A 55,171-nucleotide genomic window follows, 5' to 3' on the forward strand; every position below is an offset into this window, starting at 1 on the left:
CAGGGCGAGGTTGTGGAACTCGCCACTCATCGCGTCGGTCAGTACGGCCGAGCGCGGGGCGTGGGCGTCGAGCAGGCCGCGCAGCACCGGCTGCTCGGCGGCCAGGGTGCGCCATGCGTCGGTTACCTCGGTCTCGATGGAGGGGCCGGCCGGGCCGAACCCGGCGGTGACGACGACGCGACCGGGTGCCGCGTGCACGCCGCGGGCCCTGGCGAGGTACGCGGCCAGGGCCGCCCGCAGCTCCGGCACGCCCCGCGGATCGCCGTAGCCGAACCGGTCGGCCGGCGCGGTCGCCACCGCCGACCGCAGCGCCCTGGCCCACTCGGCGCGCGGGAACGCGGACAGGTCGGGGGAGCCGGAACGGAGGTCGAGCGGCGGCGCGACGGGTGGAGGCGTCGTCCCCGGCGGTGCGTCCGCGGTCGGCGGCCGGTCCGCCACGACGGTCCCAGAGCCGGTCCGGGCGGTCAGCCAGCCCTCGGCGACCAGCTGCGAGTAGGCGTCGGCGACCGTGTTGCGCGCGACGCCGAGGTCCGCCGCGAGCGTACGGGTCGGCGGCAGCCTCGTGCCGCTCGCCAGCCTGCCGGCCGCGACGGCCGTGCGCAGCTGCTCGACGATCCCCGCCCGCACCCGGCCGTGCAGCCGCTCGAGGTGCAGGTCGAGCCCGGAATCGGCCCACTTGATCGCCATGCAAGTGGACCATACCCGTGCGCCATGATCGGCCTAGCGTCGTTCCCATGACCGAGACCGACCCTGAGGTGCTCGCCCGCACCGAGCTCCGATGACCCCGGAGCCGCTGCTCGCCACCCCGCTGCTGCGCCGGTTCGGGATCGCGCAGGTGCTGAGCGCGGTGGGCGACGGCGCCTACCTCTCGACGTCGGCGGTGTTCTTCACCGTCGGCGTCGGCCTGCCCGCGCTGCAGGTCGGGCTCGGCCTCACGGTCGCCTGGTCCGTCGGCTTCCTGCTCGCGGTGCCGCTCGGCGCGCTGACCGACCGCATCGGCATCCGCGCCGCGTGCGGCGCGTTCGCCGCGCTGGTCGCCGCCGCCCTCGCCACCGTGCCGTTCGTCCGCGGGTTCGTGCCGTTCGTCGCGGTGGTCGTCGTCTACGCCGTCGGCCAGACCGCGCTGACCGCGGCGCGGCAGGCGGGCGTCGCTGCCCTGGTGGCTCCGGAGCAGCGGACCGCGGTGCGCGCCTCCCTCCAGGTCGTGCAGAACGTCGGCATCGGTCTGGGGGCGGTGGTCGGCTCCGTCGTCCTGGCGCTGGGGACGCGCCCCGCGTTCACCGTCGCCCTGCTGCTCGATGCGGCGGCGTTCGTGGTCGCCGCCGCGCTCCTGCTGGCCATGCCGGCCGCCGCCCGCCCGCCGGCGCCGAGGCCGGTGGCGCGTTCGGCGCTCGTCCACGACCTCCGGTTCCTCGCCTCGGCCGCGGTGAACGCGGTGCTGCTGCTGTACATGCCGCTGCTCAGCGTCGTGCTGCCGCTGTGGGTGGTGCACGCGACCGCGGCGCCGCCGCTGACCGCCGCGCTCGCCTTCCTGCTGAACACCGCGGGCGTCGTGGTGCTGCAGGGCCGCGTCGCGCGGCGGGTGCGGACGGTCGAGGACGGGGGCCGCGCGGTGCGCGCGGGCGGGCTGCTGCTGCTGCCGGCGGTCGTGCTGATCGGCGGCGCCGCGCTCGTGCCGCAGCCGTGGCTCGCGACGCTGCTCGTGCTCGCGGGGGTCGCCGTCGAGACGGTCGCGGAGGTGCGGTTCGGCGCCGGCAGCTGGGCGCTCTCGTTCGGGCTCGCGCCGGCCGGGACGGAGGGGCGCTACCAGGCGGCGTGGAACGCGGGCGTGCCGGTCGCGCGAGCGGTCGGCCCGCTGCTGCTCACCGGCGCGGTGCTCGGGGCCGGGCCGGTCGGCTGGCTGGGCCTCGGGCTCGCGTTCGCGGCGGCAGGCCTCGCGATGCCCGCCGTCGCCTCCCGCCCTACCCGCCCCTGACGCTTCGTCGTTCAGGCTCGTTTCGCGACGCGCCGCGCTGCAGACGCTGTCGGGCGGCGCGCCGGCGGATCCGGCCTGACCGATGAGGCTCAGAGCAGGCGGCGCGGGGCCCCGTGTCGCCAGGAGGCGTCGACCAGCTCGCCGACCTCCACCCAGTCCGCGTCGTCCAGGTCCAGGCCGAGCCAGCCCTTCGGCCCGAGGTAGGCGGGCACGAAGAAGCGCGGGTCCTGCACGCGGGCCGGCCGCTCGTCGTCGTCGACGTGCACGACCAGCGCGTGCGGGTGCATGACCTTGTCAGGCCCCTTCGTGCCGCTGCCGTACACGGCGAACGCGGTGCCGCCCGCGTGGGAGAACCAGGGCCGGCCGTGGCTCACGCGCTCCTCCGCCTCGGGCATCGCGAGCGCGACCCCGCGCAGCCGGGCGAGCAGCGGGTCGTCGGCCTCGAACATGATCGGATGCGCCATCCCGGGATGCTCGCGGATCCGGACGGATCGCGCGACACCCCGCGCATCCGACTCCGGAGGCGGCGTGTCGCGCGCGCGGTCCGGATCCGCGACAGGAATCCGGATCCGCGAGGAAGGGGGAGAGGGAGGCCGAGCGTTCGCCCCCGGTTCGGCGGCCTCGGGGGCGCCCTCACTAGGGTTGGAGGCGGCCGCGAAGCCGCGCGGCCGCCGTCCGAGCCGAGGAGCACCATGGCCGCCATCGACACCATCGACGCCCGAGAGATCCTGGACTCGCGGGGCAACCCGACCGTCGAGGTCGAGGTCCTGCTCGAGGACGGCGTGGTCGCCCGCGCGGCGGTGCCGTCCGGTGCCTCCACCGGCGCGTTCGAGGCGTACGAGCTGCGCGACGGCGACAAGAACCGCTACGGCGGCAAGGGCGTGCAGAAGGCCGTGGAGGTGGTCATCGACGAGCTCGGCCCGGCCGTCGAGGGCATCGACGCCGCCGACCAGCGCATCGTCGACGCCACGCTGATCGCCACCGACGGCTCGGACAACAAGGCCAACCTCGGCGCGAACGCGATCCTCGGCGTCAGCCTCGCCGTCGCCAAGGCCGCCGCCGCCTCCGCGGAGCTGCCGCTGTTCCGCTACCTCGGCGGCCCGAACGCCCACGTGCTGCCGGTGCCGATGATGAACGTCATCAACGGCGGCTCGCACGCTGACTCGAACGTCGACATCCAGGAGTTCATGATCCTGCCGGTCGGCGCGGAGACCTTCCGCGACGCCCTCAGGTGGGGGGCCGAGACCTACCACGTGCTCAAGAGCCTGCTGTCGAGCAAGGGCCTCTCCACCGGGCTCGGCGACGAGGGCGGCTTCGCGCCGAACCTCGGCAGCAACCGGGAGGCGCTCGACCTGCTCGTCGAGGCGATCGGCAAGGCCGGCTTCACTCCCGGCAAGGACATCGCGCTCGCGCTCGACGTCGCCTCCACCGAGTTCTTCGAGGGCGGCTCCTACACGTTCGAGGGGCAGCAGAAGTCCGCCGCGGACATGTCCGCGTACTACGCCGACCTCGTCGCGAGCTACCCGCTCGTCTCCATCGAGGACCCGCTGGCGGAGGACGACTGGGAGGGCTGGGCGACGCTCACCGCCGAGATCGGCGACAAGGTGCAGATCGTCGGCGACGACCTGTTCGTCACCAACCCGGAGCGCCTCGCCAAGGGCCTCGCGCTGAAGACGGCGAACTCGATCCTGGTCAAGGTGAACCAGATCGGCACGCTCACCGAGACCCTCGACGCGGTCGCGCTCGCGCAGCGCAGCGGCTACACGGCGATCCTCTCCCACCGCTCCGGCGAGACCGAGGACACCACCATCGCCGACCTCGCGGTCGCCGTGGACAGCGGCCTGATCAAGACCGGCGCGCCCGCCAGGAGCGAGCGGGTCGCCAAATACAATCAGCTGCTCCGGATCGAGGAGGAGCTCGGCGAGGCCGCGGTGTACCCGGGTCTCGCGGCGTTCCCCCGCTTCACGGGCTGAGCCTCCCGTCCCGGAGGGGCGGAAGGACCAGGTGCGATGAGCGGACCCGCGGACGGCGCGCGAGCGGCGACGCCGCGCGTGCGCGTGCCCGCGGCGGCGATCGCGGCGCTGGTGCTGCTCGTGCTCGGCGTGCTGTCCCTGGCGCCCGCGGTGAGCACCTACCTGACGCAGCAGCGGGCGATCGCGGACGCGGAGGCGCGCATCGCCGACCAGCGGTCCGACCTGGCGCAGCTGGCCGAGCAGCGCGCCCGCTGGTCCGACCCCGCCTACGTGCGGGCGCAGGCCGGCAGCCGGCTCTACTACGTGACCCCCGGCACCACCGCGTACCGGGTCATCCACGCGAGCGCGACGGGGGACTCCGCCGCGGCGACGCCGCCCGCCTCCGCCCGGGCGGACGCGACGCCGTGGACCGACGCCCTGCTGCAGTCGCTCGTCGCGGCGGGCACCACGACCGAGCGGGACCGGTGACCCCCGCGACGCAGGCCGACCTCGAGATCATGTCGCAGCAGCTGGGCCGCCCCGTCCGGGACGTCGTCGGCGTCGCGGCGCGCACGCTCGACGGCACGCCGGCGGTCGTCGCGACCGCGCCGCGGCTCGCGGACGGCACGCCGTTCCCGACCTTCTACTACCTGACCCACCCGACGCTGGTGGCCGCGATCTCGCGGCTGGAGGCGGAGGGGGTCATGCGCGGGTGGACGGCCCTCGTCGAGCCGGGCGGCCCGTACGCGGAGGCGTTCGCCGCCGCGCACGCCGCCTACCTCGCCGATCGCGCGGCGGCCGGCGACGTGCCGGAGCTCGCCGGCGTCAGCGCCGGCGGCATGCCCGTGCGCGTCAAGTGCCTGCACGCGCTCGCCGGCCACGCCCTGGCGGCGGGCCCCGGCGTGAACCCGATCGGCGACCTCGCGCTGGCCGAGGCCGCCGCCGCGGAGGCGCCCGTGCGGGCGCTCGTCGGTCGGTGGCCGGCACCGGCTCCCCGGTAGCATGTGGCGCTGCAGACCGACCGACTCGAAGGGAACCCCCGACTCGTGCCTCGCATCCTGATCGTCGGCGGCGGCTACGCCGGCTTCTACACCGCGTGGAAGCTGGAGAAGTGGCTCCGGGCCGACGAGGCGGAGATCGTCGTCGTCGATCCGCTGTCCTACCTCACCTACCAGCCGTTCCTGCCCGAGGTCGTCGGCGGCTCCGTGGAGTCCCGGCACGCGGTCGTCGACCACCGCAGGCACCTGAAGCGCTCGCGGGTGATCACCGCCAAGGTCACGCGGATCGACCACGCTGCGAAGACCGTGCTGATCGAGCCCGAGGTCGGCGAGCCCTGGACGATGTCCTACGACCAGGTCGTCGTCACGGCCGGCTCCGTGTCCCGCACCTTCCCGATCCCGGGCGTCGCCGACGAGGCGATCGGCCTGAAGACGATCGAGGAGGCGGTCGCGATCCGCGACCGCATCGTCACGAACTTCGAGAAGGCGGCGAACCTGCCAGCCGGCCCCGCCCGCGACCGCCTGCTCACCTTCGTGGTGGTCGGCGGCGGCTTCGCCGGCATCGAGGTCTTCGGCGAGATGCGCTCCCTCGCCTCCGCCCTGCTGGGCCGCTACCCGCAGCTCACCTTCGACGACACGCACTTCCACCTGATCGAGGCGATGAGCCGGATCATGCCCGAGGTCTCGCTCGAGACCTCGCACTGGGTGCTGAAGAACTACGCGCAGCGCGGGGCGGTCGTGCACCTCGACACCCAGCTGAAGGACGCGACGGGCGGCGTGATCCAGCTGTCGACCGGCGAGTCGTTCGAGTCGGACGTCGTCGTGTGGACGGCCGGCGTGATGGCGTCGCCGATGCTGCGGAACACCGACCTGCCGGTGGAGGAGCGCGGCCGGCTCCGCGTGCAGGCCGATCTGCGCGTCGTGACGGCCGAGGGCGACGTCGTGCCGGACGCCTGGGGCGCGGGCGACGTGTCCGCGGTGCCCGACCTGACGGGCAAGGGCGTCGGCGGCTTCTGCGTGCCGAACGCCCAGCACGCCGTGCGGCAGGGCAAGCAGCTGGCGAAGAACATCGCCGCGACCCTCCGCGGCGAGGGCACGAAGGACTACTACCACGAGGGGCTCGGCGCGGTGGCGGGCCTCGGTCTCTACGTCGGCGCGTTCCAGTACAAGAAGCTCGGCATCACCGGGTTCCCCGCGTGGGTGATGCACCGCGGCTACCACGGTCTCGCGATCCCGACGTGGGAGCGCAAGATCCGCGTGATCGTCACCTGGGGCATGAACCTCGTGCTCGGCCGCGACCTGGTGCAGCTGATCGCCCGCGAGCAGCCGCGCGTCGCCTTCGAGACCTTCGCCTCCCGCCCGAAGCCGCCTGCCGCCGTCGTGCCGGAGCCGGTCGCAGAGGCGCCGAAGCGCGCCACCCGCACCCGCGCGAAGAAGATCGAGCCGCAGCTGCCTGGCGCCAAGGGCGTCTCGGGCCCGGTGTACGCGAACCCGGCGCCTGAGCCCGAGCCCGCCAAGCAGTAGGCGCGGCCGACGGCGGCGGATCGCGTGATGGTCCGCCGTCGGCCGCGTCGACGGAGCGCTACGTCGGCACGGTCACGCCCCAGCCGACCCGCATGGGATGGACCCACCGGTAGCCGCAGTCCGCGCACTCGGACTGCCAGCGCGCCGCAGGATCCTTGCTCGACGTCATCGTCGTGGAGAGCCCAGACTCGAAGCCCCCGCATTTCGGGCACCGCATGAGCGGACCGTACGCCAGGAACGGCCTGCAGCGACAGGGGGTGGATCCGCCGGCGGTCCGCGCACGCGGTTCGGAGGCGTCCGGCGGCTCAGTGCAGCGGGCTGATGATGTCCCTGACGCGGTGCAGCAGCGCGAGCAGGCGCTCCTCCTCCACGTCGTCGACCCCGGCCACCAGGTCGTCCAGCTCCGCCCGGATGCCGCCGAACCGGTCGTCGATCAGGGCGCGCGACGAGTCCGTGGTCCGGATCGTGCGGCCTCGGCCGTCGCCCGGGTCGGCGAAGCGCTCCACGTAGCCCGCGCCGCTCAGCCGGTTCACGATCGTGGTCGCCGCGGCGGTCGAGATCGCCAGGTAGTCGGTCAGCTCGCCGACGCGGGCCGGCGCGCCGCGGCGCTCCCGCCGGTCGACGTAGAGCAGCGCCGTGAAGTCGGTGTTGTTCAGGTGCATCTCGGTGCGCACGCGCAGGCGCAGCCGCCGCTCGGCGCGGTCGAGCTCGTCTATCGCGACGAGCAGCGGTCGCGCAGGCCCCGGCTCGAGGTCGATCGGTACGTCCACGCTGGCTCCTCGCGCCGCGCCCGCGGTGTCGGCGGTGCACCGGCAGCCGCTGTCCGATGGTGGCGACGCGTGCGGGAACCGTACGCCCGGCCGTCTGGATCGGAACCGGAGATGGGCTGGGGGAGCGCCGCGAAGACGCGTTCCGCCGGTTGTCAACCCTCCGATCGAGAAACTTCATTTCTGCAACTATCCGTGCCTCGACTGGTACCGTGGCAGCACCGACCAGTGATCACACCGTCGGGATGTGAAGGTGAACCAGCGAGCAGCTGGCGCGAGCATCCCGGTCAGGGTCGGGGACAGAGCAGCTGGGGCGCCGGAAGGTAGACCGCAGCGGGACCGGGGCCACCGTGGCCGAGGCATCAACCCAGTCGCCGATCGACGTGCAGTGGCGGCACCTGTCGAAGTACCTGTGGGTCGCGCGGCGCGACGACCACCCGATCGGGATGATCGAGCAGGGCAGCCACTACGTCGCCACCGACGACGACGGGAACCTCCTCGGACGCTTCTCCGACCTCGCGAGCGCGCAGGCCGCGTTCGATGCGCATCGGCCGGAGGCCGCCGTGGCGGCGGAGGCGGCGCAGCGCCGGCGCGTGTGGCACTACGTCACCGGGGGCGCCGCGCTGCTGGTGGCCGCCGCCGGCACGTCCGCCGCGGTGCTGCTGCACTGAGTCGCCGCCCGCCTCAGCGCACCGCCACCGCCTCCGCGAGCCAGCGCCGCCAGCGATCCCACGGGTCCGCGCCCGCCGCGAGCGTCTCCATGTGCGCGGCGAGCCGCGGGCTCAGCTCGAACCACTCGCTCGAGCCCGCGCGCTCGTCGTCGAACTGGACGTGCCTGCGGTGCTCCACCCGGCGGTCCCCGCGCTCGAAGGCCAGCACCTCCTCGTGCCGGATCGCGGTGAACCGCTGCGGCGGGTTCGCCGTCGTGCCGATCTTCACCCGGTCGGCGAAGCGCAGGTAGTAGACGACGTCGACCCGCGGCACCGGCAGCTCGCCGTCGGGGTGCTCGCCGTGCGGCCACTCGCAGACGGCGCACGTCCAGCCCGAGACGTGCTGCACGCCGAGCCGGGACCCGCACAGCCGGCACGGCGCCGGCATCGGCCCGCTGACGCCGTACCCGACGCCGTGCACCTCCGCGGCGAGCGCCAGGTGGTCGGCGCAGAGCCGCAGCAGCCCGGCGTGCGGGGCCGGCACGTCGCAGCCCGGCACGAGGCACGGATCGGGGAGGGAGGGCGTCATGGGGAGTGCGCGATCGTAGGCGCGCCCCTCCGACATCGCTCCGGCTCGAAGGCTCGGCCCACCCGCGGCGTCTAGCCTCGCTCCCGCTCGACACGACCGCACGAGAGGCCCGGATGACGTTCTCGCTCCCGACCCCGCAGGACATCCCGATCGACTCGGTGCCCGCGCTCCGCTGGGGCGTGATCGGCACCGGCATCGCCGACCGGTTCGTGACGGCGCTGCACGCGCACACCGCGCAGCGCGCCGTCGCGGTGACCGCGAGGGACGTCGCGAAGACGCGGGCGTTCGCGCACCGGCACGGCATCGGGACCGTGCTGCCGTCGGTGGAGGCGCTGGTCGCCTCGCCGGACGTCGACGTCGTCTACGTGTCGACCCCGCACCCCCTGCACCACGACCAGGCGCTCGCCGCGATCGCGGCAGGCAAGCACGTGCTGATCGAGAAGCCGATCGCGATGAGCGCCGACGAGGCGCAGGCGATCGTCGACGCCGGCCGCGCCGCGGGCGTGCTCGTGATGGAGGCGATGTGGACGCGGTACCTGCCGCAGTCCTCGATCCTGCGGCAGGTGATCGCCGACGGCGTGATCGGCGACGTGCGGCTGGTGATCGCGGACTTCGGCTTCGTCGCGCCCGACGACCGGTCGAACCGGCTCTGGGACCCGGCGCTCGGCGGCGGTGCGCTGCTCGACGCGGGCGTCTACCCGATCTCGTTCGCCTCCTCCGTGATCGGCCCGCTGCGGCTGGTGTCCGCCTCCGGCAGCCAGGACGGCGACGTCGACAGCAGTGCGGCGCTCGCGGTGACGGGCCGGGGCGGCGCGGACGGCCTGCTCGCCACCTCCCTGGTCGCCGCCCTGCCGGTGGAGGCGCGCGTCGCCGGGTCGGCCGGGCACGTGCGGATGCTGAGCCCCTTCTTCGGCCCGACCGGCATCGAGGTGACGCTCGGCGGCATCGGCTCGGAGGAGGTCGCGACGTGGCGGGACGGCCGCTTCGACGCCCTGCACGACGGGCTCGGCTACCAGGCGACCGCGTTCGCGTCCTACGTCGCGGAGGGCCGGCTCGAGTCCCCCCTCCACCCGCACGACGAGGTCGTGCAGGTGATGCGCGTGATCGACGACGCGCGCGGCCGCATCGCCGCCTCCTGACGCGGCTCCGCACGATTCGCGGATCCGGATTCCTTGCGCGGATCCGGACGGCTTGCGCGACACGCCGGCGCTGAGCGCGCTCGGACGGCGTGTCGCGTCATCCATCCGGATCCGCGAGAGGGAGGCGAGCGGCGCGACCTGCCACGATCGCTGCATGGGCGACGAGCGCGAGCGCGCCGCCGTGGTGCGGCAGGGCCTCTCGGTCGCGGTGGCGACCGGGCTGTACGGCATCAGCTTCGGCGCGCTCGGGGTGGCGAGCGGCCTCACCGTGCTGCAGACCTGCGCCCTGTCGCTGCTGCTGTTCAGCGGCGGGTCCCAGTTCGCGCTGATCGGCATCCTCGGCGGCGGAGGGACGGTCGGCGCCGCCGTCGCCGCCGCGTCGCTGCTCGCGGTTCGGAACGCGCTGTACGGCCTGCAGCTCGGGCCGACGATGCTGCCGAAGGGCTGGCGGCGGTTCGCGATCGCGCAGCTGACCATCGACGAGTCGACGGCCGTCGCGGTGGCGCAGGCGACGCCGCCGCTGCGCCGCCTCGGCTTCTGGGTGACCGGGATCGGCATCTACGCCGGCTGGAACGTGATGACGCTCGTCGGCGCGCTCGCGGGCGACGCGCTCGGCGACCCGAAGCGGTTCGGGCTCGACGCGGCCGCCTCCGCCGCGTTCGTCGCGCTGCTCTGGCCCCGGCTCACGGCGCGGGAGCCGGTCGCGATCGCGATCGCCGGCGCGGTCGTGACCCTCGCGCTGATCCCGGTGCTGCCGCAGGGGCTGCCGGTGCTGGCCGCCGCAGTCGTCGGCTCGGTGATCGCCTGGTTCTGGCCCGGGCGTCGTCCCACGCAGCCGGAGGCGGCGGGTTGAGCACGTGGGTCGCGGTGCTGGTCGCCTCCGCGGTCGCCTACGCGCTGAAGCTCGCGGGCTACGTGGTGCCGCCGAGGGTGCTGGGGAACCCGCGGGCGACCACGGTGACGACGATGCTGCCGGCCGCTCTGCTCGCCTCGCTCGTCGTGCTGCAGACGTTCTCGACCGGCACCCACCTGGTGCTCGACGCCCGCGCGGCCGGCCTGGTCGTCGCGATCCTCGCGCTGCTGCTCCGCGCCCCCTTCATCGTGGTCGTCGTGCTGGCGGCCGTGACCGCGGCGCTGCTGCGCCTGGCCGGGTGGCACTGACCGGCGCGAGCGCTACTCGGAGGGCGGCTGCCAGAGTTCGACGCGGTTGCCCTCGCCGTCGACGCACCAGCCGAAGACGCCGTACTCGCTGCGCTCGACCCGCTGGTCGACCTCGACCCCGTCGGCCCGCAGCTGCGCGAGCAGGCCGTCGAGGTCCGCGACGCGGAAGCTCAGCATCACCGGCTGCGTCGCCGCGCCGAGCGCCGCGGTGTCCTGCGGGAACGCCGTCCACAGCTGGTAGCCGGGCGTCCCGAGCGGCAGCATCGCACCGAAGCCGCCGTTGCCGAAGTCCTGCACGTCCAGCCCGAGGTGGTCGCGGTACCACCCGCCGAGCGCCTCCGGATCCCGCACCCGGAGGAAGACGCCGCCCAGTCCCAGCACCGCGTGCCTACCCGCATCGGTCACGGTCGCCACGCTACGACCCGCGGGGTCCCGTTCGCGAAGCGCAGGTGACCTCGGCCGTCGATCGAACTACCGTCCAGGCATGACGGCAGCTGCGGTGGCCCTGCTGCTCGGCGTCGCCGGCCTGGTCGGGGTCGCGATCGCCCTGCCGGTGCTGCTGCTGCGGGCCAGGCGGATCGCGAACGACCGGCTGCGGCTGCCCGCGTCGGCGCTCGTCCCGCCGCTGGTGCTCGGGGTCGTGCTCGTCGCCTCGGTGGCCGCGATCGTCGGCGTCGTCGTGCTCCAGTAGGCGGCCGCTCGGGAGGAACGAGGACTTGTCACCGGATGCCCTTCCCCGATCGCAAGGAGGGCGTGTCGTGGCAAGTCCTCGTTCGGGAGCGCACGCCACGCCGCGTCTGCACCACTACTGGGGCGGTGGCGGAGGCTCGCGCAGCGGCGATCGCCACCTACGGTGCTTCGCGTGGGGGAGCCGACCGTGCGCGCGCGCAGCCGCAGGAGGCCCGGGATCGCGTCCGCGGTCGCCCTCGCGCTCGTCGTCGCCGGGTTCGCGGGGACGAGCGTGCGGCCCGAGCCGGCGCTCGCCGCCGGCGCGCTCGACGCGTTCGACCCGGCGGACATCATCGACGACGCGGTGATGTTCGATCCGTCGACCATGACCGCGCCCGCGATCCAGGCGTTCCTCGACGCGAAGCAGCCGACGTGCGCGACCGGTGCGACCTGCCTGAGGTCCGTCACGGTCGACGTGCCCGCGCTCGCCGCGAACCCGATGTGCGCCGCGGTGCCGGCGGCGCTCGCGCAGTCGGTCGCCCAGGTCATCGCGACGGCGGCCGCCGCCTGCCGCGTGAACCCGCGGGTGATCCTCGTGATGCTGCAGAAGGAGCAGACGCTCGTCACCGGCCGCAAGCCGGGCGGCAGCGAGACGGTCGCCTCCGTCTACCGCAAGGCGACCGGGCTCGGCTGCCCGGACACCGCGGCCTGCGACCCGGCCAAGTACGGCCTGTTCAACCAGCTGTACGGCGTCGCGTACTGGCTCGTGCGCTACACGAACCCGGTCGGCACAGGTCCCGGTACCCCCTACCCGTCGGTCTACAGCTGGTTCCCGGTCGGCCGGGCGAACGCGGTGCTCTACAACCCGAGCGCCGCGTGCGGAGCGGGGACGATCACGATCCAGAACAAGGCCACCGCGAGCCTGTACTACTACACGCCCTACCAGCCGAACGCGGCGGCGCTCGCGGCGGGCTGGGGCATCGGCGACGCCTGCTCCGCCTACGGCAACCGCAACTTCTTCCTCTGGTTCACGAGCTGGTTCGGGTCGCCGCGCGTCGCCGCCGCGGATCCGCTCGCAGCGGCCGCGGCGTCGATCACGTCGGCGTGGACCTCGGCCGGAGGCTCGGCCGGCGTCTTCGGCGACCCGACCGGCTCCGTCACCGCGGTCGCCTCCGGCGCGACGCAGACCTTCGCCGGCGGCGCGCTGTACACCTCCGCCCGCGGCACCGTCGGCCTGCAGGGCGCGGCGCTGCAGAAGTACACGGCCACCGGCGGCCCGACCGGCGTGCTGGGCTGGCCGACCGGAGGCGCGACGGCGCCGGTCGTCGGCGGCCCGCTGAACCAGCCGTTCGAGCACGGCGTCATCGTCTCGACCTCGGGCGGCGCCTGGGTCGTAGGTGGCGCGATGCTCGCCGCGTGGTCGAAGGCCGGAGGCGGGGCGAGCGCGCTGTCCTGGCCGATCGCCGACGCGGTCGTGAGCACCGGCGGCACCCAGCAGGCCTTCTCCGGCGGACGGCTCGTGATCACCCCGACGGCGTCGACCACGGTACGTGCGCCCGTCCTCGCCCGGTGGCTGCAGCAGGGCGCGGAGGCGGGCGCGCTCGGCTGGCCGACGGGTGCGGTCACCACGGTGAAGGCGAAGGGGGTCACGCTCACGTCGCAGGCGTTCCAGCAGGGCGTCGTCGTGACGACGGCGACGGGCGTGTTCGCCGTGACCGGCGCGACGTGGCGGAACTGGACGGCGCACCAGGGCGCGGCGGGCCCGCTCGGCCTGCCGCGCGCGTCGCAGACCACCTCGACGGTGAACGGCGGCGGGACCGCGCAGCGGTTCACCGGCGGCACGATCTACTCCTCGGTCGCCGGCGGCACGCACGCGCTCACCGGCACGGTGCTCAGCAGGTTCAACCGGCAGGGCGGCACCGCGGGGCCGCTCGGCTGGCCGGGCGCGACGACGCGGGTGACCGCGGGCCGCGGCGGCTCCGTCGTCGCGTTCACGAACGGCGCGATCTACGCCTCCAAGGCGGGCACGGCAGCGGTCGTCGCGCCGATCCTGAAGCGGTACCTCGCGAAGGGCGGCCCCGGCGGTGCGCTGGGCTGGCCGACCGCCTCCGCGACCACCGCGAAGGGCATCACGACGCAGCCCTTCGAGCGCGGCCGGATCACCGCGAAGACGAGGTAGCCCGCGCGGACCGTCCGAACCGCACACTTGCCACTTTCGGCACCCTCTGCGGCGTGTCGCGTGCGGAAAGTGGCAAGTCCGCGGGTGGGGCGGCACTTGGAGCCGGGCCCGCCGCGCCGTAGCGTGCGGGGATGCTTCCGCTGATCCGGTCCTGCGTGGAGGGGACCGTGGTCTGCAACGACACCGGTCAGGGCGTGTGGGCGGCGACCGATCTCGTCATCGGGATGGTCCTCGGCGTCGTGGTCGCGGCGGCGGTCGTCATCGGGCTGCTGGTGCTGGCGCTGCGGAGCACCGCCCGCACCGCGGAGCGACACCGCCGGCAGGCGGCGGAGCGGCGCTGACGACAGCGCCCGGCTCGTCCTGCGAGGCGGGGGCCGACCTGAACGGCTGCGCAGCACGGGTCGCGCAGGATTGCAGGGTCCGCCGAGCACGAGGGAGCAGCCATGTCGAGACGCCTGGACCGCTGGCGAGGCCGGCTCGAGGCCGACCAGCCCGAGGTCGTGGTGTGCCGCGGCGGCGACTGCGGCAGCCGCCGCACGCACCCGCGCGTCGACCACGCCGGGCAGCTGGCGCGGCTCCGGGAGGCGCTCGACGGGCAGCACGCCACGGTCGTGGCCAGCCGGTGCCTCGACGCGTGCGACCGCTCGAACGTCGTGGTCGTCTCGCCCGGTCGGCAGGGGCGCGAGGCCGGTATCGAGCCGGTGTGGTTCGGGGAGGTGCTCGACGAGGCGGCGACGGAGGCGGTCGTCGACTGGGTCGCCTCCGGGGACGCTCGCACCGAGCCGCCCCCGCTCCTCGGCGGCCACCGCTTCGACGCCGACCGCCGCAGCCGCCGCGACCTGTCCACCCGGCGGGCGATCCCGGGGAGGCGCGCGCGGGAGCGGCCGACGATCGGATGATGGAGTCCCGGCAGTCCGACGGCAGGAGCGACGTGGCCAGCGCGAGCGACCTTCTCGACCTCGACAGCGAGTTCAGCGGCGCGGAGCTCGCGGTGCGCGGCTCGGTGCGCGAGCTCGTCGACCGGCGCGTGCGGCCCCACATCGCCGGCTGGTTCGAGCAGGCCCGCTTCCCGGTCGAGCTGATCCCGGAGCTGGCCGCGCTCGGCCTGCTCGGCATGCACCTCTCCGGGTACGGCTGCGCGGGCCGCTCCGCCGTCGAGTACGGGCTCGCGATGCAGGAGCTGGAGGCCGGCGACTCCGGCATCCGCACCTTCGTGTCCGTGCAGGGCTCCCTCGCGATGACGGCGATCTCGCGGTTCGGCTCCGAGCAGCAGAAGGCGGACTGGCTGCCGCGGATGGCCGGCGGGGAGGCGATCGGCTGCTTCGGCCTCACCGAGCCGACCGCCGGGTCCGACCCGTCCAGCATGCTGACGACCGCCCGGCTGCAGGCGGGGGAGTGGGTGCTCGACGGATCGAAGCGCTGGATCGGCCTCGCCTCGATCGCGGATGTCGCGGTGATCTGGGCTCGGACGGAGGAGGGGATCCGCGGGTTCCTCGTGCCGACCGCGACGCCCGGGTTCCGCGCGGTGCCGATCCCGCAGAAGCTGTCGATGCGCGCCTCCATCCAGTGCGACGTCACCCTCTCCGGCGTCCGGCTGCCCGAGAGCGCGGCGCTGCCCCAGGCGATCGGGCTGCGAGCCGCGTTCGCCTGCCTGAACGAGGCCCGGTACGGGATCGCGTGGGGGGCCGTGGGCGCCGCCCGCGACAGCTTCGACCAGGCGCTCGCGGTCGCGCTGCGCCGCACGCAGTTCGGCCGCCCGATCGCGGGCTTCCAGCTGACGCAGCAGAAGCTGGTCGACATGGCCCTGGGCATCCAGAAGGCGCACCTGGTCGCGCTCCGGATCGGGCGGCTCAAGGACGCGGGTCGGCTCGAGCCGCACATGATCTCGTTCGCGAAGCTCGACAACACCCGCGTGGCGATCGAGGTCGCGCGGACCGCGCGCACGGTGCTCGGCGGCGACGGGGTCACGCTCGAGCACTCGCCGCTGCGGCACGCGAGCAACCTGGAGTCGGTGCGCACCTACGAAGGCACGGACGAGGTGCACACCCTGGTCCTCGGCGAGCGGATCACGGGCCTGCAGGCGTTCCGCTGATCCTCCGAGCGCCCGATCGTGCGGGTTGTTTGCGGGAGGGACGGCTGGTCCCCGCCGCGCAGCCCGGCCTACAGTGCGTCCGCCCTGATCAGCAGTCGGAATCGAAGGACCCACGATGCTCGGTCGCCACTCGGACACCGCCCGTCTCCGCCGGATCGGCGCCGCCCTGCTCGCCGTCGCGACCACCGCCCTGCTGGCTGCCGTGCTCCCGCTCGTCACGGCATCGTCGGCGGAGGCGGCCGGCAAGGGCACCACGTCGGTGACCCTGAAGTCGATCACGGACGCCTCGACGACCGGGTCGTTCACGCTGGCGGGCGACGACCTCACGCTGCGAGGCACCACCTCCGGCAACCTGGTCGGCATGACGCTGCACCTGCAGGTCCACCGCGGGTCCCGGTGGATCCCCGTCGCCGCGGCCGCCACGGTGTCGCCGTCGAGCACGTTCGTGCTCGTCGCCCGGGCGGCCGGCGTCGGCAGGCAGGTCTACCGCGTCGGCTTCGCCGGCTCCGCGACGCTGAAGCCGTCGGCCGGCACGCGCGCCGTCACCGTGTGGCGGTGGTTCCCGCTCGTCGACCAGCCGATCGCGTCGAAGGTCGCACCCGCCGGATCGACCGCCCCGCACCCGTCGGACGCGCTGACCGTGGCGGGCACCGGCTACCCGCGGGTGCTCGCCGGATCGAGCACGCGCACCGCGACGACCAGCAGCGACTTCGCGCTCGGCGAGCGCTGCGCCGCCTTCAGCGCGACCGTCGGGCTCGCCGACCGCAGCGCCTCCGACACGACCGCCACCTTCACCGTCGTGCTCGACGGGGCGACAGCGGCGCGGCGGGCGGATCTCGCGGTCGGCGCGACCGCGGCCTTCGGCATCGCGCTCACCGGCAACTCCCGGATCCGGCTGGAGCAGACCGCCGTCGTGCCCGACCCGGACGGCTCGCGGCAGGCCGTGCCGGCGTGGCCGCTGGCCAAGGTGCTCTGCTCCGCGAAGCCCTGACGCGTCCCGGAACGATCCGATACCGCCCGGATCGGGCCGGTCGTCCCAGCGGGTCGCGGCCGATCGCGAGCTCCGGCGACCGAGGAGTGAACCGCGCTCCTCAGACCCAGTGCGGCTGGGCGAACAGGCCCTGCGGGTCGGCGCGCTGCGCGATCGCCCGCAGCCGCGGGGTGTTCGCGCCGAAGTACGCCGACGGATCGGGGATCGCGGCGTCGCAGTAGTTCGCGTACGCGGCCGTGCCCCACGCCGGCGCCATCGCCGCGCGGAACCCCCGCACGTACGCGTCGAACGGGGCCGGGTCCGCGCCATCCGCGAAGGTCGCCGTGTACTGCGCCGTCCACAGCGCCGACCGCCAGGGGAACGCGGTGGCCGAGGCGCCCACCGCCGCGACGGCGCCGCCCAGCGCGTCGAGCGCGACCCCGCCCTCGGTCAGGCCGGCGACGGACTGCGCCCGCTCCACCTGGCCGACCAGCGTCGCGATCTCGGCGGCGGAGAGGCGCCGCGACCCGATCGACGAGGTCGCCGCCTCCGACACCCGCTGGCCGCCGCCCGCGTACCGGCGCATCGCGTCGCCGTAGGTCGTCGCCGTCGCGGTGTGCGCCAGCGGCGTCGCCCCGGTGGCGCGCACGAACCCGTCGACGGAGGCGTCGGCGCCGGCCTTCGGCCCGGTCCACGCCCCGATGACCGCGACGCGGGGCCCGGAGGGGTGCAGGGAGCCGCCGAGCAGCTTCAGCGAGGACCACAGCCGCCGGTCCGCGACGGGCGCCCACCGCTGCCACGCGTCGACGACCCGCGCGGCGGCGGACCACGGCAGCACCACCTCGAACATCAGGACGTCGGGTGCCGGCTGGGTGCGGAAGGTCAGCGAGGTGACGACGCCGAGCGTGCCGCCGCCGCCGCCGCGGCAGGCCCAGAGCAGATCGGGCTCGACGCGGTCCGACACCTCGTGCACGCGCCCGTCCGCGGTGACCAGGGTCGCGCCGGTCAGCTGGTCGCAGGTCAGCCCGAACGACCGGACCAGCACGCCGAGGCCGCCGCCGAGGGTCAGCCCGCCGATGCCGACGGTCGCGCACGAGCCGGCGCCGATCGCCCGCCCGGCGGCGGCCAGGCGCCCGTACACGTCGAGCAGCCGCGCGCCGGGGCCGATCGTGACGGTCGCGCCGTCGGCCGACAGGGTCACCGAGTCGAGGCCCGCGGTGCTGAGCACCAGCGACCGCGGCACGGCCGTGCCCGGAGCGCCGCCGGCCGACCAGCCGGTGTACGAGTGCCCGCCGGCCCGCAGCGCGACGGGCGTGCGGGAGGCGCGGGCGAACGCGAGCCCCGCGATCACGTCGTCCGTCCCCGCGACGCGGAGGATCCCGAGCGGGTCGGCGCCGTCGAACCGCGGGTTGCGCAGCACCCGCGCGGCGTCCCAGCCGGGCGACCCGGGCCGCAGCAGCCGGCCGGTCGTCGCCGCCGCGAGCGACTCCCACGACTCGGGTCCCGCGGACGCCGACGCGGAGGGGGAGGTGGGGGACGGCGCCGGCCGCCGGGCGTCCGTGCAGGCCGCGAGCAGCCCGGCGACCCCGAGACCCGCGCCACCCACGAGGAGGGCGCGACGGGTCGCATCGTGCTCCGCGCGCATCGCGCCCCCTTCCACGCAGCCACCCGACGCTACGCCGAGGCGGCCGCGGCGCGGGCGGCCCCTGGCGCGACCCGCGGCGTGTCCCTACGGTGGCCCTGCCCGGTCCGCTCGACCGGACGGGAGGGGGCGGCGGACGATGGCCGGTCGCATCACGATCACGCCGGTGCAGGTCGCCGAGCTGCTCGTCGAGGACGGCCGCATGCCGGTCCTGGTCCACCTCATCGACCACCCGGACGGCCGGGTGCTGGTCGACACCGGCATGACCGAGACGCATCCCGCGGTCGCGGACATGGACCCGCTCCTCACGCCGCTCGACGCGCAGGACCTCGACCTGGCGACCATCGACCTCGTCGTGAACACCCACCTCCACTTCGACCACTGCGGGGGCAACCACCTGTTCGCCGGCCGGCCGGTCCACGTGCAGCGGCAGGAGCTGGACGACGCGCTGCACCTCGCCGACTACACGATCCGGGAGTGGGTGGAGGCGCCCGGCGTGCGGTACGTGCCCGTGGACGGCGAGCTCGAGCTGCTGCCCGGCGTCCGGCTGCTGCCCGCGCCGGGCCACACCCGCGGCTCGCAGGTCGTCGTCGTGCAGCAGGAGGGGCGGACGAGCGTGATCGCCGGGGACACCGCGGTCACGTTCGGCGACCTGGACGAGCCGCGGACCGAGGGGCAGCGGCTGATCCGCGCGCTCGACCCCGACGAGGTGTGGCTGGCCCACGCCCGCGACCCGTGGCGGCCGGTGAGCAGGCGGGAGGAGTAGAAGGGGTCCTGTGACCACGACGCACGGGTGGCAGCGGCTCGGGGAGTCGGTGTCGACCCACCTGCAGGCCGCGGGCGTGCGGCTCGCCTCCGGAGCGGGCGGCGCGGCGCGCGGCGGCCCGGCGGCGCAGCAGTGGCGGGACGTCGTGCCGCCGCAGGTGCGCGCGCTCGCCGTCGACTACGCCGCCCGGCGCGAGCAGCCCGTGCAGCCGCTCGCCCCGATCGACGCGGTGGTCACCGACGGCCTGCTCATCGCGCACGTCGCGATCAGGATGACGCTGAAGAACCGCATCCTCGTCGCAGCCCTGCGGGACCACCTCGACTTCGACCGGACCGGGTTCGAGCGCCTCGCGCGGGAGGAGCTGCTCGCGCTCGCCGCCGAGAACGAGCGCACCGCGCTCCGCCTCGAGCCGATCGTCGCCGCCCTGCCGGCGGACGACCGCCTCCCCGTCCGCGAGCAGCTGGCGCGGGAGGAGCAGGGGCGCCGGCCCGACGTGCACCGCGGGCTCGCGGCCGCGCTGCGCGCCGCGGCCGACGACGCCGGGCTGCTCGTCGCCCTCGTGCGGCAGGCGCAGGAGGACGCGGCGGAGGAGTACGGCCGCGCGGTGGCCGCGACGGTCGCGGCGGATCCGGGTCGGGACCCGGACTACGCGGCGCGGCGGGAGCAGCGCCTCCGCGCCTTCGTGCGGAAGGACCTCCGCGCCCTGCTGCGCGACCCGGACACCGGGCCGCGCCCGCAGCGCGACCGCTGGGCGTCCACCCGGACCCGCTGACGCCGGGTCGCCCGGTCCCCGCGGAACCGCGTCGCCCCGTCCCCGCGTCGCCGACGGAGCAACAGGACGTCACACGGTGCGGACCCGACCGTTGGATCGTTCAGGCTGGAGGGATGCGCAAGACCCCACTCGTCGCCCTGCTCGCCGCGACCGCCCTGACCCTGACCGCGTGCAGCGGCGGCGGATCGGCCACGAAGCAGAGCGGCGGCACCCTGACCATCCTGACGCCGGCCAGCACCGTGGGCCTCGACCCCGCCTCCAGCCAGAACCTCGCGACGACCACCCTCAGCCTGCTCGACCGCCGCCTCACCACCTGGGACGTGCAGAAGGGGCAGGACGCGAAGGTCGTGCCCGACCTCGCGACCACGACGGGGGAGGCGAGCGACGGCGGCAGGACCTGGACCTACACGCTGAAGGACGGCCTGAAGTTCTCCGACGGCAGCGCGATCACGAGCGCGGCGATCAAGTACGGGATCGAGCGCTCCTTCAGCGACCAGCTGCAGGGCGGCCTCAGCTACCACAAGACGCTGCTCGAAGGCGGCGACGCCTACCAGGGGCCGTTCGACGGCAAGCAGCTCGGGTCGATCGAGACCCCGGACGCGAAGACGATCGTCTTCCACCTGAACAAGGCCTTCGGCGACTGGCCGTGGATCGCGTCCATGCCGGCCTTCTCGCCGGTGAAGGAGTCGAACGGCAACCCCGTCGCGTACGCGAAGGCGCCGATCACCTCCGGCCCGTACAAGGTCGACTCGATCAAGGACGGCACCGCGATCACGCTGTCGCGCAACCCGCACTGGTCGAGGAGGACCGACTCGGTGCGCACCGCGGCGGCGGACGAGGTCGTGATCCAGGAGAGCCAGAACCAGACGACGACCGTGCAGAACCTGGTGAACGGCACCGGCGCATACGCGACCGCGTTCGGCGCGCAGTACCTCGGTGCCTCGGACCTCGCGGCGGTGAACGGGAACCCGGCCGCCAAGGCCCGGGTCGCGACGTCGAACGCGGGCCCGATCCAGTACCTCGCGATCAACACGCAGCGCGGCGACCTCAAGCGGCTGAAGGTGCGGCAGGCGCTCGAGTACGCGGTCGACAAGAGGTCGTACCTCGTCGCCTCGGGCGGCGCGCAGGCCGGCACCTCCGCCTCCACCCTGATCACGCCGGGCATCGCCGGACGCCAGGACTACGACCTGTACGCGGCGCCGGAGACCGGCGACGTCGCGAAGGCGAAGGGCCTGCTGTCCGACGCCGGGGTGTCCGCGCTGAAGCTGACGCTGCTCACCCAGAACGACGCCGCCTCCCTCGCCCAGGCGCAGGCCGTCCAGCAGGGGCTGCAGCGCGCCGGCATCGCCGTCACCCTGAAGACCGAGGACGCCGACGCCTTCTACACGGACGTCGCCGCGAGCGACCCGACGTTCGACCTCGCGCTGATGAGCTGGCAGCCGGACTTCCCGTCCGCGAACTCGAACATCTCGCCGCTGTTCGACTCGAGCCAGATCGGGAACGGCAACTACAACGTGTCGCAGTACCGGAACGCCGACGTCGACGCCGCGATCGCCGCCGCGCAGGCGGAGGTGGACCAGACGAAGGCGCAGGCCGCCTGGGCCGCCGTCGACAGGCGGATCATGGCCGACGCCCCGGTCGTGCCCCTGATCTACGCGAAGCAGTCGTTCCTGCGCGGCTCGGGGATCGGGAACTTCTTCATCCCGTCGTTCCCGGCGTACCCGGACTACATGACGCTCACCATCACGAGGTGACGGCCGCCGCGGAGGACACCACGGTCCTCGCGGTCCGCGACCTCGTCGTGGGGTTCGGGGAAGAGGCCGGCCGGGTCGTCGACTCGGTCGGCTTCGACCTGCGCGCGGGCCGGGTGCTCGCGCTCGTGGGGGAGTCCGGCTCGGGCAAGAGCCTCACCGCGATGAGCGTGCTCGGGCTGCAGCCCGCCACCGCCACCCTGTCGGGCAGCATCCGGCTGCAGGGCGAGGAGCTGCTCGGGGCCCCGCCGGCGACCCTCCGGTCCGTGCGCGGCGCGCGCATCGGCACGGTGTTCCAGGAGCCGATGAGCGCGTTCGACCCGGTCTACCGGATCGGCGACCAGATCGCGGAGGCGATCCGCGCGCACGCGCGGGGGCGCGGGCCCGCGGTGCGGCAGCGGGTGCGCTCGCTGCTGACCTCCGTCGGTCTGCCCGACCCGGAGCGGATCGCCGGGTCCTTCCCGCACCAGCTCTCGGGCGGCCAGCTGCAGCGCGCGATGATCGCGACCGCGCTCGCGAACGACCCCGTCGCGCTGATCGCCGACGAGCCGACGACCGCCCTGGACGTGACCGTGCAGGCGGGCATCCTCGACCTCCTCCGGTCGCTCGCGGCGGACAGGGGCACGGCGATCCTGCTCATCACCCACGACATGGGCGTCGTCGCCGACCTGGCCGACGACGTGCTCGTGCTGCGCGCCGGCGAGGCCGTGGAGGCGGGCACCGCGCGATCCGTGCTGCGGGACCCGCAGCACCCGTACACCCGCGAGCTGCTCGCCTCCGTGCCGTCGCTCGGCGCGACGGGCGTCGTGACGACCGAGCCGGTCGCGACGGCCGAGCCCGTCGCGGTGCTCGACCGGGCGGTCGTGTCCTACCGGCGGCGGGGGAGGGCCCTCGCCGCGCTGGACGGCGTCGACCTTCGGATCGGCGCAGGCGAGGTCGTCGGCCTGGTCGGGGAGTCCGGCTCCGGCAAGTCGACCGCCGGCCGGGCGCTGGTCGGGCTCGTCCCCCTGTCCGCGGGCAGCGCGACCGTCGCGGGCGTCGACCTGCGCCGCGCCGGGCGGCGCGCCCGGCGGGCCGTACGCGCCCGGATCGGGTCCGTCTTCCAGGACCCGGCGTCGTCCCTGAACCCGCGGGCGACCGTCGGCTGGAGCATCGCGGAGCCGCTGCAGCTGCACACCGACCGGTCCGCGCAGTCGCGCGCGGAGCGGGTGGCCGAGCTGCTGGAGGCCGTCCGCCTCCCTGCCGGCTTCGCGGACCGCTACCCGCACGAGCTGTCCGGCGGGCAGCGCCAGCGGGTCGCCATCGCCCGGGCGCTGGCGCTCAACCCCGACCTGCTCATCGCCGACGAGCCGACGAGCGCGCTCGACGTGTCGGTGCAGGCGGCCGTGCTCGATCTGCTGGCGGACCTGCAGTCCCGGCTCGGCTTCGCGTGCCTGCTGATCAGCCACGACCTCGCCGTCGTACGGCGGCTGGCCGGCACGGTCGTGGTGCTGCGCGACGGCCGGGTCGTCGAGCAGGGACCGACCGACCGCGTCCTGACCGACCCGGCCGACCCGTACACGCGGCGGCTGCTCGCCGCCGTGCCGGTGCCGGACCCGGACGCGCAGGCGGTGCGCCGCGAGCAGCGGCTGCTGCTGGAGGCGCGGCGATGAACGCCTGGCAGCACCTCCGCCGCGACCCGTGGGCGCTGGCCGGGGCGATCGTGATCGTGCTCTTCGTCGTCGGCGCCGTGCTCGCGCCGGCGATCACCGCGATCAACGGCCAGGACCCCTACCGATACCACGTGTCGGCGCTCGACGACTCGGGGGCGCCGCGCGGCCCGGGCGGCGGCATCTCGTGGCAGCACTGGTTCGGCGTCGAGCCGCTGTCGGGCCGCGACCTGTTCGCCATCGTGCTGTTCGGCGCCCGCACCTCGATCCTCGTCGGGGTCGGCGCCTCCGTCGCCTCCGTGCTCGTCGGCGTCGCCGTCGGCCTGGTCGCCGGCTACTTCGGCGGCTGGGTCGACCGCGTCGTCAGCCGGGTGATCGACGTGATGCTCGGCTTCCCGAGCCTCGTCTTCATGATCTCGCTGACCGCGATCGTCGCCGCGAGCTTCCCGAAGCCGCTGCTGATCGTGCTGATCATCGGGTTCTTCGGCTGGCCCGCCGTCGCCCGCGTGATCCGCGGGCAGGTGCTGTCGCTGCGCTCGCGCACCTTCGTCACGGCGGCGGAGGCGATGGGCGCGCCGGCCGGGCACGTGCTGCTGCGCCTGCTGCTGCCGAACGTCGGCGCGACGATCATCGTCTACGCGACGATCCTGATCCCCGCCTCGATCGGCACGGAGGCGGCGCTGTCGTTCCTGGGGGTCGGGGTGCCGCCGCCCACGCCCTCGTGGGGCCGCTCGATCGGCGACGCGGTCGCCTGGTTCGGGGTCGATCCCGCCTACCTCGTGTTCCCGGGCGGCGCGCTGTTCCTGCTGACCCTCGCGTTCAACACGTTCGGCGACGGCCTCCGCGACGCGCTGGACCCGAGGGTCTCGCGCGGCCGCAGGAGCGCGGCGACTCCGGGAACGGACGAGCGGGCGGTGGCCGGCCGATGAACGTCCTGCGGTTCCTCGCCGCCCGGCTGGGCGGCATCGTCCTCGTGCTGCTCGTCGTCGCCGTGGTGACGTTCCTGATCTTCACGGTGCTGCCGGCGGACCCGGCCCGCCTGTCGTGCGGCAAGCCCTGCACGCCCGAGAACTACGCGGCGGCGCAGCGCTACCTCGGGCTGGACCAGCCCTGGTGGGGGCAGCTGTGGAACTACCTCGCCGGCATCGTCACGGGCCGCCGCTTCGGGTCGGGTACCGGCGTCGTCGACTGCCCGGCGCCGTGCTTCGGCTACTCCTTCCAGCTGAGCACGCCCGTCACCGAGTTGATCGTCACGCGCCTCCCCGTGACCGCGTCGATCGCGGTCGGCGCCGCGCTGCTCTGGTTCGTCGCCGGCGTCGCGGCAGGCACGGTCGCCGCGGTCCGCCGCGGGCGCGCGCTGGACCGCACGATCATGACCGTCGCGATCGCCGGCGTCTCCGCCCCCGCCTACCTCGTCGGCCTGCTCGCGATCCTGCTGTTCGGCTTCACGCTCGGCTGGCTGCCGACCGGCGGGTACGAGCCGCTGACCGAGGACCCGGCCGGCTGGGCCCTGCACCTGCTGCTGCCGTGGTGCGCGCTCGCGTTCATCAGCGCCGCGGTGTACGCGCGGCTGACCCGGGCGGAGGTGATCGACCAGCTGGGTCAGGACCACATCCGCACGGCTCGCGCGATCGGCCTCAGCGAGCCGGCGGTGGTGATCCGGCACGGGCTGCGGAACGCGCTGATCCCGGTCGTCACCGTGTTCGGGCTCGACCTCGGCACGCTGCTGGGCGGCGCGGTCATCACCGAGAAGGTGTTCTCGATGCAGGGGCTCGGCTCGCTGCTGATCACCGCCGTCGGCACCACCGACCTGCAGACGGTCGTCGGCGTGACCCTGTTCGCCGCGTTCCTGATCACCGTCGCGAACTTCGTGGTCGACGTCGTCTACGGGCTGATCGACCCGCGCGTCGCGGTCGGGTAGCGCTCAGTCGACGTCCCAGGGGTTCGCCGGCAGCCGCCGGTACCGGTCGACCGAGGCGGGAGCGGCGTAGGTCGCGCGCCGCGCGACCGTCCGCGGCGCACGGGTCGGCGGCCCCGCCGGCGCGGCCGGGTCAGCGGTCGGGGAGGCGCCGGCGACGACGAGCGTGCCGATCGCCGTCGTGATGGGCATGGTCAGCACCACGGCGATGCCGCCGACCAGGGTGCGCACGACCTCCTCCGCGACGTCCTCGGCGGTGAGGAAGTCGTAGGGGGTGCCGCCGTACAGCCGGATCGCGACCAGCAGCACGAGCGCGGTGCCGAGGTAGGCGAAGACGAGCGTGTACACGGTCGACGCGACGTGGTCGCGCCCGATCCGCATCGCGCTGCTTAGCAGCCGCCAGCGGGACATGGCGGCGGAGGCGCTGCGCAGCTCCCACAGCGCCGAGACCTGGGTGACCGTGACGTCGTTCAGGGTGCCGAGGCTGGCGAGCAGCACCGACGCGACGACCAGCTGCTGCACGTGCACCCAGTGCACGTTGAAGGTGAGCAGGGTGGCGGAGTCGTCGCCGAGCCCGCCGAGGCGCGCGCCCGTGATGCCGGCCCAGGCCAGCAGCGTCGCGAGCGCGACGCCGATCAGGGCGCCGACGAGCGCGACGGAGGTGCGCATCGAGAGGCCGTGGGTCAGGTAGAGCATCACGATCAGGATGAGCACGCAGGACACCAGCGTGACCGGGATCGGGGGCCGGCCGCTCAGCAGCGCGGGGAGCAGGAACCCGACCACCACGACGCCCGCGAAGCCGAGGCTGACGAGCGCCATCACCCCGCGGCGCAGCGCGACCGCCACCACCGCGACCATGAAGAGGATCGCGAGCCACAGCAGCGACGAGCCGCGATCCGCGCGGTAGAACGCGAAGGCGGACTGTCCGGCTGGGACGCCGGCGGCGACGCCGCTCGAGTCGAGGAGCAGCACCCGGTCGCCGGCCTGCAGCCCGGTGCCGAGCACGTCGGGCGTGAGGCTGACGGCGGCGGTCCGCCCGGCGTTCCGGCCGTCGAGGATCCGCGCCTTCGAGTCGCCGCACGGGGCGCTGGTCGCGGTCTTCACGGCGATGCAGGCGGGGATCACGTCGACCAGGTCCGCGTGCACGACCACGATCCCGTTCGCGGTGAACGGGACCAGGCCCTGCACCGCATCGATGCGCCGCTCGTCGGGCCACCAGTGCACCACGCCGGCCAGCGCCACCAGCCCGCTCAGCACGATCAGGCCGAGCACCGTGACCCGGGTCCAGCGGCTCACGCGGATCGCGTCGTCCGCCACGTCGTGTCCGTGTCCGTGCCCGCTCACGGGTTCACCGTAGGCGGCTCGGCACGGTCGACGTCCTGTCCCTGAGGCGACGACGCGCGGCGTCGGAGGAGGGACGGCGCGTCGTGCTCAGGGGCTCAGGACCCTGCCGGCGGGTCGTCCGACTCCTCCGGCTCGACCTCCGTCTGCGCCATCCGGTCGCGCAGCTCGTCCGCCTTCGCGGCCTCGCCCTCGCCGGCGCGGTCGTGCTCGACCTGCTCGCGCAGCCCGGCCAGCTTCTGCTCGTCCGTCGCGTCGTCGCTGCCGTCCATGATCGGCCCGGACCGCGTCTCGTTCCCCATGGTGCTGCACCGTACGGGCGCCTGCTGGGGGCCGCGCCCGCACGCGTCGGGCCTGCCGCCGTGTCGCAGCGGCGTGCTGCGACACGGCCCGTAGCGTCGGCCGCCCCTGATCCCGAAGGAGGCGCGGTGCCGCGTCCCCTGCTGCTCCTCGCCGCAGCCGCCCTCGCCGGCGGCGCGGTCCTCGTCCCGCTGACCGCGGCGCTCGCCGACCCCGCCCCGACGGCGGCGCCGACCGCCTCGCCCACGGCCTCGCCGACCGCCTCCGCTGCGCCGACGCCCGGCCCCGGCGAACCCACGCCGGTGCCGGGCCGCACCTACATGACCGTCGCCCCGGCGAACCCGGTCGCCGCGCCCGGGAACCGCGCACACGTGTCCGCCGTGTGGACGAACGGCACGCTGCGCGTCGTCTACGACTCCGCCGCGTTCGACTTCCCGCGCGGCGTGAGCGACGAGAGCCTCTCGGTCCTGGTCGACGGCGTCGTCGTCGACGCGCCGGACCCCGGGGCCTACCAGGACCGGCTCCTGTCCGTGCCGCGCGCCGCCTCCGCGGGACCGGCCCACGTCGTGGTCGAGATCACGGGCTACATCGAGCGCGGCAGCTGGTACGACCTGGAGAAGGCCTGGCTGTTCGAGGCCACCGTCCCGCAGCGGACCGTCGCCGCGGAGCCCGGTCAGGTGTCGGCCCGCACGCTGCTCGGGCGGCTGCGGACCGCGGAGGAGCGCCACACGGCCTCGTACTCGCGCACGCGGTTCCGGTCCTGGATCGACGCGGACCGCGACGGCGCGAGCACCCGCGCCGAGGTGCTGCGGGCCGAGTCGGCGACGAGGGTCACCAGGGACCGGCACGGCCGGATCGTCGCCGGACGGTGGACGTCCGCCTTCGACGGCCGGACGCTGACCTCGGCGGCGGAGGTCGACGTCGACCAGCTGGTCCCGCTGCGGGAGGCGTGGAGCAGCGGCGCCTCCGCCTGGTCGGCGACGAGGCGCGCGGCGTACGCGAACGACCTCGGCTACGGCTCCGCGCTCGTCGCCGAGTCGCCGCAGGCGCACCGGGCGAGGGCCGCGCAGGACCCCGCCGTGCCCGCAGCACCCGCTGCCGCCTGCACGGCCGTGCGCCGCTGGATCGCGGTGAAGCACCGATGGAGCCTGACCGTCGACTCCGCCGAGCGGCGCGCGCTGACGGCGGGGCTCGCCCGCTGCGCGAGCCCCTTCGTCGCGAAGCCGGGCAAGCCGGACGTGGCACGGCTCGCCGGGAGGTAGCGCGGCGCCGGACAGGGGCGCGAGCACCTGAGCAGGCTGCGAGCACCTGAGCAGGCTGCGAGCACCTGAGCAGGCTGCGCGCGCTTCGGCAGGCTCGGAGGCGCCCCAGCAGCCTGCTGGAGCGCGGGCGGCCTGCCGAAGTGCTTCTCATCCTCCGGGCGCCGAAGCACGTCCTACAGTGCTCGGTCGTGGGACGGGTGGCGGAGGCGGTGGCGCCGGCGCGCCTCGGGCCCTCCTTCCGCTGGCTGCTCGCCGCGACGTGGACGTCGAACCTCGGCGACGGGCTCGCACTCGCGGCCGGTCCGCTGCTGGTGGCGCGGCTCGCCGGGTCGCCGCTGCTCGTCGCGCTCGCCGCGACGCTGCAGTGGCTGCCACCGCTCGTGCTGGGCCTGGTCGCCGGGGTCGTGACGGACCGGATCGACCGGCGGCGGGTCGTCGTCGTGGCCGGCGTCGTGCGCGTCGTCGTGCTGGGGGTCCTCGTGGCGTCCGTGGTGACGGACGCGGTCGGGGTCGGGCTGGTGCTCGCGGCCCTGCTCGCGCTCGGCGTCGCCGAGGTCTTCGGCGACAACGCGGAGGCGACCCTGCTGCCCGCGCTCGTGGACCGCGACGACCTGGCGCTCGCCAACGCGCGGCTGCTGGGCGGGTTCATCACGCTGCAGAACCTCGTCGGGCCGCCCATCGGCGCGCTGCTCTTCGCCGCGGGGATCGCGTGGCCGCTCGCGGCGCAGGCCGTGCTGCTGCTCGCGGGCGCGGTGCTCGTGACCCGCGTCGTCCTGCCGCGCGCGCCCGCGCGGCAGGCGGAGGCGCCGCACCGCGAGATCGGGGAGGCGCTGCGGTGGACGTGGGCGCACGCGAACGTGCGCACCCTGGTGCTCACGATCCTGCTGTTCAACGTGACCTACGGCGCCGCCTGGTCGGTGCTGGTCCTCTACGCGACCGAGCGCCTCGGGCTCGGCCCCGTCGGGTACGGCGCGATCACCGCCGTGATCGCGGGCGGCGGGATCGTGGCGACGATCGGGTGCGGCGCGCTCACCCGGCGGGTCGCCCTCGCCGCGCTCATGCGGGTCGGCCTGGTCGTGGAGACCGCCACCCACCTCGCGCTCGCGCTGACCACCACGGCGTGGGTCGCGTACCTCGTCTTCGCGGTGTTCGGCGCGCACGCCTTCGTGTGGGGGACCACGTCGATCACCGTGCGGCAGCGGGCCGTGCCGCAGGCGCTGCAGGGCCGGGTCACCAGCGTCAACACCGTCGCGACCTTCGGCGGGCTGGTGCTCGGCTCGGTGATCGGCGGCGCGCTCGCCGAGCGGTTCGGCGTCGTCGCGCCCTTCTGGTTCGCGTTCGCGGGCTCGGCGGTGCTCGTCGCGGTGCTCTGGAGCCAGCTGGGCCACATCGCGCACGCCGACCCGGGCTCCGGGAGGCGGGCGAGCCCCCGCTGAGTGGACCCGACCTCGGATCCCGTCGGTCGCGGCAGCGTCCGTCGGCTCCGGCAGCCCAGCTGGGCGATCCGCGCTGCCGGAACCGACGAAGACTGCCGGAGCCGACGGCGGCCCGCCCGCGATCCCGCCCGAGCACCTGAGCAGGCTGCGCGCGCTTCGGCAGGCTCGGAGGCGCCCCAGCAGCCTGCTGGAGCGCGAGCAGCCTGCTGAAGCGCCAGCAGCCTGCCGAAGTGCTCCCGCCCGCCGGCCCGGCCGGCCGGTCGCGCGCTCATCCGAGGACGGTCGAGAGCGCCTCCGCCGGGTCGACCAGGTACGTCGACAGCATCACCCCGGTGCCGGGGCCCAGGTCGAGCGCGTTGTGCGGCGTGCCCGGCGGGATCAGGAACCCGTCGCCGGCGGCCAGCTCGCACGCCGGCCGGTCCCGCACCTCCATCCGCACGCGGCCCTCGACGATGTAGCCGACCTCCTCGCCCGGGTGCGTGTGCCAGCCGGAGGCGACCCCCTCCGGGATCTCGGTGCGCACCTGCACGATGTCGCGCCCGGGGATGGAGGAGTGCTCGTGCAGCGTCTCCGTGCGGCGCAGCCGGCCGGAGAGCTCGTCGTGCTCGGCGGTGTCGGTCATGGGGTTCTCCTGCTTCTCCTCAGCGCGGCGCGACGAGGTCGGTGATCCGCCGGGCGACGCCCTCCGGGTCGTCGTCGACGAGGAAGTGGCTGGTGTCGAGCGCCTCGCCGCGCAGGTCGGTGGTCCACGGCCGCCAGACGTCCAGCACGTCCCCGTACAGCCGGGGGAGCGCTCCGGAGGCGCTCCACAGCGCGAGGACCGGGCAGGCGATCGTGCGGCCGGCGTCGGCGTCGTCGTCGGCGCGGTCGACGCCCGCGCCGGCACGGTAGTCCTCGCAGATCGCCTCGACCACGGTCGGGTCGTCGAGCACGGCGCGGTACGCCGCGAGCAGGGCGGGCGGGTAGCGGCCCTCCCGCCTCCCCAGCCCGAGCGCGCGGACGTGCAGATCGAAGAAGGCGTCCGGATCCGCGCCGATCAGGCGCTCCGGGAGGGGCGCCGGCTGGGCGAGGAACGACCAGTGCCAGTAGAGCAGCGCGAGGTCCGCGTCGGCGCGCGCCCAGACGTCGCCGGTCGGCACGACGTCGAGCACCGCGAGCGCCGCGACGCGGTCCGGCGCGTCGAGCGCCATCCGGTACCCGACCCGGCCGCCCCGGTCGTGGCCGGCGACCGCGAAGCGCTCGTGCCCGAGCGCGGTCATCACCTGCCCGAGGTCCGCCGCGAGCGCCCGCTTGCTGTGCGGGCGGTGGTCCGGGGCGGGGACGGGGCGGAACGACCGCCCGTAGCCGGGCAGGTCCACCACCACGACGCGGCAGGATCGGGCGAGCAGCGGCGCGGCCGCGTGCCACGCGAGGTGCGTCTGCGGGTACCCGTGCAGCAGCAGGACGGGCGGCCCGTCGCCGCCGATCCGCGCGTAGACGTCGCCGCGCGCCGTGGAGACCAGCCGCTCCTCGAAGTGGTCGAACACGGTCCGGCTACCGGTGCGCCGCGAGGAAGTCGAGCAGCGCCCGGTTGACCTCCGGCGCGTGGGTGACGCACACGGCGTGCGGCCCGCCGTCGATCTCGACGTAGTCGGCGTCGGGCAGCAGCTCGTGCAGCTTCCGGGCCTGGCCGTCGATCGGCAGGATGCGGTCCGCCGTGCCGTGCACGATCAGGGTCGGCACGTCGATGCGGGCGACGTCCGCGCGGTAGTCCTCCAGCCAGCCGCGGGGGCACGCCCAGGTCGCGAGCGGGGAGCCGTCCGCCGCCGCCTGCCAGGTGGCGCGCACGGTCTCCTCGCTGATCCGGGAGCCGAGCAGCTCGTCCAGGTTGAACAGGTTGCCGAGCAGGCCGGTGAGCCACGCGTAGCGGTCCTTCCGGATCGCCGCCTGTACCTCGTCGACGCCGGCGGGGTCCACGCCCTGCGGGTTCTCCTCCGACTTCGCGTAGGAGGGGGCGAGGCTCTCGATCAGCACGAGGGCGCGCACGCGCTCCGTGCCGTGCCGCCCGATGTACCGGACGGCCTCGCCGGTGCCGAACGAGAATCCGACGAGCGTCGCGTCCCGCAGGTCCAGCGCGGTCAGCACCCGGTCCAGGTCCTCGGCGAGCGTGTCGAAGTCGTACCCGTCGGCGGGTCGGCTCGACCCGCCGAACCCCCGCATGTCGAAGGTCACGACGCGGTAGCCGGCGTCGAGCAGCACGGGCAGCTGCGGCTCCCACGAGCGGCTGTCGAGCGGCCACCCGTGCAGCAGCACGACGACCGGTCCGGACCCGTGGTCCTCGTAGTACAGGTCGATGTCGGCGTCGTGCTCGCGCCCGACGGAGATGGTCCCCATGGCTGCTCCCGCGGTCGATGCGGAGCGGGCGCCGGATCGTGCTGCAGGACTCCGGTGTCGCCGCGTTCCGACGAGCGTCGACCCGTCGACCGCGGGCATCGACGGGCGATGCCCGAAGACTGCGATCGCCACGGCCGATGGATCGCGGTTATCGTGCCGGTCATGGAGCTGCGTCAGCTTCAGGCCTTCGTCGTCGTCGCCACCGAGCTGCACTTCGGGCATGCCGCCGACCGGCTCTTCGTCGGCCAGCCGACCCTCAGCGAGCTGATCCAGCGGCTGGAGCGGGAGCTCGGCACCCCGCTGCTGATCCGGACGACCCGGCACGTGGCGCTGACGGAGGCGGGAGCGGAGCTGCTGGTCCGGTCCCGCGCCCTGCTCGACGATGCCGCGGAGGCCGCCTCCGCGGTCCGGCGGATCGGGTCCGGCGAGCAGGGCACGGTCCGCATCGGGATCACGCCGGCCGCGGGACCGGCGCTGCTGCAGCGGCTGCGGGCCACGCTCGCCCCGGTCGCGCCCGGCATCGAGATCGTGCCCTCCCTGCTGTGGCTGCCGATGCTCGAGCAGGCGCTCCGTGACGGCGAGGTGGACGTCGCCGTCACGATCGCCCGGCTGCCGGAGGCGGACGGGATGCGGACCCGCGTGCTGTGCGCGCAGCCGCTGCTCGTCGGCCTGCGGCCCGGCCATCGCCTCGCGGCGGCCGACGAGGTACGGCTGGCCGACCTGGCGGGGGAGGTGCTCGGCGCGACGTCCGGCACGCTGTTCCCCGGCTGGGCGCTCGCGCAGCAGCAGGCGCTCGCCGCGGCGGGCGTCGCCCCGCCGACCACGCCGCTGCTCGACCCGGACCTGGGCGCGGCGCGGTGGACGGAGCAGGCCGGCGTCGACTGGATCCTGCTGATCGGCTCGCTGTCCGCCGGGCACGCGGGCACCGCGATCCGCCCGGTCGCCCCCGCGCTCGACGTGCCGTTCACCCTCCGCTGGGCGCCCTCGCACGTGCGCACCCCGGCGGTGGAGCGGGTGATCGCCCACCTGGTCGCGATGCCGCCGCCGGACGGGTGGACCGCGCCGACGGACTGAGCCGCGGGCTGGCGTCGATCAGCACAGGTGGATCGAGGCGGCTCGGTTCGCGCGGCCATCGCTGGAGGTGCCCGGACGCCGGAAGGGGCTGCACTCCGCACGATGCGGGGTGCAGCCCCTCCAGGGGACATGAACGGGTCGATCAGCCCCAGCCACCCGTGGAGAACGGGCTCGAGCTCAGCTGCGCGCTGCAGATGTTGTAGCCGCCGGAGGCGTGGCCCTTCTTCGTGACGCCGTTGATGGTGACGGAGCAGCGGATGTCCCCGCTGCCCTGCAGCTGCGCCGTGACGGCGTAGTACAGGGCGTCGTCGGACACCTTCATCACGTACCGCCGGCCGATCTTGCCCTCGATGTTGTCGGAGTCCGTGCTGTACGTGACGTCGGGATCGCCCGTGCCCCAGACCTTGAAGACCGCGTGCAGGGTCTCCGCCTTCGACGCCTCCTTGGGCTTCGGCTTGACGGTCAACGTGATCGTCGAGCCGGTCGCCGCCTTCTTCGCGGACTGCTTGGTGACCTTCCAGTTCGACGCGATGATCACGAGCTGCGACCAGTCGACCTCGAAGCCGGCCGCCTCAAGGCGGTCCCGCGCATCGTTCCCCGCGAGACCGACGACCTTCGGCACCGCGACCTTCGCGTCGGCCGCGTCCGCGGTGCTCGTCGTCGCCTCGGCCGTCGCTGCCGGTGCTTCGGGCGCCGTCGTCGTCTCGGTCGTCGTCGCGACCTTCGCCGCATCGGCGGACTGCTCCGGGGTACCGGCCGCCTGGACCGCGGCACCGCCGATCGCGACGGCCGTCACTCCGCCGCTGATCGGTGCTCCGAGGACCGCGACGACGAGACCGATGACCGCGAGGGCGCGCCGCGAGGTGCGGCGGACGAGCGCGACGATCGCCAGCACGATGGCGGCGATTCCGGGGAGCCAGCCGACGAACGCGCCGAACGGGATGAAGGCGATGAGGACGGCGATCAGCCCGAGGATCAGCGCCCAGAGCGCGATCCTGTCCCTGCTGCCGGGTGAGGAGGTGGGCTGCTGCCCGCCGGGGGTGGTCATGGGAACGGCTCCTTCGCCGGCGAGATGGAATCGGTGGGGTCGTCGGCGCGGAAAAGGTACGTGACCAGAACATGGCCGGGTCGGAACGGCTCTGGCACCAGTTCGGGGGCCACGCCCCCTCGAATCGAGGTCCAGGTTTCAGGCGAGGGGCGACGGCCTGCTTCCGGCGCCAGCAATGATCCGCCCGGCGCGAGCGCTTGCGAGCGAAAGGTCCGTGACTGATTTTGCGACGCCCTGCTCGCGCCATCGTCAGGATGCGCCTCAGGCGCGCGGCCAGCCCGAGCGCCAGCTGCGTAGCTGGCTGAGCGCACGTTGCGCCAGTTCGTCCTGGGTTCGCGCGAAGGGGCGCCAGATCGACGCTGCCGTGGCGATCGTCTCGTTGTCGCTCGTGAACGATTCGAAGCCGAGCATCCCGCGGTAGTCGATCGCGACCAGCGAATCGCGGATCGCCGCCCAGTCGAGGTGGTCCTCGCCCGGTGCGCCGCGATCGTTGCCGCACACCTGGAGGTGCAGCAGCCGATCGCCCGCCGATCGGAACGCTGCGTCGAGGCTCTTCTCCTCGATGTTCATGTGGTACGTGTCGAGATTCAGCCCGACTCCCTCCGCCGGAAACGGATCGATGAGCTCGAGCAGCTGCTCGGTCGTGTTGAACAGGCTGGTCTCGTAGCGGTTCAGCGGCTCGAGCGCGAGGGGTACGCCGGCGGTGGCGGCCGCGTCGACGAGTGGCGCGAGCGCTTCGCGGAGGTCCTTCAGCACGTGCCGTCGCTCGTCGGGAACGAGTCGCCAGGTCCGGCCGACGGAGGTGTAGAGCGGGCCGATCACGAGCGCGGAGCCCTGCCGCGCCGCGATGGCGATCGCTGCGCGCACGTACTCCTGGGTCCGCTCGATCGTCTCGGTGTCCACGGCGACCAGCTCCCGCCCGGGACCGAACACGCCGCCGACGACGCTCCGCAGCCGGAGGCGCTCCAGCTGCTCGCTGATCGCGTCGACGTCCCAGTCGCCGACCTGCTCGAGCGCCAGCTCGACCCCCTCGTACCCCCACACCGCGATCGTGTCGAGCGTGGTGGCGGCACGATCCTGCGTCAGCGGGGAGTGCCAGACGAACGTGTTGACCCCGATCGGCAGCGAGTCCGCGAGGGGGTCGTGAGCAGTCACCGACGGTCCTTCCATGCCTGCAGCCACGCGCCGTTCTCGAGCGTCGCGGCGTCCGGATCGATCCGAGCCTGCTCGGACTCCTCCTCCAGGGTGACCCATCCGGCGAAGGCACGAGCCTCGAGAAGGCGCAGCACCCGTGGGATGTCGATCGCGCCCCGCCCGGTGGGGGCCCAGGCTCCCGATGCGTCGAGATCCTTGATGTGCACGTGATCGATCAGGTCCCAGTGCTCCTCGAGCACCTCGATGGGATCCATGCCGCCCTTGGCGATGTGGCCGACGTCCGGCGTGTAGCGGAGACCGTCCGGCCACAGGTCGTGCATGACGCGGTAGTCGGCCTCGGTCCGGAACACGGAGCCGGCGGGAGAGTTCGGATGGAAGGTCGCCTCCACACCGGCTCGAGCGGCTCGCCGGGTGATGGCTCCCATGCAGGTCAGCGCCGTCCGCTGGCGCTGCAGGAGGTCCCTTCTGTCTGCACCGGGCAGTGGCACCAGCACGAGCTTCGCCTCGTCGCCGAGAGTCCGAAGAGTCCGGATCAGGAGATCGGCCCGATCGCGCTCGTCCTCGCGTTCGCCCTCCTCGAGCCACGGCTCCGCGAGGACGAGGGCCGCAGGCCGCAGGCCGGCGCGATCGAGTGCCGTCTCGATGTCATCGACCGTCCAGCTGTCGCCGAGCATCACCAGCTCGGCCTCGAACCCGTCGAAGCCCGCTCGCCCCGCGACCTCGGTCATGTGGTCGATCCGCCCGCGGTAGCGGTCGATCGACATCTGCCAGCTGTAGGTCTGACAGGCGAACCGGAGCCGGTGCCGTTCGGTGGTCATCGGAGCCACTCCGCCACGAGCCCGTTGAATCTGGCTGCCTCCTCGTAGTGGTGGACGTGGCCGGATTCGAACTCCACGAAGTCGGCTCGCGACAGGCGCTCGGCCACCTCCGCGGTCGTGGTCAGGGGGACGAACCGGTCGGCGCGGCCGGCCGTGACGAGCACAGGCAGGTCGATGTCCCCGAGTCGGTCGAGCGCGTCATGGTGCTTGCACGCGGCGACCTGCGAGTCGAAGGCGACCGGTCCGACGTCCAGCGGACCACGACGGTCCGCGAGGAGCTCGCCCCGTCGCGATGCGAGCGCCTCGGGCGTCCAGATCAGCGTCTGCAACGCGGTGACGTACTCGGCCGTGTCGAAGCACTTCCGGGACGCGGCGAGGGTGTCCAGCACGTCGGAGAGGTACGGCGTCGAGCGCGCCCAGGTCGCGACCAGGACGAGACGACGTAGTCGGGCCGGATGACGCAGCGCGAGCTCCTGTGCGATCGCGCCTCCCATCGAGATGCCCACGACGTCGACCGGCTCGACCGCGAGCTCGTCGAGGAGGCGGGCGATGTCATCGGCCATCAGTGCGGTCGTGTAGGGGCCGTCGGGTGCCGGGGAGCGGCCCGCTCCGCGGTTGTCGACGGCGAGGCAGGCGAAGTCCCGGGACCACGCGGAGACATGACGGTCCCATGCCGACAGGCCGGCGCCGAGTCCCATGATCAGCACGAGCGGCCGCCCGGTCCCGGTCCACGCCGAGTGCAACGAGACCGTCCCGGTCATGCCTTCACTCCGCCCGCGGCGAACCGGCTGCTGATCTGCCGGCTGAGCAGCCCGTAGACGATCAACGGCGGCCAGACCGCGATGACGATGGCGCCGATCAGGTAGCCCCAGAAGGTGGTGAACAGGCCCTGGAACTGCGCGAGCCCGAGGGGGACGGTCGCGTTCTCGGGCGACCGGATGTAGATCAGCGGGAACAGGAAGTCGTTGTAGATCCAGAGCGCGTAGATCGTGCCGACGGTCGCGAACGCGGAGCGGCACATCGGCAGGATGAGCTGGAAGAGGATCCGCAACCGGTTCGCGCCGTCGATCATCATGGCTTCCTCAAGCTCGCGCGGCACGGCCATCATGCTCGCCCGCAGGAACAGCACCGCGAAGGGCGCCCAGCTGAGGTACTGGAGGATCAGCGCCATCTGCGTGTCGCCGAGGCCGAGCGCGTTGATCTGCAGGAACGACGGGATCGCGACGATCTGTGCGGGAACGAACTGACCGGCGAGGAAGATCACGAACCAGATGTCGCGTCCGGGGAAGCGGAGTCGGGAGAACGCGTACGCGGCGAGGCCCTCGAGCAGGAGGATCCCGAGCACCGACACGGTCGTGATCAGGATGCTGTTGACGTAGAGCTGGGCGAAGCCGCCGGTCGTCCACGCGTCCACGATGTTCTGCAACGAGAACGAGCGGGGAAGCGCGAACGGGTCGCCGACGATCGCGCTCGAGTCCTTGAAGACGCTCATCGTGAGCCACGCCAGCGGCGCGATGATGATGAGGGCGAGCACCCACAGCCAGATGTGGCTGCCGACTCGGGCCCATGGGGCGTACCGGGCGAACTTCATGCGGTGCCCTCCTCAATCATTGGCTCGGCCGCCGCGCGTGAGCTTCAGCTGGACGAGTGCGAACACCAGGAGGATCAGGAACAGGACCACGCCGATCGCGTTGCCGTATCCGACGCGGTTCCCGCTGAACGCGATGCTGTACAGATAGGTGACGATGGTGTCGGAGGCGTGGTACGGGCCGCCGGACGTCATGACGTAGACCTGGTCGAACAGTCGGAAGCCGGAGACGATCCCCAGAAGGAAGACCACGGACGCGACCGGCCGGATCACCGGGAAGACGACGCGCCAGAGGATCGTCGCTTGCGAGGCGCCGTCGATCTCGGCGGCTTCCAGCATCTCCGAGTTCACCTGGCCGAGCCCGCTGATGAACATAAGCACGGACAGCCCGAAGTTCTGCAGCACCGCCGTCAAGACGACCGTCGGAAGAGCCCAGGTGTCGCTGCCGAGCCAGGGCTGGGCCAGCGCGCCGAGCCCCACGGCGCGGAGCAGAGCGTTCAGCAGGCCCTGGGAGGGGCTGAAGATGAAGATGGCGAGCATGCCCATCGCGACGGTCGAGACGACCATCGGGGCGAAGAACACCAGCTGGAAGAAGCGGCCGCCACGGATGCCTGCGGTGATGATCGCGGCGAGGATGAACGACCCCAGGCACTGGAGCAGCAGGATCAGCACCACCGTGAGCAGGTTGTGTCCGACGGCCCGCCAGAACGAGCCGTCGCCTGCGAGCTCCACGTAGTTGCTGAAGCCGGTGAACCGGGCGTCGGCGAGGTTGATGCCGTTCCAGTCGAAGAAGCTGAGGACGAAGGCGAACACGATCGGCAGCAGCTGGAAGCCCAGGTAGAACACGCCCGCCGGGAGGATCAGGGCGTAGCCCGAGAGCGCGTCCACCAGGCGCCGCCGGCGAGCCGACCGGCGCGTGGCCGAGTCGGACCCGCCGACGGCGGATTGCTGGACCGGGAAGGCGGTCATGAGAGGTCCTTCATGGTGCCGGAGCGTGGGCCGGGGCCTCAGCTCAGCTTCTCCTGGGCGGCGACGGTCGCGTCCTCCAGCTGCTTCGCCAGCTGGTCGGGGGCGACATCGCCGGACATGAGCCCGACGCTGCCCTGCCAGATGTACTTCGTGTAGATGTTCACGTCGATCGCCTGGTCGTTGAACAGCGCTGCACCGTCCGGGCCGGCATCCGCGCTGAACCCGTTGACGTCCGCGAAGAGGGTCTTGAGCACCGGGTCGTCGACCTTCACGGCCGAGGTGTCGTAGTTGTACGGGATGGTCTTGAACTGGGCGCCCGCCCAGCTCGCGAGGGTGGCCGGCCGGGTGAAGTACTCGAAGAAGTCCGCGATGTCGTCCTTGGCCGCCTTCGGGCTGGCGATGATGGTCTCGTTCGCCAGCGTCACCTCCTTGCTGTTCCCCTTGCCGCCGGAGACCGGCGGGAACAGCACCACGCCGATGTCGAACGACGGCTTGCTCTGGCGGATCGTCGACAGGAACCACGACCCCATCTCGTAGAAGGCCGCTTTGCCGCCGAGGAACGCGCTGTCGGCGGTCGCAGCGGCCTCGCCGAGGAACCCCTGCTGGAACAGCGGCTTGAAGGCGAGGTAGTCGTCGAAGGAGCCGACGACGTCGTCGTCCGTCCACTTGATTGCGTCCGCCGCTCCCTTGACCACGGTGCGGTTGTACAGCTCGGTCGCGCCCGTCGAGCCGAGGCGCCGCTGCACGAGGTCGTTCAGGTAGTGCCCGCCCGGCCACTGGTCCTTCGCGCCGATGACGAGCGGCGTTCCGCCGGCCTTCTTGATCTCCTGCATGGCCGCGATCCAGGACGTCGTGTCGGTGATGTCGGAGAGGGAGATCTTGTACTTCTTGAGGTAGTCCTGGTTGACCCAGACGCAGTTGCCGACGCTCGCGCCGGCAGAGAGCCCCCAGACCTTGCCGTTCAGCACGGATCCTGCGGTGGCTCCGGCCTGCACCCGGCTCGCGAGCTTGCCCTTCGTCAGCGAGGTCAGGTCCGCGAGCACCCCCGCCGCCGCGAGGTTGTAGACCTCGGGTCCGGAGATGTCGGTCGCGAGCGACGGCGGGTTGCTGGACGAGTAGGCGTTGCGGACAGCGGGCTGGTAGGTGTCGCCGCTGTTCGGCTGGGTCTGGTTCTTGACCTTGATGCCGGTCGACTTCGTGAACGCGGCGAAGAGCGCGTCGGCGTTCTTCTTGGAGATCGGATCCGACCAGCGGTTCATGAACGTGAGCGTGCCGGACCCCGCCACGCCGCCTGAGGCAGATCCGGGGGAGCAAGCGGCGAGCAGTGCGGCGGTGCTGGCGCCGAGGGCGACGGTCCCCCCGAGGCGCAGCGCGCTGCGCCTCGTGAGACCGGAGTGGAGGGACGTGCTGTGCTGCATGGTGATGCTCCTTGGTGGTGTGGCTCGTCGTTGAGGTGGATCGAGGAGAGGGTCAGGCCTGCACGGCCCACCGCGCGGCGTTCCGAAGCAGCGCGCGGAAGGGCTCGGATGCGAAGTCGTCGGGGTGTCCGAGGGTGGTGACGAACGTCCGCCGGCCGTCGTTGAACCCCGACCACGCGACCGGTGCGGGCTCCGCCGCGGTCTCCGGATCGACCGGTACGCCCTGCAGCAGCGGCGTCGCCCAGGCGGCGAGGTCGACCGTGTAGAGCCAGGACCGGGATCGGAACCATCGAGGGACCCCGTCGAGCAGGTCGTCCCGACCGGGGACGGTCGTGACGTCGGTGCTGGACGAGTGACCGTGGTGTCGGACCCAGGGGGAGCCGAGGACGTCCCGTCCGAACGCGTCTCCCCAGCCGGCGAAGGAGGAGGTCGCCGGCAGACGGAACGCGTGCGTGGCCGTGCGGACCCCGATGACGGCTCCTCCTCGACGCAGGTACTGCGCGATGGACTCGATCTCCTCGTCGGCCAGGTTCCGGAACCGCGTGTAGATGATCAGCAGATCGGCATCGTCGAGGACGCCGAGGTCGCCGAAGGTCGAGCGGGGGAACTCGGGGGTGTCCTCGAGCACGTCCGGCGTGCGCACGTGGAGCCGCGCGCCGATGCCCGCCGCGATGTCCGCCGCCAGCGGCGGCATCGTGAGCTGGGAGTCGTACTCGGGCTCGCCGGCGAGCAGGACCATCTCGGTCATGCCGTCACCTCGTCCGCACCGAAGGGGTGGACGAGCACCTTCCCGCAGGCGCCGGTGTCCTGCAGGTCCATCGCCACTGCGATGTCCTCCAGCGCGAAGCGGTGCGTGATGATCAGGTCGATGGCGTCGTGCGCCCGTCGGATGGTGCGCCACATCTCCTCGAGGTGGACCTGGTGGTTCCAGTGCCAGCACCCGTGGATCTCGACGCCGAGCGGCACGAGATTCGGCAGCTGGACTGCCTCCGTCCACGCGACGATGCCGACCCGACCGAGAGGCCTGATACCAGCGACGAGCGCGCCGGCAGCGCCAGGGGCGCCGCTGGTCTCGATGCCGGCATCAGGACCGCGACCGTCGACGTTGCGGAGCTCCTCCGCGACCGATCCGAGCATCGGGTCGATGACGGTGTCCGCCCCGAGCTCGCGGGCGAGCGCAGCCCGGAACGGATGCGCTTCGACGACGACGGTCCGCGCACCGCGGAGGACGGACTGCGCGACGGCACCGAGGCCGACGGGGCCGCTTCCGGAGACCGCGACGATGTCGAGCGCGCTCGTTCGCAGGCGGTGGTGCGCGGTGAAGGTCGGGCCGAATCCGCAGCAGGCCATGGCCGCGTGCTCGAGAGGGATGTCGTCGGGCACCGGCAGCAGCAGCCAGTCGGGCTTGAGCACGTACTGCGCGATCGTGCCCGTGCCGTGCGCCGACCCGGATTCGGTCAGCACGTCCCGCTGGTTCGGGCAGTGGATGTGGTCGCCCTGCCGGCACACCCAGCACGCCCCGCACGCGAACTGCGGCATGACGACGACCCGCTGACCGACGGCGACCAGCTGCGACGTCCCGGCGTCGACGACGACGCCGGCTGCCTCGTGACCGAGGTCGGTACCGAGCCGACCCGCTCGCCTGTCCTTCGACTCGGTGCAGAGCGGTGCCACGAGGACCCGGACGACCACCAGGTCACCTGCGGCGCGTGGCGCGTCGTGGTCGACGACCGTGATCGACCCCGGGGCCGTGATGGATGCGGCTCTCATCGCACACCCCGGACGGCGAGGCCGTCGCGGAGACCGCGGACGAACGGCACGGCGTCGCGCCCGTCGCGATCGACTTCCGGCCAGAAGCAGAAGTCGACGGTCCACCAGGGCAGCGCTGAGGCAGCACAGCCGAGCGCGTCGAGGACGGCCGGGAAGTCGACCGCGCCGGCTCCGAACGGGAGGTGCTCGCTCGTCTCGTCGTCATGCAGGACACCGACGCTGTCGATCAGGTGGAGGTGACCGACGTGGTCGCGCAGCATCTGCGCGTACTCGACGACCCCGCCGGGGAGGATCTCCGGCTCGGGTCCTTGACGGCCTCCGGCGACGGCCCCGGTGTAGGCGTGCGAGGTGTCGAAGAGCACGCGGAAGTTGGGGTGGTCGATCTCGTCGAGCAGCCGGAGGACGTCGCTCGGTCGGTTGATCCAGAAGCCGGGCTCGAACTCCCAGATCAGCTGGACCCCACGATCCGCGCTGCGGTCCGCTGCTCGACGCCAGGTCGAGACGAGGTGAGCGAATCGCGTCTCGTCGACCGGGCCGGGCGCACTGACCGTGTCCACCCGGAGGAGCGGGATCCCGATCCGCTCGCAGAAGTCGAGACAGCTGTCGATCCGCTTCAGGTAGTGGCGTTCCGATGACAGCGCCGGAGGCGTGGTCGTGAGATCGGGCGCGAACCCGGAGACGCTCAGACCGTTCTCTGCGAGCAGCGTCCGCATGGCCGCGACGTCTTCGGGGAGGACGACGTCCCGGTCGTGCGGGTGGGGCCGGAAGCCGTTGATCTCGACGCCGTCGTAGCCGGCTGCCGCAGCCCATCGGCAGATCCGCGGGAAGTCCCACGGGTCACCGGCGAACGGACCGAACGCGAACGCCCATGTCCCGAAGGAGAGCGACGGCGCCGAGACGGCGCTCCGGGCGGTGGGTGGTGAGGCGAGCTGGTCGGTCACAACCATCTCCTTCCGCGTCGGTGCGACTGTGCTCGATGGTAGGAGCGTCGGAGCGGTCGACACATTGCACGAAGCGGGCAAGGAGTGGGATGTTTCATGCAGGGCGGTACAAAACTGCCGTTGCGGAAGGGATCGAGGCAGGAGATTCATGACGGCGACTGGGACGGTGCGCGCAGAGGACCTCGGACCGGCGCTGCTCGGTCTGTTCGAGACGGCCGACGACATCTACGTCTTCGTGAAGGACGCCGACCGACGCTTCACGGCGTGCACGACACCGTTCGCCCGATTGCTGGGCTTCCAGCAGCCGCAGCAGCTGATCGGCCTGCGGGACGAGGACGTCTCGCCCGACTACCTCGCCGAGCACTACCGGAAGAACGATGAGGAGCTCATCGCCAACGGCGGCCGGTTGGTCGATGCCGTCGAGCTCGTCCGGAACGTGGACGGGTCCTACGGCTGGTACCTGACCACCAAGTCCGCGATCGTCGACGACTCCGGAGTCCCCACCGGCCTGGTCGGCCAGACGCGACCGTTCGCTGAACGGCGCTCGCCGGAGCAGGGTATCCGCGGACTGACCGGCGCGATCGAGGTCATCTCGAAGCGCTACGCGGAACCGATCAGCGTCGTCGACATGGCGAACGCCGTGTCGATGTCCACGAGCAACTTCAACCGTGCGTTCCGCTCGCATTTCGGCACGACCCCGTACCAGTACCTGCGGGGAGTGCGGCTGATGGCCGCCGCGGATCTGCTCTCCACCACCGCGCTCTCGCTCGCCGAGATCGCCTCGAGAACGGGCTTCTACGACTCCAGCCACCTCGCCCGCACGTTCCGCGAGGACCGGGGGATCACGCCCGCTGGGTATCGGCGCGCATCGCGATGATCAGCGGACCCCGCGCCCTCGCCGTCAGAGCCGGGGGTCGATCGGATCGGACTCGAGGGCGAGCGTCGCGAAGACCGCCTCGTGGACGCGCCACAGCGGCTCGCCCGCGGCGAACCGGCGCAGGCCCTCGAGGCCGAGCGCGTACTCGCGCGCGGCGAGCGAGCGCTTATGACCGGTGTCGCGCTCGCGGAGGCGCGTCAGGTTCGCCTCGTCGGTGGAGTCGGGGCCGTAGATGATGCGGAGGTACTCGCGGCCGCGGACCTTGATGCCCGGCTGCGCGGCGCCCTTCGCCGTGCGGGTCAGGTTCGCGAACGGCTTCACGACCATGCCCTCGCCTCCCGCCGCCGTGAGGTCCAGCCACCAGTCGACGGCCGCCGCGACGCTCGACTCGTCGGTCAGGTCCGCGCGGAGGCGCCGCGTCGGCTGCACCAGGTCCGGCGCCGCGGCGGCGAGCCGGTCGGCGATGCCGAGGTGCCAGCCGTGGTCGCGCTCCTCGAACGTCGTCGAGCCGGCGGCCAGCACCTGGAACGGGGCGAGCCGGACCGCGCCGGCGTCGCCGACGTGGCGCCGGTAGGCGTCCCGGAACAGGCCGAGCCCGTCGCGGCGGCGGTCGATCCGGCCGGCGAGGTCGCCGACGTCGAGACCCCGGGCGGAGGCGCTCCGCAGCACCTCCGCGGTCGCGGTCGTCGCGGTGAGGCCGGAGGCGGCGACGGAGGCGTACAGGTCGCGGATCAGCGCCCCGGCCTTCAGCGACCACGGCAGCAGCTCCGCGTCGAGCAGCACCCAGTCCGCGTCGAGCTCCGCCCAGATGCCGGCGGTCTCGAGCGCGCCGTCGAGCTCCGCGAGCACCCGCGCCTCGACCTCCGCGTCGTCGAAGAACGGGCGGCCGGTGCGGGTGTGCACGAGCCCGCGACTCCCGGGAGGCAGCGCGAACCGGGCGGGGTCGCGGGCGACCAGCACGACCGCCCGGGAGCCCATGTGCTTCTCCTCGCACAGCACGTCGGTCACGCCGGCGTCGCGGTACGCGCGGAACGCCTCCGCGGGGTGCTCGAGGAACCCCGGGACCGCGGAGGCGTTCGGCGGGGACATCGTCGGCGGGATGTAGAGCAGCCGCCGGGGGTCGACCGCCCAGCGGCTCATCACCTCGAGGCCGCCGGCGGTCTGCTCCTCCCGCACCGTGATGCGCCCGTGCGTGCCGGTCTCGACGAGCAGCTTGCCCTGCACGTCCTCGAGGCGCAGCCGGCCCGGCTCCCGTTCGGTGCCGGGCGTGACGAGCGGGCGGACCGGCTCGTACCAGACCTGCTGCGCGGGCACGGAGACGACCTCGCGCTCCGGGTACCGCATCGCGGAGAGGGCGCCGCCGAACACGGCTCCGGTGTCGAGGCAGGCGGTGCCGTTGACCCACTCCACCGCCGGCACGGGGGTGTGCCCGTAGAGCACGGCGGCCTCCCCGCGGTAGTCCTGCGCCCACGGGGAGCGGACCGGCAACCCGAACTCGTCGGTCTCGCCGGTCGTCTCGCCGTAGAGCGCGAACGAGCGGACCCGGCCGGAGGCGCGGCCCTGGTACTGCTCCTTCAGCCCGGCGTGCGCGACGACAAGGCGCCCCTCGTCGAGCACGAGGTGCGCGACGAGCCCCGAGCAGAAGTCGAGCACCCGCTGCCGGAACTCCGGTCCCTCCGCCTCGAGCTGGGCGAGCGTCTCCGCGAGGCCGTGCCCGGTCTGCACCTTCGCCCCGCGCAGCGCCTTCACCAGCTTGTCCTCGTGGTTGCCCTGCACCATCAGCGCGTGGCCGGACCCGACCATGCCCATCACCAGCCGCAGCGCGCCGACGACGTCAGGACCCCGGTCGACGACGTCGCCGAGGAGCACCGCCGTCCTCCCGTCGGGGTGCGCCGCGTCGATCGCGCGGCCGGCGTCGTCGCGGACGATCAGGTAGTCCAGCCGGGCGAGCAGCGCCTCCAGCTCGCCGAGGCAGCCGTGCACGTCGCCGATCGCGTCGAACGGCCCGGTGTCCCAGGTCCGGTCGTTCAGCAGCGGCTCGCGGACGAAGGTCGCGGCCTCGATCTGCTCGACGCCGGACAGCACGTGGACGCGGCGGAACCCCTCCCTCCCGAGGCCGCGGAGGCCCCGGCGCAGCTGGTCGGACTGCCGCCGGACGACCTGGGCGGGGATGTCCCGGTCGGTCCGCCGGGCGTTGCGCTCGACGGCGACGGCTTCGGGGACGTCGAGCACGATCGCGACCGGCAGCACGTCGTGCGCCTTCGCGAGCCCGATCAGCCGGCGGCGCGACTCCGGCTGCACGCTGGTCGCGTCGACGACCGTCAGCAGCCCGCGGGCGAGGCGGATCGCGGCCACGTGCTGCAGCGCGTCGAAGGCGTCGGCGGTCGCCGCCTGGTCGCTCTCGTCGTTGCCGACCATCCCGCGGAACCGGTCGCTCGACAGCGTCTCGAACGGGCCGAAGTGCTGGGCCGCGAACGCGGACTTGCCGGACCCGGAGACGCCGACGAGCACGACCAGGCAGGTCCTCGGGATCGCGTACCGGGTCGGCGCTGCCTCGGTCATGCGGCCGCCTCCCGCTGGAACAGCGCGAGCTGGGTCGGAGCCCCGAGCGCCGCGTCCTCCGCGCCGACCGGGCGGTAGGACACCCGATAGCCGTGACGGGAGGCGATCCCCTCCGCCCAGGCGCGCAACTCGGCGCGGGTCCACTCGAAGCGGTGGTCGTCGTGCCGGCGGTCGCCCGCGCGGAGGCCCGGGTAGAGCGCGTTGTACTCGGCGTTCGGGGTCGTCACGACCACGGTCGCGGGGTGCGCGGCGCCGAACACGGCGTCCTCCAGCGCGTCCAGGCGGGAGGGGTCGACGTGCTCGATCACCTCCATCAGCACCATCGCGTCGAGGTCCGCCAGCGACGGATCGCGGTACACGACCGACCCGTGCCGCAGGGCGATGCGCTCCCGCTCCGCGTCGGAGGCCTGCGCGAGGCCGAGCACCCGCGCCGCGGTCTCGAGCGACCGGGCGGACACGTCCACGCCGACGATCCGGCGGAACGTGCGGTCCTTCGCGAGCCGGGCCAGCAGCGCGCCAGGGCCGCAGCCCATGTCGACGACGCTGGAGGCGCCGGCGTCGTGCAGCGCCTGCAGCACCGCGTCCGCGCGCTGCGCCGCGAGCGGGCGGTCCCGCGGGGCGGCATCGGTCGCCTCCACCGCCTGCTCGACCAGCGCCCGCTGGTGGAGCAGGTAGCGGCGGGCGATGAGCGCGCGCTCGGGGTGGTCGTCGAGCCAGCCCGAGCCGTTGCGCTCGAGCTTGTCGACCTCGTCGTCGCTGACCCAGTAGTGCTTCGTGTCGTCGAGCACGGGCAGCAGCACGTACACCTGCCGCAGCGCGCGGGCCAGCGGCATCCGACCGCGCAGCGTCACGGACCGGTACCGCGACGCGCCCCACGCCGGGTACGCCGGATCGAGCGGCACCACGGTCTCCCCGACCGCCCACCCGCAGGGCTCGAACAGCCGGCGGACCAGGTCCTCCTCGGAGCCGCGGACCGCGACGACGGGCACGCTGATCGTCAGCGGCAGGTCCGCCGCGGCGAGCTCCGGGAACGCGTCGCTGCGCCCGGTCATCGCGGTGCGGAACACGGTGCCGAGCGCCACGGCGAGCATGCTGGAGGCGACGTACGGCCGGTCGTTGATGTAGTGGCCCAGCGCGCCGGGATCGCTGCGGAACCGCGTGCTGCGCGCGAGCGCGATCGGGTCCACCTCCAGGACCACCGCTGCGGTGCACCGCTTCTCGGAGGACTCGGGGTAGAGCACGTGCACGTCGCCGACCGGCGCGCTGAAGCGCTGCACGCGGTCGGGGTGCTTGTGCAGCAGGTGACCGAGCGCCGTGGCGTCCGCCTGCGAGTCGGGATCGGGCTCGTACGAGACGGTGAGGATCACGCGCGGCACCTCCCGGGGACGACCTCCCGAGCCTATTCGGCCGGTCCGCGCACCCACGTCCGGAAGAAGGCGGTCGCCGCGCGGCGCGCCGCATCCGGGCTCGGCCGCGCACCGACCCGGCTGAGGTGCTCCTCCGCCGCGGCGAACTCGTGCAGCACGAACGCGGAGACCTCCGCCGGCACCGAGCCAGCACCCGCCTCCCGGGTCCGCGCCTTCCGCTCGATCAGCTCGGCGACCCGCGCGCGCAGCGATGCCCCGACGTCGGACTGCTCGATCAGCGACGGCAGGTCCATCGGCGGCACCCCGTCGGCGGAGTGCACCCGCAACCAGCGCAGCGACGCGGCCGCCCGCAGCGCGTACATGCGCGGCTTCAGCCGCCCGCCGTCGACGTCGCCGGGCCACTGCAGCCGCCCGACGTGGAGGTGGTGCGCGCGCACCCGGTCGAGATCGAAGACCTCCTCGGCGAGCGCGAGGAACGCATCCCGGAACGCCGCGTCGCCGCGGTACACGATCGGCGACCGCAGCCACTCGCCGACGGTCGCGTTCCCCTTCACCAGCAGCCGCACCGCCTTGACCAGGTCCCAGCCGTTCACGTCGAAGACCGGATCGGGCGGCAGCTCGATCACGTCGCGGGGCAGCCACGGGCTGAGGTAGCGCTCGGCGGGGTGCGCGTAGACGAACCGGCAGTCGTAGTCGCTGTCCGGCGACGGGAACCCCCACGCCCGGCTGCCGCTCTCGATCGCCCAGAGGATGCGCACGCCGTCGCGCCGCTCGACCTCGTCGAGCTGCGCGTCGATGCCCGCGACGACCTGCGGGGCGAGGGTGTCGGGGACTGCGCGCACCCTTCGGAATGTAGGGGAGGTGAGGGGCCCGAGAGTCGCGGCCACCTCATCGTCGGCTCAGAAATCTCCGAGTCGCGCACCCGCCGCGAGCAGCTCGACGACCGTATCGGCGACCAGGGTGGTGGGTCGGGTGGCATAGATCCGGGCAGCACCGGTCGATACGTGGAAGTACCGATGCGTGCTCCGCGCCCTGAGTGGCAGCGTCGGACACGAGCTCGGTGCGGCACGTGAACGCGTCGAGATCCTCGAGCACGGGGGTGCGGAACGGGGCCGTCGCGGCGCCCGGCCGGACGCCCGCGACCGCGCGGGTCTCGAGCGCGACCGCGACGGCTCATCAACCGAACCCTCTCGATCGTCTGGAGACCTGATGACTGATCCTTCGACTGCGCCGACCGTCGTGCTCGTGCACGGCGCGTTCGCCGACAGCTCCGGCTGGAACGACGTGATCACCGAGCTGCTCGGCGCCGGGGTCCAGGTGCGGGCCGTGCCGAACCCGCTGCGCGGCATCGAGATCGACTCCGCCTACGTCGCGGGCGTCTTCGCGAGCATCCCGGGACCGGTCCTCGCCGTCGGTCACTCCTACGGGGGCGCCGTCATCACCAACGCGAGCGAGCGGTCGGACAACGTGATCGGTCTGGTCTACGTCGCTGCCTTCGCGCCGGACGAGGGCGAGACGTTGCAGGACATCGAGGCCGGATCGACCGACAGCGTCCTGAACTCCGTGCTGGTCCCATCGCCCTACCCGGCCGGCGACGGCAGCTCGCAGACCGAGCTGTGGATCTCCGCCGAGGGCTTCCACGACGCCTTCGCCGCCGACCTCCCGATCGCGCAGACGGACGTCATGGCGCGCACGCAGCGCCCCGTGTCCGCACTCGCCTTCAGCGAGCCGAACGGGGTCCCGGGGTGGCGGACCCGGCCGTCCTGGGCCGTCGTCGCGACGGGGGACCACGCCGCCGGCGCCGACGCGGTGCACCGGATGGCGGAACGGGCGAACGCGACGATCGTGGAGGCCGAGGGCTCCCACGTGATCATGATCTCCCAGCCCCACGTCGTCGCGCAGACCATCCAGGAGGCCCTGCACTCCGTGATGGCGCCGGCTTGACGAGCGCACCTGCACGGAGGGAGCACCGGAAGCGGTCGATCGGGTAGCGATCGGCCGCTTCGGTCGCGCCGAGCGACCCGGTGCCGCGCCGAGTTCCGGCGGGCACACTGCTAGTCGTGACCAGTTCGCTCAGGCTGGAGAGGAGCACCCGCGCGGGCGGGCGCGGCGGGACCAGGCGGTCGTTCCTGGACTTCGTCGTCGACGGTGACTCCCTCGCGGATCGACTGATCGCCTTCGAGGGTGGGGCGAACCTGATGTCGGGCTACGTCCCCGTGCTCGTCCTCGACTGGCCGACCGGGTCGCCCGCCGAGGACTTCCGCCGTCTGGCAGGGGAGTCGCCGACGCCGCTGCCGAGCGGCCGGGTGCCGATGTACATCTGCGCCGAGTGCGGCGACCTGGGTTGCGGCGCCATCACGGCGATGATCGAGCACCGTGCGGACACCGTGGTGTGGCGGGACCTGGGGTACGAGAACGACTCCGAGCCCTTCGACCCCGATGGGATCATCACCGAGGTCGGCCCAATCGTCTTCGACCGCTCGGACTACCTCCAGGTCCTGACGACGTCCCGCGACAGGTGGTCGAGCGGCCGGCGACCGTGAGACGAGAGCGTCAGAGCGACCGCGTCGTCCGGGGGAGAGATCGGTACCGATGATCATCGACGACAGCGCTGCCCTGGTCGTCCACTGCATCGACGCGCCTGCGGCCGCGGTGATCGCGATCCTCGGGATCGAGCCGGCGCGCGTATGAAGGGGCGTTCGATGGTGAGTCCCGCGAGGGCGGGACCCCTGTCCCTGGAACCGGGCGGGGGACGACCGGGAGCCTTGGGAACGACCGCATCGGGCGGTCGGACCTGGAGGGACACATGTACCGGAAGCTCGTCCTCATCGTCGGCGCGATCTGCCTTATCGTCGGCCCGCTCGGCGATCTGCTCTGGGGGGTCGTCTCCCCGGTGGGGGAGGCGGCGAGCGCGAAGGCGAGCGTCGCCGCGATCCTGGCGGACCCCGGCGCCGATCGAGCCGCGGTGTGGCTGGACCTCGCGATCCTCCTGCTCATCCCCGCGGCCTTGTTCGTGGGCCGGGTGCTGCAGGCGTCGGTGCGGCCGCTCGTGGGTGTCGGCAGCGGGCTGCTGTTCCTCGGTTCGCTGCTGTTCACCTACAGCCTCGGGAACGACGTCGTGCTGCTCGCGGCGTCCCAGACCGACGGAGCGGCGACGGCGCAGGCGTTCGCCGAGTCGGGCGTGGTGTCGCTGACGACGATCCTGGCGATCGTGCTGCAGTTCGTCGGGGTCGTGCTGCTGGGGATCGCCGCGCTCCGCAGCCGCCTGATCCCGGTGTGGGCCGGCGTCTTCCTGATCGCCTGGAACCCGGTGCAGGTCATCGGGACGGTCATCGGCGTGAAGCCCGTCGAGAGCCTCGGTGACGTGCTGCTGCTCGCCGCCTACGCGGCGGTCGCCGTGCGGCTGATCCGCCCCGTCGCGGGCGCCGTGGCGGCCCCGCGGACCGCCCGCATCCCGGCTGCCGCCGATCACTAGGCTGCGCGCGTGATCGCCAGGAAGGCAGCCGACATCGTCGCCGCGATCGCCGTCTTCCTCACGCTCGTCGCGGTCGCGGCGGTGCTGCAGCGTCCGGATCCGGCGTCCGTCCTCACGGCCGTCGTGCTCGCCGCGGCGGTGTCGGTCCCGCTCGTCGGGGCGGCGGCCGTGCGAGGGGAACGGCGCAACCCCGTCGGGTGGATGCTCCTCGTCACCGGCATCGCGCTGCCGGTCGTGCTGGCGGCGAACGCGCAGGTGACGATCGAGCCGTCCGCGTCGATCTGGATCTACTGGATCGAGGGCTGGCCGGCGACCGTCGCCCTCGACACGATCCCGCTGCTGGCGCTGCAGCTCTATCCGGACGGCCGGACCCTGTCTCGCCGATGGAACTGGCTGCTCTGGGCAGGCGCGCTCGTCTTCGGCACGCAGATCCTGGGAGAGCTGTTCGCGCCGATCATCTGGGACACCGCGATCGCCAACCCGACGGCGCTCTCCGGAGCGGCGGGCGACCTGGCGGACGCGCTCTCGCTCGGGATCGTGTTCGTGCCCGTGATCGCGACCCTGTCGGCGATCGTCGTGACCGTGCGGTGGCGGCGGGCGCGGGCCGCGGCGATCAGCGGCGTGCCGTTCGGGCTGATCGCGGTCGCCGGATGGCTGGTCGCCGCCAGCTGGTGGGTCTGCATCGTCGTATCCACGGCGACGGGCAACAGCGACGCCGCGACCGTCCCCGAGCTGGCGGGCGTGCTCGCCGTCGGCGTCGCCGGCTGGATCGGCATCCGGCGGTACGGCCTCTTCGACACGCGCGCCGTTCTCGGTCGGGGCCTGGTGTCGGTGGTCCTGGGCGTGTGCGTGGTCGGCGTCTACCTCGGCGTCGCGTGGCTGGTCGAGCAGCTGACCTCCGGGTCGCTGGGTCCCGCCCTCGGCGTGCTCGCTGCGGTCGCGGTCGCCCTCCCGCTCTGGCGGGTCCTGCAGACGGCGGCGAGCCGCCTCCTGTTCGGCGACCGCGACGATCCCGTCCGCGTCCTGGAGCGGCTCGGCGCACGGGTGGCGGACGTGTCGGCACCCGACCGGCTGCTGCCGGACGCGATTGACGCGATCCGGGACGCCCTGCGCCTCCCCGGCGTGGAGCTGGTGGCCGGGTCGCTGCGGATCGGCGCCGTGCCGCCGTCCGCGACGGTGGAGGAGTTCCCGCTGCTGTTCGCGGGGGAGCGGATCGGGGAGCTGCGCGCCGCGCATCGCGAGCAGGGCGACCGGTTCCGCCCGGCCGAGCGCAGCGCGCTCACCGTGCTGGCCTCCCAGCTGTCCGGCGTCGCGCAGGCGATCGCGCTGACCGTGGATCTGCGTCGCTCCCGGGAGCGGATCGTGGTCGACCGCGAGCGCGAGCGCCGTCGGATCACCCGCGACCTGCACGACGGCCTCGGTGCGCGGCTCGGCAGCCTGGTGCTCGGTCTCCAGCGCGCTCGCACCGCGATCGACACCGCGCCGAGCAGGGCGAGCGAGCAGCTCGACGAGCTGACTGAGCAGGTCCGCGACGCGCTGGAGGAGGTGCGGCGGCTCGTCTACGAGCTCCGCCCGCCCGCGCTCGACGAGCTGGGGCTCGTCGGCGCCCTCGAGGAGCAGGCGCGGCGGCACGGGGACGTCGAGGTCGTGGCGCCGGCACCGCTCGGATCGCTGCCCGCTGCGGTCGAGGTCGCCGCCTACCGCATCGTGGTCGAGGCGATGACCAACGCGGCCCGCCACGCGCCGGGCGCGCGCACCACGGTGCGCATCGATCGCGACGGTGGCGAGGTGGTCCTCCGGATCTCGGACAGCGGCCCCGGGATGCCGGAGGGGTTCCGCGCCGGCGTCGGCATCCGCTCGATGCGCGAGCGTGCCGCCGAGCTCGACGGAGCGCTGTCGATCTCGACCCAGCGGGACGGCGGCACGCTCGTGCACGCGCAGCTGCCGCTCGTGGAGGCGTGATGGCCGCCGTCCGGGTGCTCGTCGTCGACGACCAGGAGATCTACCGCGTCGGGTTGCGGACGATGCTGCAGGAGGCGGACGCGGTCGAGTTCGTCGGCGAGGCGGCGAACGGAGCCGCGGCCATCGACGCGTGCGCGGCATCAGCGCCGGACGTGGTGCTCATGGACATCCGGATGCCGGGGGTCGGCGGTGTGGAGGCGACCCGCGCGATCGTCGCCGCCCACCCCGGCATCGCGGTGCTGATGCTCACGATGCTGGAGGACGACACCTCGCTCTACGCCGCGCTCCGAGCGGGCGCTCGCGGCTACCTGCTGAAGGGGGCGGGGCCGTCGCAGATCGCGCGAGCGATCCTGGCGGCGCACGACGGCGACACCGTGATCGGCTCGGGCGCCTCGGATCGGCTGTCCGCCCTGTTCCGCACCGAGGAGCCCCTCCGCCGCTCGCCGTTCCCGACGCTGACCCGCCGCGAGCTCGAGATCCTCGAGCTCGTCGCCTCCGGCGCCAGCAACAGCACGATCGCGTCCCGGCTGTTCCTGAGCGACAAGACGATCCGCAACAACCTCACGTCGATCCTCGCCAAGCTGGAGGTGCCGGACCGGGCAGCTGCGATCGTGGCCGCTCGCGAGCGCGGGGTTGGGGTTGCCGGCGCGCCGAAGGGGATCTGAGGCGCGGGGACAGTGGTCGTGTCGAGCCTTGCGAATCGATGCCCCGGCCGCTTTGAAACAATCTTGATTCCAGTGATCGGTCGTGCGAACGATGCGGAGCCCGGGACGCGCTGCCCGTCGTTCCGAGCGTGTTTAAGCATCTGATCGTGCGCAGTCAGAGAGTCGAACGCGGACGCAAAGGTTCTACCGATACTCGGGACATTGCGCTGACCGATAACAACCCTGACTACTTTACGTATCGGTGATCTTACGGAATCGCGGCGCATTGCAGGACGTTCCGCGTTGTTGTGAGAACTCCCGGATCGTGCAGGCTGTCTCAGGGAACGGGCGTGCAATGCGGCAGTAATTCGATACCTTGGCCGACTGTGACATAACCGGAGGCGTGAACACCCGTCGTCATGCCCGTTGCGAGGATATTGGATTAGCGAAGCAGTCATGCGCCGAGTTCTCAAGGAGAGATTCGCGCGTATGCAACCGATGCGCGAGGGACACCACACGAGCCGACCGCGATCACCGCGTGCCCACGGCCTCGCTACGTTGACCTTGCAGACTGCCGCAACTGCTGTTGGAGCCGCGTCCGCATGCGCTCCCGGCGCTGCTCGTAGAAGGAGAGGAATTGCGCCAAGTCGAGAGGCAGGCCCTCCAGGTCATTGCTGTGCTCGTAATGGCGGCGTTGGTCGGTGTCGACGAATGCCTCTTGCATCCAATCTGCTGGCGACTTGTCTTGCTTCTCGATATTGACGGTGCCACCGAGGAGTTGCAAATTCGGCAAGGAGTTGAAGCGTTCGCGGAACGCGATGACATCGTCGGCTGCTATGCCAGCGTTGCGGAGGCGCTGCTCCGTGAATCGGGACTTGGGGAAGACGTGATCCTGATGGAACTGCTTCGAGAGGTCTAGGCCAGGGTATAGCAGCGTGAGCACGGTGAAGGTGCGCTGGCCGCCGTACTTCATGCGCAGAAGCTCGTCGATATCGGTGTCATCGAACCGCAGGGACTTGCCAAGGGTGGTCAATTCCTGTTCCAGGGACTCGGAAGGGAATACCCCTGGTTCTGCACCGTCGATAGCTTGGCGCAGGCGGGAGAGCAGGGTGTCCAGACCAGATCCCCAAATCCCCTGCTTCAGCAGGGAGCGGGTGACCCACCGTTGCACCGCTTTTCGATCGGGTGCCGCAGCGCTGGACTCAAGGTAGTGAGTCCCGTGCTGCGAGCGTGCTAGGTAGTAGGCAATCGGGATGATGACGCTGTCAGCCGTGAGTGTCTGCGTCGTGTAGCCGAAACTCGCCAGCAACGACGCTGATCCCAGTAGCGCGCGCTCCGTTCTATCCCAATTCGCTTCGACCTCGGCCATGTTCTCGCGAGTGAAGTTGCCGACGCGAAACGCGAGGTTGACGCCTGCGACCATCAGCGCCGTTTTCAATACGACGTCCTTGGAAAAAGCAAAATCGCGTGAGGCGCCGTGGTTGATCTCTTGTACGAGGTCGCGGACTTCCTCCCGCGCGTCGCGGGCTGTCCACTGATTTGTGGCCATCGACAGCAGGAGGTCGGAGTAGGAAAGCGAGGTTCCGCCGCTGTTTACCCGCACGAAGATGTCCAGCACCTTGTCGGCG

At 73.1% G+C, this 55,171-nt stretch carries 55 protein-coding genes (1 of these 55 cut by a window edge); 30 read left to right on the forward strand and 25 right to left on the reverse strand.

The window, feature by feature from the left end; genetic code table 11:
• The coding region (locus tag ACFE60_RS00540; RefSeq protein ID WP_375386876.1) for an aminotransferase class I/II-fold pyridoxal phosphate-dependent enzyme at positions 1 to 687 on the reverse strand (687 nt) is incomplete at its 3' end.
• 91 nt (positions 688 to 778) lie between these two features.
• On the opposite strand from ACFE60_RS00540, the gene ACFE60_RS00545 reads away from it, so the two are divergent.
• Entirely contained in the window at positions 779 to 1,975 is a 1,197-nt protein-coding gene (locus ACFE60_RS00545) for an MFS transporter (protein ID WP_375386877.1), read from the forward strand.
• A gap of 89 nt (positions 1,976 to 2,064) precedes the next feature.
• On the opposite strand, the gene ACFE60_RS00550 is transcribed toward ACFE60_RS00545, so the two are convergent.
• The gene (locus tag ACFE60_RS00550; RefSeq protein WP_375386878.1) at positions 2,065 to 2,439 is read right to left on the reverse strand and encodes an MmcQ/YjbR family DNA-binding protein; all 375 of its coding nucleotides are present in this window, start codon (positions 2,437 to 2,439) and stop codon (positions 2,065 to 2,067) included.
• A gap of 228 nt (positions 2,440 to 2,667) precedes the next feature.
• Here ACFE60_RS00550 and eno point away from each other — a divergent pair, with 228 nt between their 5' ends.
• From eno to ACFE60_RS00570, 4 genes are read left to right on the forward strand one after another with little or no spacing between them, the layout of a single operon-like run.
• Positions 2,668 to 3,948 (forward strand): phosphopyruvate hydratase, encoded by a 1,281-nt coding sequence (eno, locus tag ACFE60_RS00555; protein ID WP_375386879.1) that lies wholly within the window; start codon positions 2,668 to 2,670, stop codon positions 3,946 to 3,948.
• Between the two features lie 36 nt (positions 3,949 to 3,984).
• Positions 3,985 to 4,416: a septum formation initiator family protein gene (locus tag ACFE60_RS00560; protein ID WP_375386880.1), complete on the forward strand. Its 432-nt coding sequence runs from the start codon at positions 3,985 to 3,987 to the stop codon at positions 4,414 to 4,416.
• Positions 4,417 to 4,445: 29 nt separating this feature from the next.
• Complete coding sequence (locus ACFE60_RS00565) at positions 4,446 to 4,928, forward strand: DUF501 domain-containing protein (RefSeq protein WP_375386954.1); 483 nt, start codon at positions 4,446 to 4,448, stop codon at positions 4,926 to 4,928.
• 45 nt (positions 4,929 to 4,973) lie between these two features.
• Positions 4,974 to 6,449, forward strand: coding sequence for an NAD(P)/FAD-dependent oxidoreductase (locus ACFE60_RS00570; protein WP_375386881.1), 1,476 nt, complete (start codon positions 4,974 to 4,976; stop codon positions 6,447 to 6,449).
• A gap of 305 nt (positions 6,450 to 6,754) precedes the next feature.
• Here ACFE60_RS00570 and ACFE60_RS00575 read toward each other — a convergent pair whose 3' ends face one another.
• Positions 6,755 to 7,219, reverse strand: a complete 465-nt coding sequence (locus tag ACFE60_RS00575) for a MarR family winged helix-turn-helix transcriptional regulator (RefSeq protein WP_375386882.1) — start codon at positions 7,217 to 7,219, stop codon at positions 6,755 to 6,757.
• Between the two features lie 347 nt (positions 7,220 to 7,566).
• On the opposite strand from ACFE60_RS00575, the gene ACFE60_RS00580 reads away from it, so the two are divergent.
• Entirely contained in the window at positions 7,567 to 7,887 is a 321-nt protein-coding gene (locus tag ACFE60_RS00580) for a hypothetical protein (protein ID WP_375386883.1), read from the forward strand.
• A gap of 13 nt (positions 7,888 to 7,900) precedes the next feature.
• Here the strand turns inward: ACFE60_RS00580 and ACFE60_RS00585 are convergent, their stop codons facing one another.
• A complete protein-coding gene (locus ACFE60_RS00585; protein ID WP_375386884.1) occupies positions 7,901 to 8,455 on the reverse strand; it encodes a GIY-YIG nuclease family protein in 555 nt (184 codons plus the stop codon).
• 113 nt (positions 8,456 to 8,568) lie between these two features.
• Between ACFE60_RS00585 and ACFE60_RS00590 the strand changes: the two genes are divergently transcribed.
• From ACFE60_RS00590 to ACFE60_RS00600, 3 genes are all read left to right on the forward strand, one after another.
• Positions 8,569 to 9,594, forward strand: coding sequence for a Gfo/Idh/MocA family protein (locus tag ACFE60_RS00590; RefSeq protein WP_375386885.1), 1,026 nt, complete (start codon positions 8,569 to 8,571; stop codon positions 9,592 to 9,594).
• A 154-nt stretch (positions 9,595 to 9,748) separates the two neighbouring features.
• Positions 9,749 to 10,447: an AzlC family ABC transporter permease gene (locus ACFE60_RS00595; protein ID WP_375386886.1), complete on the forward strand. Its 699-nt coding sequence runs from the start codon at positions 9,749 to 9,751 to the stop codon at positions 10,445 to 10,447.
• Positions 10,444 to 10,755, forward strand: coding sequence for an AzlD domain-containing protein (locus tag ACFE60_RS00600; RefSeq protein WP_375386887.1), 312 nt, complete (start codon positions 10,444 to 10,446; stop codon positions 10,753 to 10,755). The genes ACFE60_RS00595 and ACFE60_RS00600 overlap by 4 nt, the downstream gene beginning before the upstream one ends.
• Before the next feature lie 12 nt (positions 10,756 to 10,767).
• Here ACFE60_RS00600 and ACFE60_RS00605 read toward each other — a convergent pair whose 3' ends face one another.
• Positions 10,768 to 11,160: a VOC family protein gene (locus ACFE60_RS00605; RefSeq protein WP_375386888.1), complete on the reverse strand. Its 393-nt coding sequence runs from the start codon at positions 11,158 to 11,160 to the stop codon at positions 10,768 to 10,770.
• A 79-nt stretch (positions 11,161 to 11,239) separates the two neighbouring features.
• Between ACFE60_RS00605 and ACFE60_RS00610 the strand changes: the two genes are divergently transcribed.
• From ACFE60_RS00610 to ACFE60_RS00635, 6 genes are all read left to right on the forward strand, one after another.
• Positions 11,240 to 11,446: a hypothetical protein gene (locus ACFE60_RS00610; RefSeq protein ID WP_375386889.1), complete on the forward strand. Its 207-nt coding sequence runs from the start codon at positions 11,240 to 11,242 to the stop codon at positions 11,444 to 11,446.
• A gap of 171 nt (positions 11,447 to 11,617) precedes the next feature.
• On the forward strand, positions 11,618 to 13,603 hold the full coding sequence (locus ACFE60_RS00615) for an LGFP repeat-containing protein (RefSeq protein WP_375386890.1): 1,986 nt from the start codon (positions 11,618 to 11,620) through the stop codon (positions 13,601 to 13,603).
• A 131-nt stretch (positions 13,604 to 13,734) separates the two neighbouring features.
• Positions 13,735 to 13,944 carry a hypothetical protein gene (locus tag ACFE60_RS00620; protein ID WP_375386891.1) on the forward strand — a complete coding sequence of 70 codons (210 nt, stop codon included), beginning with the start codon at positions 13,735 to 13,737 and terminating at the stop codon, positions 13,942 to 13,944.
• 102 nt (positions 13,945 to 14,046) lie between these two features.
• Complete coding sequence (locus tag ACFE60_RS00625; RefSeq protein ID WP_375386892.1) at positions 14,047 to 14,502, forward strand: (2Fe-2S) ferredoxin domain-containing protein; 456 nt, start codon at positions 14,047 to 14,049, stop codon at positions 14,500 to 14,502.
• The gene (locus ACFE60_RS00630) at positions 14,502 to 15,695 is read left to right on the forward strand and encodes an acyl-CoA dehydrogenase family protein (protein WP_375386893.1); all 1,194 of its coding nucleotides are present in this window, start codon (positions 14,502 to 14,504) and stop codon (positions 15,693 to 15,695) included. The genes ACFE60_RS00625 and ACFE60_RS00630 overlap by 1 nt, the downstream gene beginning before the upstream one ends.
• A gap of 115 nt (positions 15,696 to 15,810) precedes the next feature.
• Positions 15,811 to 16,686 carry an NPCBM/NEW2 domain-containing protein gene (locus ACFE60_RS00635; RefSeq protein ID WP_375386894.1) on the forward strand — a complete coding sequence of 292 codons (876 nt, stop codon included), beginning with the start codon at positions 15,811 to 15,813 and terminating at the stop codon, positions 16,684 to 16,686.
• Between the two features lie 100 nt (positions 16,687 to 16,786).
• On the opposite strand, the gene ACFE60_RS00640 is transcribed toward ACFE60_RS00635, so the two are convergent.
• Positions 16,787 to 18,310 carry an FAD-binding oxidoreductase gene (locus ACFE60_RS00640; protein WP_375386895.1) on the reverse strand — a complete coding sequence of 508 codons (1,524 nt, stop codon included), beginning with the start codon at positions 18,308 to 18,310 and terminating at the stop codon, positions 16,787 to 16,789.
• Positions 18,311 to 18,446: 136 nt separating this feature from the next.
• Between ACFE60_RS00640 and ACFE60_RS00645 the strand changes: the two genes are divergently transcribed.
• The 6 genes from ACFE60_RS00645 (at position 18,447) to ACFE60_RS00670 (ending at position 25,166) form a co-directional block, all read left to right on the forward strand.
• Positions 18,447 to 19,073 carry an MBL fold metallo-hydrolase gene (locus tag ACFE60_RS00645; RefSeq protein ID WP_375386896.1) on the forward strand — a complete coding sequence of 209 codons (627 nt, stop codon included), beginning with the start codon at positions 18,447 to 18,449 and terminating at the stop codon, positions 19,071 to 19,073.
• 10 nt (positions 19,074 to 19,083) lie between these two features.
• On the forward strand, positions 19,084 to 19,845 hold the full coding sequence (locus ACFE60_RS00650; protein ID WP_375386897.1) for a hypothetical protein: 762 nt from the start codon (positions 19,084 to 19,086) through the stop codon (positions 19,843 to 19,845).
• Positions 19,846 to 19,958: 113 nt separating this feature from the next.
• Positions 19,959 to 21,599 (forward strand): ABC transporter substrate-binding protein, encoded by a 1,641-nt coding sequence (locus tag ACFE60_RS00655; protein ID WP_375386898.1) that lies wholly within the window; start codon positions 19,959 to 19,961, stop codon positions 21,597 to 21,599.
• Positions 21,596 to 23,248, forward strand: coding sequence for a dipeptide ABC transporter ATP-binding protein (locus ACFE60_RS00660; RefSeq protein ID WP_375386899.1), 1,653 nt, complete (start codon positions 21,596 to 21,598; stop codon positions 23,246 to 23,248). The genes ACFE60_RS00655 and ACFE60_RS00660 overlap by 4 nt, the downstream gene beginning before the upstream one ends.
• Entirely contained in the window at positions 23,245 to 24,174 is a 930-nt protein-coding gene (locus ACFE60_RS00665; RefSeq protein ID WP_375386900.1) for an ABC transporter permease, read from the forward strand. Before ACFE60_RS00660 ends, ACFE60_RS00665 begins: the two co-directional genes overlap by 4 nt.
• Positions 24,171 to 25,166, forward strand: coding sequence for an ABC transporter permease (locus ACFE60_RS00670; RefSeq protein ID WP_375386901.1), 996 nt, complete (start codon positions 24,171 to 24,173; stop codon positions 25,164 to 25,166). The genes ACFE60_RS00665 and ACFE60_RS00670 overlap by 4 nt, the downstream gene beginning before the upstream one ends.
• Positions 25,167 to 25,169: 3 nt before the next feature.
• Here ACFE60_RS00670 and ACFE60_RS00675 read toward each other — a convergent pair whose 3' ends face one another.
• Both ACFE60_RS00675 and ACFE60_RS00680 read right to left on the reverse strand, forming a co-directional pair.
• A complete protein-coding gene (locus ACFE60_RS00675; protein ID WP_375386902.1) occupies positions 25,170 to 26,507 on the reverse strand; it encodes a YibE/F family protein in 1,338 nt (445 codons plus the stop codon).
• 95 nt (positions 26,508 to 26,602) lie between these two features.
• A complete protein-coding gene (locus ACFE60_RS00680; protein WP_375386903.1) occupies positions 26,603 to 26,806 on the reverse strand; it encodes a hypothetical protein in 204 nt (67 codons plus the stop codon).
• A gap of 126 nt (positions 26,807 to 26,932) precedes the next feature.
• Between ACFE60_RS00680 and ACFE60_RS00685 the strand changes: the two genes are divergently transcribed.
• A complete protein-coding gene (locus tag ACFE60_RS00685) occupies positions 26,933 to 28,066 on the forward strand; it encodes a hypothetical protein (protein ID WP_375386904.1) in 1,134 nt (377 codons plus the stop codon).
• A gap of 188 nt (positions 28,067 to 28,254) precedes the next feature.
• Positions 28,255 to 29,502, forward strand: a complete 1,248-nt coding sequence (locus ACFE60_RS00690; RefSeq protein ID WP_375386905.1) for an MFS transporter — start codon at positions 28,255 to 28,257, stop codon at positions 29,500 to 29,502.
• 268 nt (positions 29,503 to 29,770) lie between these two features.
• Here ACFE60_RS00690 and ACFE60_RS00695 read toward each other — a convergent pair whose 3' ends face one another.
• Genes ACFE60_RS00695 through ACFE60_RS00705 form a run of 3 tightly spaced genes read right to left on the reverse strand, consistent with a single transcriptional unit; the run spans position 29,771 to position 31,875 of the window.
• Positions 29,771 to 30,124 (reverse strand): cupin domain-containing protein, encoded by a 354-nt coding sequence (locus ACFE60_RS00695; RefSeq protein WP_375386906.1) that lies wholly within the window; start codon positions 30,122 to 30,124, stop codon positions 29,771 to 29,773.
• A gap of 19 nt (positions 30,125 to 30,143) precedes the next feature.
• Complete coding sequence (locus ACFE60_RS00700; RefSeq protein WP_375386907.1) at positions 30,144 to 31,028, reverse strand: alpha/beta fold hydrolase; 885 nt, start codon at positions 31,026 to 31,028, stop codon at positions 30,144 to 30,146.
• 7 nt (positions 31,029 to 31,035) lie between these two features.
• Positions 31,036 to 31,875: an alpha/beta fold hydrolase gene (locus tag ACFE60_RS00705; RefSeq protein ID WP_375386908.1), complete on the reverse strand. Its 840-nt coding sequence runs from the start codon at positions 31,873 to 31,875 to the stop codon at positions 31,036 to 31,038.
• A gap of 162 nt (positions 31,876 to 32,037) precedes the next feature.
• Here ACFE60_RS00705 and ACFE60_RS00710 point away from each other — a divergent pair, with 162 nt between their 5' ends.
• A complete protein-coding gene (locus tag ACFE60_RS00710) occupies positions 32,038 to 32,949 on the forward strand; it encodes a LysR family transcriptional regulator (protein WP_375386909.1) in 912 nt (303 codons plus the stop codon).
• 142 nt (positions 32,950 to 33,091) lie between these two features.
• On the opposite strand, the gene ACFE60_RS00715 is transcribed toward ACFE60_RS00710, so the two are convergent.
• The 10 genes from ACFE60_RS00715 to ACFE60_RS00760 form a co-directional block, all read right to left on the reverse strand.
• Positions 33,092 to 33,997 carry a hypothetical protein gene (locus ACFE60_RS00715; RefSeq protein WP_375386910.1) on the reverse strand — a complete coding sequence of 302 codons (906 nt, stop codon included), beginning with the start codon at positions 33,995 to 33,997 and terminating at the stop codon, positions 33,092 to 33,094.
• 261 nt (positions 33,998 to 34,258) lie between these two features.
• Complete coding sequence (locus ACFE60_RS00720; RefSeq protein ID WP_375386911.1) at positions 34,259 to 35,152, reverse strand: sugar phosphate isomerase/epimerase family protein; 894 nt, start codon at positions 35,150 to 35,152, stop codon at positions 34,259 to 34,261.
• Positions 35,149 to 35,970 (reverse strand): sugar phosphate isomerase/epimerase family protein, encoded by an 822-nt coding sequence (locus tag ACFE60_RS00725; protein WP_375386912.1) that lies wholly within the window; start codon positions 35,968 to 35,970, stop codon positions 35,149 to 35,151. Before ACFE60_RS00725 ends, ACFE60_RS00720 begins: the two co-directional genes overlap by 4 nt.
• Complete coding sequence (locus ACFE60_RS00730; protein ID WP_375386913.1) at positions 35,967 to 36,731, reverse strand: alpha/beta fold hydrolase; 765 nt, start codon at positions 36,729 to 36,731, stop codon at positions 35,967 to 35,969. The genes ACFE60_RS00725 and ACFE60_RS00730 overlap by 4 nt, the downstream gene beginning before the upstream one ends.
• Positions 36,728 to 37,561, reverse strand: coding sequence for a carbohydrate ABC transporter permease (locus ACFE60_RS00735; protein ID WP_375386914.1), 834 nt, complete (start codon positions 37,559 to 37,561; stop codon positions 36,728 to 36,730). The genes ACFE60_RS00730 and ACFE60_RS00735 overlap by 4 nt, the downstream gene beginning before the upstream one ends.
• Positions 37,562 to 37,573: 12 nt before the next feature.
• Positions 37,574 to 38,527 carry a carbohydrate ABC transporter permease gene (locus ACFE60_RS00740; RefSeq protein WP_375386915.1) on the reverse strand — a complete coding sequence of 318 codons (954 nt, stop codon included), beginning with the start codon at positions 38,525 to 38,527 and terminating at the stop codon, positions 37,574 to 37,576.
• 38 nt (positions 38,528 to 38,565) lie between these two features.
• The gene (locus tag ACFE60_RS00745; RefSeq protein ID WP_375386916.1) at positions 38,566 to 39,945 is read right to left on the reverse strand and encodes an ABC transporter substrate-binding protein; all 1,380 of its coding nucleotides are present in this window, start codon (positions 39,943 to 39,945) and stop codon (positions 38,566 to 38,568) included.
• 52 nt (positions 39,946 to 39,997) lie between these two features.
• A complete protein-coding gene (locus ACFE60_RS00750) occupies positions 39,998 to 40,693 on the reverse strand; it encodes a ThuA domain-containing protein (protein WP_375386917.1) in 696 nt (231 codons plus the stop codon).
• Complete coding sequence (locus ACFE60_RS00755) at positions 40,690 to 41,715, reverse strand: zinc-binding dehydrogenase (protein WP_375386918.1); 1,026 nt, start codon at positions 41,713 to 41,715, stop codon at positions 40,690 to 40,692. Before ACFE60_RS00755 ends, ACFE60_RS00750 begins: the two co-directional genes overlap by 4 nt.
• Entirely contained in the window at positions 41,712 to 42,656 is a 945-nt protein-coding gene (locus tag ACFE60_RS00760; RefSeq protein ID WP_375386919.1) for a sugar phosphate isomerase/epimerase family protein, read from the reverse strand. The genes ACFE60_RS00755 and ACFE60_RS00760 overlap by 4 nt, the downstream gene beginning before the upstream one ends.
• Positions 42,657 to 42,804: 148 nt before the next feature.
• Between ACFE60_RS00760 and ACFE60_RS00765 the strand changes: the two genes are divergently transcribed.
• Complete coding sequence (locus ACFE60_RS00765; protein WP_375386920.1) at positions 42,805 to 43,533, forward strand: helix-turn-helix domain-containing protein; 729 nt, start codon at positions 42,805 to 42,807, stop codon at positions 43,531 to 43,533.
• A 24-nt stretch (positions 43,534 to 43,557) separates the two neighbouring features.
• On the opposite strand, the gene ACFE60_RS00770 is transcribed toward ACFE60_RS00765, so the two are convergent.
• The 3 genes from ACFE60_RS00770 to ACFE60_RS00780 are packed head-to-tail and all read right to left on the reverse strand — an operon-like array spanning position 43,558 to position 48,304.
• Positions 43,558 to 46,095 carry a polynucleotide kinase-phosphatase gene (locus tag ACFE60_RS00770; RefSeq protein WP_375386921.1) on the reverse strand — a complete coding sequence of 846 codons (2,538 nt, stop codon included), beginning with the start codon at positions 46,093 to 46,095 and terminating at the stop codon, positions 43,558 to 43,560.
• Positions 46,092 to 47,462 (reverse strand): 3' terminal RNA ribose 2'-O-methyltransferase Hen1, encoded by a 1,371-nt coding sequence (locus tag ACFE60_RS00775; RefSeq protein ID WP_375386922.1) that lies wholly within the window; start codon positions 47,460 to 47,462, stop codon positions 46,092 to 46,094. Before ACFE60_RS00775 ends, ACFE60_RS00770 begins: the two co-directional genes overlap by 4 nt.
• 32 nt (positions 47,463 to 47,494) lie before the next feature.
• Positions 47,495 to 48,304 carry a DNA polymerase beta superfamily protein gene (locus ACFE60_RS00780; protein WP_375386923.1) on the reverse strand — a complete coding sequence of 270 codons (810 nt, stop codon included), beginning with the start codon at positions 48,302 to 48,304 and terminating at the stop codon, positions 47,495 to 47,497.
• 367 nt (positions 48,305 to 48,671) lie between these two features.
• On the opposite strand from ACFE60_RS00780, the gene ACFE60_RS00785 reads away from it, so the two are divergent.
• The 5 genes from ACFE60_RS00785 to ACFE60_RS00805 all read left to right on the forward strand — a co-directional run bounded on the left by ACFE60_RS00785 (position 48,672) and on the right by ACFE60_RS00805 (position 53,564).
• Positions 48,672 to 49,406 (forward strand): alpha/beta fold hydrolase, encoded by a 735-nt coding sequence (locus ACFE60_RS00785; RefSeq protein ID WP_375386924.1) that lies wholly within the window; start codon positions 48,672 to 48,674, stop codon positions 49,404 to 49,406.
• A gap of 116 nt (positions 49,407 to 49,522) precedes the next feature.
• The gene (locus ACFE60_RS00790; RefSeq protein WP_375386925.1) at positions 49,523 to 50,005 is read left to right on the forward strand and encodes a hypothetical protein; all 483 of its coding nucleotides are present in this window, start codon (positions 49,523 to 49,525) and stop codon (positions 50,003 to 50,005) included.
• A 263-nt stretch (positions 50,006 to 50,268) separates the two neighbouring features.
• The gene (locus ACFE60_RS00795) at positions 50,269 to 50,937 is read left to right on the forward strand and encodes a hypothetical protein (protein ID WP_375386926.1); all 669 of its coding nucleotides are present in this window, start codon (positions 50,269 to 50,271) and stop codon (positions 50,935 to 50,937) included.
• Positions 50,938 to 50,946: 9 nt separating this feature from the next.
• A complete protein-coding gene (locus ACFE60_RS00800; RefSeq protein ID WP_375386927.1) occupies positions 50,947 to 52,899 on the forward strand; it encodes a sensor histidine kinase in 1,953 nt (650 codons plus the stop codon).
• Complete coding sequence (locus ACFE60_RS00805; RefSeq protein WP_375386928.1) at positions 52,899 to 53,564, forward strand: response regulator; 666 nt, start codon at positions 52,899 to 52,901, stop codon at positions 53,562 to 53,564. The genes ACFE60_RS00800 and ACFE60_RS00805 overlap by 1 nt, the downstream gene beginning before the upstream one ends.
• A gap of 532 nt (positions 53,565 to 54,096) precedes the next feature.
• Here ACFE60_RS00805 and ACFE60_RS00810 read toward each other — a convergent pair.
• Positions 54,097 to 55,171 carry the 3' portion of a DUF262 domain-containing protein gene (locus ACFE60_RS00810; RefSeq protein WP_375386929.1) on the reverse strand. It continues 686 nt past the right edge of the window, so only the last 1,075 of its 1,761 coding nucleotides appear in the window; its start codon lies off the right edge, out of view — the gene reads right to left on this strand; it ends in the stop codon at positions 54,097 to 54,099.

This window comes from uncultured Amnibacterium sp. (genome assembly GCF_964245895.1).
Taxonomy (GTDB): Bacteria; Actinomycetota; Actinomycetes; order Actinomycetales; family Microbacteriaceae; genus Amnibacterium.

What these genes read in the sequence shown, in the direction of transcription:
- ACFE60_RS00545 (WP_375386877.1), top strand. Translation starts at nt 779, where the DNA reads ATGACCCCGGAGCCGCTGCTCGCCACCCCGCTGCTGCGCCGGTTCGGG.
- ACFE60_RS00550 (WP_375386878.1), bottom strand. Translation starts at nt 2,439, where the DNA reads ATGGCGCATCCGATCATGTTCGAGGCCGACGACCCGCTGCTCGCCCGG.
- eno (WP_375386879.1), top strand. Translation starts at nt 2,668, where the DNA reads ATGGCCGCCATCGACACCATCGACGCCCGAGAGATCCTGGACTCGCGG.
- ACFE60_RS00560 (WP_375386880.1), top strand. Translation starts at nt 3,985, where the DNA reads ATGAGCGGACCCGCGGACGGCGCGCGAGCGGCGACGCCGCGCGTGCGC.
- ACFE60_RS00565 (WP_375386954.1), top strand. Translation starts at nt 4,446, where the DNA reads ATGTCGCAGCAGCTGGGCCGCCCCGTCCGGGACGTCGTCGGCGTCGCG.
- ACFE60_RS00585 (WP_375386884.1), bottom strand. Translation starts at nt 8,455, where the DNA reads ATGACGCCCTCCCTCCCCGATCCGTGCCTCGTGCCGGGCTGCGACGTG.
- ACFE60_RS00590 (WP_375386885.1), top strand. Translation starts at nt 8,569, where the DNA reads ATGACGTTCTCGCTCCCGACCCCGCAGGACATCCCGATCGACTCGGTG.
- ACFE60_RS00595 (WP_375386886.1), top strand. Translation starts at nt 9,749, where the DNA reads ATGGGCGACGAGCGCGAGCGCGCCGCCGTGGTGCGGCAGGGCCTCTCG.
- ACFE60_RS00610 (WP_375386889.1), top strand. Translation starts at nt 11,240, where the DNA reads ATGACGGCAGCTGCGGTGGCCCTGCTGCTCGGCGTCGCCGGCCTGGTC.
- ACFE60_RS00620 (WP_375386891.1), top strand. Translation starts at nt 13,735, where the DNA reads ATGCTTCCGCTGATCCGGTCCTGCGTGGAGGGGACCGTGGTCTGCAAC.
- ACFE60_RS00625 (WP_375386892.1), top strand. Translation starts at nt 14,047, where the DNA reads ATGTCGAGACGCCTGGACCGCTGGCGAGGCCGGCTCGAGGCCGACCAG.
- ACFE60_RS00630 (WP_375386893.1), top strand. Translation starts at nt 14,502, where the DNA reads ATGGAGTCCCGGCAGTCCGACGGCAGGAGCGACGTGGCCAGCGCGAGC.
- ACFE60_RS00635 (WP_375386894.1), top strand. Translation starts at nt 15,811, where the DNA reads ATGCTCGGTCGCCACTCGGACACCGCCCGTCTCCGCCGGATCGGCGCC.
- ACFE60_RS00640 (WP_375386895.1), bottom strand. Translation starts at nt 18,310, where the DNA reads ATGCGCGCGGAGCACGATGCGACCCGTCGCGCCCTCCTCGTGGGTGGC.
- ACFE60_RS00645 (WP_375386896.1), top strand. Translation starts at nt 18,447, where the DNA reads ATGGCCGGTCGCATCACGATCACGCCGGTGCAGGTCGCCGAGCTGCTC.
- ACFE60_RS00655 (WP_375386898.1), top strand. Translation starts at nt 19,959, where the DNA reads ATGCGCAAGACCCCACTCGTCGCCCTGCTCGCCGCGACCGCCCTGACC.
- ACFE60_RS00665 (WP_375386900.1), top strand. Translation starts at nt 23,245, where the DNA reads ATGAACGCCTGGCAGCACCTCCGCCGCGACCCGTGGGCGCTGGCCGGG.
- ACFE60_RS00670 (WP_375386901.1), top strand. Translation starts at nt 24,171, where the DNA reads ATGAACGTCCTGCGGTTCCTCGCCGCCCGGCTGGGCGGCATCGTCCTC.
- ACFE60_RS00680 (WP_375386903.1), bottom strand. Translation starts at nt 26,806, where the DNA reads ATGGGGAACGAGACGCGGTCCGGGCCGATCATGGACGGCAGCGACGAC.
- ACFE60_RS00695 (WP_375386906.1), bottom strand. Translation starts at nt 30,124, where the DNA reads ATGACCGACACCGCCGAGCACGACGAGCTCTCCGGCCGGCTGCGCCGC.
- ACFE60_RS00705 (WP_375386908.1), bottom strand. Translation starts at nt 31,875, where the DNA reads ATGGGGACCATCTCCGTCGGGCGCGAGCACGACGCCGACATCGACCTG.
- ACFE60_RS00710 (WP_375386909.1), top strand. Translation starts at nt 32,038, where the DNA reads ATGGAGCTGCGTCAGCTTCAGGCCTTCGTCGTCGTCGCCACCGAGCTG.
- ACFE60_RS00715 (WP_375386910.1), bottom strand. Translation starts at nt 33,997, where the DNA reads ATGACCACCCCCGGCGGGCAGCAGCCCACCTCCTCACCCGGCAGCAGG.
- ACFE60_RS00725 (WP_375386912.1), bottom strand. Translation starts at nt 35,970, where the DNA reads ATGACCACCGAACGGCACCGGCTCCGGTTCGCCTGTCAGACCTACAGC.
- ACFE60_RS00730 (WP_375386913.1), bottom strand. Translation starts at nt 36,731, where the DNA reads ATGACCGGGACGGTCTCGTTGCACTCGGCGTGGACCGGGACCGGGCGG.
- ACFE60_RS00735 (WP_375386914.1), bottom strand. Translation starts at nt 37,561, where the DNA reads ATGAAGTTCGCCCGGTACGCCCCATGGGCCCGAGTCGGCAGCCACATC.
- ACFE60_RS00740 (WP_375386915.1), bottom strand. Translation starts at nt 38,527, where the DNA reads ATGACCGCCTTCCCGGTCCAGCAATCCGCCGTCGGCGGGTCCGACTCG.
- ACFE60_RS00745 (WP_375386916.1), bottom strand. Translation starts at nt 39,945, where the DNA reads ATGCAGCACAGCACGTCCCTCCACTCCGGTCTCACGAGGCGCAGCGCG.
- ACFE60_RS00750 (WP_375386917.1), bottom strand. Translation starts at nt 40,693, where the DNA reads ATGACCGAGATGGTCCTGCTCGCCGGCGAGCCCGAGTACGACTCCCAG.
- ACFE60_RS00755 (WP_375386918.1), bottom strand. Translation starts at nt 41,715, where the DNA reads ATGAGAGCCGCATCCATCACGGCCCCGGGGTCGATCACGGTCGTCGAC.
- ACFE60_RS00765 (WP_375386920.1), top strand. Translation starts at nt 42,805, where the DNA reads ATGACGGCGACTGGGACGGTGCGCGCAGAGGACCTCGGACCGGCGCTG.
- ACFE60_RS00770 (WP_375386921.1), bottom strand. Translation starts at nt 46,095, where the DNA reads ATGACCGAGGCAGCGCCGACCCGGTACGCGATCCCGAGGACCTGCCTG.
- ACFE60_RS00785 (WP_375386924.1), top strand. Translation starts at nt 48,672, where the DNA reads ATGACTGATCCTTCGACTGCGCCGACCGTCGTGCTCGTGCACGGCGCG.
- ACFE60_RS00795 (WP_375386926.1), top strand. Translation starts at nt 50,269, where the DNA reads ATGTACCGGAAGCTCGTCCTCATCGTCGGCGCGATCTGCCTTATCGTC.
- ACFE60_RS00805 (WP_375386928.1), top strand. Translation starts at nt 52,899, where the DNA reads ATGGCCGCCGTCCGGGTGCTCGTCGTCGACGACCAGGAGATCTACCGC.